Origin of the sequence: Methylophaga sp., assembly GCF_048266885.1 — a bacterium.
In the GTDB taxonomy this organism is placed as follows: Bacteria; Pseudomonadota; Gammaproteobacteria; order Nitrosococcales; family Methylophagaceae; genus Methylophaga.
Genome location: NZ_JBLWYR010000009.1, coordinates 57672 through 108945, shown reverse-complemented (window position 1 = coordinate 108945; position 51274 = coordinate 57672). Strand labels below are relative to the sequence as shown.

Sequence of the window (51274 nt, the reverse complement as noted above, 5' to 3'; positions counted from 1 at the left end):
CGCAAGCCGGATGATAACCGCTGTAAAGACGTATTCAGATCATTCTGTGAGGTACTCAGATTACGCTGAGCATTCAAAGATGCCAGATTACTATTGACGATTAGTGCCATAACACTCTCCCTAATTGAGCGATTTTATTCAGAACCTGTCGGCGTTCCGATCAGGTATAAAATCAACTAAGCAGTGTTCGTGCCAATAATCTTTATTTTTTCAATGCAATAGCGGTAAACCCATAAAAATAAAGGGCCAAACAGGCCCTTTATGATCGTTATTAATTTCTAGTTAGAGCGTCAAGCCACTCATCAAGATGATCTTCCAGCATGTAGTGCTCTAGAACCCAAGCCTTTAAAGCTAATCCTGCATCAGCTAATGCCGCTTTGTCGGCCAATATTTGCCGGATTGCCGCCACCCATTGATCTGCCTGATTTTGCACATAAACGACAGGCGGGTTATTGGTGCGATACGGATAAATGTCTGTGCAAATAACTGGCCACCCTAATACACCGTACTCAAGCAAGCGAAGATTACTTTTTGACTCATTAAATGGATGTATTTCCAGAGGTGCCACAGCCAGATCCAGATTCAAGCTGGCAAGTTTTGCCGGATAGTCGGCAATAGGGACAAAATGGTGATATTCATGCACATAGGGCTTAATTTCCTCGGGACACATCCCCATAAATATCCAATCAACCTCATCTGCAGTCGCTTTTACTACCTCAGCCATAATGGCCAGATCACCTTGATGCTGTTGTGCACCGGCCCAACCGACACGAGGCTTTTCGCTTTGGTTAGATAAAGAAGTGACCGATAGCCATGGTTCTTTTGGTAAGCGATTGGGAATAACTCTGATATCTTCAATCATGCCAACACAAAGGTCTGCTAAAGGTTGTGTCGAGACGATTAATCGATCCGAAGCTTGCAACGCGCGCCTCATTCGCGATTTTGCGTCAGCAAAATGACGCTTAATTTCCTTATAAGCTGAACTCTGCTCGGGGACATTGGTAAGTAAATCATCAATACTATAAACTCGGAAAACATCCGGTAAAAATTCTTTAATCTGCTCTAATTGCTTTAGCTGTAGATCATTTAACGCTGCGTGAAACAGCACTGTCCCAGGTGCAATGCGGGCATATTCCGAGAGCATAATCGGTTTAGTAAAATTACGGTTAAATCGATAATATTCACATTGTGCCAATGCTGCGTGACTGAGAGCGCTAAACGGTTGAATCACTCTGTAATCGCCACTTCCACCAGCTAATGGTAGCCCTAGTACACGATTTCTATCATGGAAATTGGTATCCCAATTAGTTGGCATTTGAGCTTCTATTTGGATTTCTCTGCCTGCAAGACTCAAATTACGGTTAAAGTAGGGATCATTGGCTATCTGAGGAAGCCACTTTTTCAACATGAATGTTTTTTCACTCATAAATCTTCGGGAATTTTCTTCGGCTTTAGAAGAGAACTCGCTTATTTGACTGATGCTTCCATGATGTACTAATACAGTGTAAGGAGTCCAAGTTACCAAATATCCTTTTTCTCGGACCTGTAAACATAAATCTATATCATTAAAGGAGATGGCCAGATTTTTCTCATCCATGCCCCCGACATCATCATAAATAGATTTTCGAATCATCAAACAGGCAGCGGTTACCGCAGAAAAATTTTGATCTAAATGTGCACGATCCATATAACCGGATTCATGTATGTCCCGCACACCCAAGAAAATGTGATCCGCAACACTATCCATACCCAAAACAACACCTGCATGCTGCACTAAACCAGACTCAGGATAGACTAAGCGTGCTCCGACAATGCCAACTTCCGGCCGCTGTGCATGCCTGACCATTCGATCTAACCACTCGGCATGCAAAATTTCCGTATCATTATTTAAGAAAAGTAAATATTCACCGTTTGCCTCTTTTGCAGCTAAGTTGCTAATAGCTGCATAATTAAATGGGTAGGGATATTCCAGCCGTCTAATTCGCTCACCATAGTTTGCTTGAAGGACATTAATGTATTCCAAAATGTCGGGATCTTCGCTTTGGTTATCGACAATAATCAGCTCAAAGTTTGAATAAGTGGTTTTCAGCAGCAAAGAATCAACACATGGACGAAGATATTCAATCTTATCTTTTGTTGGAATAATGATAGAAACTAGAGGAGATACAGGCCAATCATACTCCACTCGAATACTGTTTTTGGCGAGTCCCGGCTCAAGATAAGCCTTTATTCCTAAACGCTGTAAATGCTGTTCTACAGCCATCTGCATGGTGGGTTGGTTCATTTGTCCATGAATGGTTTCTGGAAGATGAATCAATACATCACTAATGTGGCCTATTGCAGAGGCTCCCAACAATTCAAATGCTTTAAACGTGAGACCATAATTTTCATGCGCGGGAAGCATGTCAAATCCGTCCAGACGTTTGAAGAGGTTGCATTCGCACAGCACTAAACCAGCGTAATCACTACTTCTCAACATATCGAGATTAAAGTCTGGCTTGAACCGTGGAGAGTGCCTTGTTCCATCTTCAGAAATTAAATCATCATCCGTATAAAACAATTTCTGTTGAGGATAGTGATCAATATAATCCCCCATACTCAACAATGTATGCGCTTCAAACTGTACGCCTGCCGGAACAAACATGGTCCAACCATCGTGTTGTTGTAGTATCAAATTATTCAGAAAAAAGTATGGATCTTGTTCTGCAGGGAAGCTCTGCCACTCCAAAACATCCAACTCATCAAACATGACATCTGGTGCTGGTCCATCAGCTATAACCGTTAGCTTCCAATTGTGATAGAACTGTTTTGCAAGTGAATCAATGGTATTCGCTAAAAGCGTTTCCTCACCTTCAAACATAAACATATATAAATGGAAGGTTGGCTGAACCGACCATCTCATCATTCTTTCTGCGTGAAGCTGAGCATCAATTTCTAATAAGGCGTGATTGTTAATCCAATGTTGATAATCAATATTTAGCTGCCATTCATAAATATCTGAGCGCAGTTGAAGTGCCAGCGCTTTTTGCTCAACAATTCGTTTGTGATCAAGCAGAGCTTTCATCAAATCATGTAGTTCAACGGCATCCTCAGGACTCATTGCATGATTATAACGCTGAACAATGCCATCAAAGGCCGATTTACAAACAGTGATTAAAAACAGTTCTCTGTCTTCAGATGAAGAGAAAATATTTTTCTTCTTGTCCAACATTGATCGGGCAATAGAAAGTAATGAAATTCCCGTTTGACTCTGTACAGGTAAGAGTTGACTGTAAATCAGGTCCCGGATTTTTTCCGCTTGGGGGTTGATATGCTGCGGTTGAATATTTTTAAAACAAAACTGACAAATTTGCTCAATTTCTTTTAGGTTCAGTAGCACCTCACCTTCAGTGGATAAAATATCAAACAACAATTCTTTCAATGCCGATTCAGTGAACTCATAGCCTAATGATTTCATCCAATTGACCAAATCAGCCTCTTGAAACAACGTCAACTGAGCATAGGTAGCAACTTTAAGTAGGACCACTAGCACGACGCGTTTAATGTTGTCTCTTTTTGCTTCAATGGGCACCCCAAAGCTCTCTGCATAACGTTGACCTTCTGTATGGGTCAACCAGTCAGCTGTGTTCAATAAGCTCCCCGGAGAAAGTTTGAACATGGAGGTTGCAAGTGCCATAAACACATTTATATAGTTGGGATTGGGCGTTGTTTTAATATACCAATGACGTTCAGCTGGCTCTTCCAAAAAAGCCACACTGTTTTGCACATGTAAGGCCGTCATTTGAGCGTCATGACGGCGCCAGACACCACCCATTGTGCCGGTATAACAGCCAATACCGTATTTATCCTCTAGTAATTTCAAGACAAACTGTTCACCTACTTGCTTTAATGGTGACGCCACTAAAGCCTCATATCCATATTGCAAGCATTCGGTTCTGAACGCTGCCATATGCAAGGGAACAAAGTTGAATATAGTCAGGAAAGGACCGATAAAAAGAGGGCCGGAACGATCCGGGGAAAACGGAAAACGATTGTGATCGTATCGCGTTTTCGTTTGCTCTATGTATTGTTGCCAGTTGAAAAAAACAAAGGGACTTTCAGGATGAAGCTTAAATTGTTCAAGTGCATCCTCAACAAAGTTATGTTCTAGAAAATCATCAGCCTGAAGGAAGGAAAAATATTGGCTATCAGCTTGTCGAATCGCATAAATGCTATTTGCCGTACCACCAATATTTTTCTCATGAACAAACAATGACACACGAGGATCTTCAAGATAGGGTTCGATCACCTCAAACGTATTGTCGGTTGAGCCATTATCGTAAATCATTAACTTCCAATGAGGAGATGTCTGATTGATAACTGACTCAAGTGCCTCACCAATAAAATGTCCATAGTTATAACTGGTGATTCCGATCGTTAATATTCCGTCCTGCTTTATTATTGTCATTGTTTCTTCCTGGGGTGTTATCTGATGTTGGGCTAAATGAATTTACTTTCTCAACAGATAACCATCTGGTGATCCTGTCAGCACCACTTTGTGTTCTAACTCTTTATCCATTTCGAACAACAGCCTGTCTCCATCTGCTGCTTCAACTAATTCCGTTTCGAGTTTTTTTAGATAGGCCCAAACAGCCGTTTTGGGATTATTTCCCTTTCCCCAGGGACGTTGAGATGTCATACCTTCAGGGGCATCTTCTATTACCGTATCGCCCACCATACAATAACTTCCTTGGCTCACTAGAGGTGCATAAGCTTCAAGCTCGGCTAAGACGTGATCATGGGTATGATTACTATCCAGACAAACCATGATCCTTTTGTAACCTCTCGCAAAATCTTTTACCTGAGCAATAATACTGTCATCAATGCTCGAGCCTTCTATCATGGTAATTTTTTTACTTAAGGGATGACTAGCCAAAGCAGCTTTGTTGTGTGGTCTGATTTCAACATCTATTCCCAGCACATGGCCTTTATCTATTTCGTCACACGCTTCCAGAATCGCGAGCATTGAAGCGCTATGGATTAAGGTTCCTCCCCAAGCGATACCGGCTTCGATTATCAAATCAGGCTTAACCTTCCAGATGATTTCCTGCAAAGCATATAAATCCTGAGGTATCTGAATTATCGGTACACCTAACCAGGTAAAGTTATAAACGTAGTCGGCTTTTCCAATCCCAATCTGGTTAAAAAACTCTTGAGAAGCAGATTGTAATGGCTGGTTGTCGGGATATTGACTAACACGCTCCGTAATATCTTGTTTAAATTGTTCTAACGGTGTTTTTTCCATGCTTACTTAACCTTTAATAAGACCGCTATCGATTAGATGTAGCAGTACAAAACAAAATCACCAAAAAGGGGGGCATGCTGACGTAAACGGAATTGATACTCTGGTACTAGCTGCCTGACATACTCAGCAATCTCATAAAGATCGCTCGGATAGTGATACACACACAATGCCATTTTGGGTTTATATTTCTTGATGGTTTCTTCAGCGCCCCTGAGAAGAGGCATCTCCATCCCTTCAACATCCGCCTTTAAAAACGTAATGGGTTTGCCTGCAAGATAAGCATCTAAGGTCCACACCGCAGAACTGGTACGCTCATCAATTTCTGAAACTTCATCCTCGGCAATAGCTAAACCATGCCGCAGCGGATCATCATTTACAAATGTACAATTCATACGCCCTTGTTCTGAGGATAGTCCGGCTTTTACTAATGAAACTTTGCTTTCATCAATCGCCCATTCCTGCGATAACCGTTCCATCCTTTTGGTCATGGCAGCAAACTGTTTATAGCCCGGCTCAAAAGCATAAAGATGTCGAAAAGTACCTAGGTTTTCCCAAATAAACCTCTCAACACTATCGCCAACAAACGCCCCCGCATCGACAAATATTTCATCAAAATTGCCTGCAAACTCTGGCAAGCCAAAATACATATCTTTTTCCATCACTTGCAGGCAGCTTTCAACCGAGCCCGTCAGCATGGCAATCAGTAATGCATTAAACGTTTCTACCGATCTTTCATCCTGAAAAAAATTATCTCTGACACTGGCAAGTCTGGTGTAATTCTTGACCACAAAATACCCATCAAAAGACATGATAGGAAAATCTTGCTCGCTCATTTCATCCGCAACCTGTTTCACTACATGTCTTGCAGCGATAAGCATGGCAGAAACTTTTTCGAGGTCCTTTTGTTCGGGATACTTAACCAACACGTTATGGATTTTTGAACCTGTTTTTCGAGCATCTCTATCCAAAAAAAAGTCTACGTTACAACCTAGTTTCTGTAGATACTCGCAAGCCCATGTGCCTACAAATCCAGCACCGTAGATGACGCCCCCCTCCACAAACCCTTTATCTATTTCGTCGACTAATGGGGCTAAACTTTTAACGCGTTCAAGAACATCATCCGATCTATATTTCATTTCATATTCCATTCTTGGCTTTTAACATTTAGTGCAGCTTATAAACAGACTGAGGAGCCCAGCCCAAAGATAATGCGGCATTTTTAATTTTTTCAGCATGTAAATAAGGTGCAATGATCAGCGCTGAACCCGGCTGAATGACAGTTGGGTCTAATATCGACTGTTGCTGATAATGACTTTGTTGTTTTTGCTTACTCGCATCACATAATCGATAGTCAATTCCTTTGAGTTTCGGCAATAAACTAAATATCTGAGTTGAAAGCCCCCATATCGTCAATTGAGAATGTTGCAGCGCCAAATTGATAAGCTTCTCTGCCTGTTCTTCCAGGGCCAACTTGGAAGCCGTCACATAATTTGCAATATTGTCCGTAAGCTCAAAAGCAGTAGGAGAAGGATTTTCAACTTTTTTAGCGAGAATCATCAACGAAGGATACTCAAACTCAGGAGTGGGTAACATCGCTCTTTGACAAGCAACGATTTCAAAACCGTGCCGGCGTAAAGCATCGCTCAATGATTGAGCTGAATAATGATAGATATGTTCACGTATACCCATCCAAAACGCTGTTCCAACAGGTTGTTGCATATAATTTTCAGCATCGGGGACCTCAATCAACACATATCCTTGATCCTTTAGGACCTTTTGAGCATTGTTGAGAACAGAATCTACATCTCGGATATGTTCTAAAACATGAAAGTAAGTCAATAACTGCTGACTATTCGCATCAAATGGTAATGCCAAAGCACCACCCTTTAAAAAATTAACCTGTGAATCATCACTATTTTGCTGTTGACTACTAACCGGCATACTTTTTATATCAACATCCACGCCAATACACTTCGCTTGCCAGCCTTGTTTATTTAGCCATTGCAAGAAGCCACCACGGCCGCAGCCAATATCGGTGATTGGAGTATTTTCTAAACCCGCTTTCGATAGGAAGTCATGGTAGTGCTGATATTTAGCGACATTTTCTGGAGAGGTAATATCAAAATGATCATTCTCAAAATAGCTACATTCATTCGCATAAAACCGTGCCAATATTTGATCATTTATGTTTGACACATAGACCAACCCACAATGTTTACAACTATGCCATTTGGCCGTGTAATTAAAGATGGAGTCATCAAGACCACTATAGTCCCAATCCGTCAAATGCTGTGCCGATGCTAAACAAGCAGGACAAGTGCTGTCTTTCATCATCTGTCTACATGCTCTGTTTCAATTTGTTTAAAAGCACTTCTTTATACGGGTCAATATTATCAACCTGTGCATATTTGATATGCCCACAGTCACGGCAAACCGGATTCATCTTCCTTTGTCCCTCTAGATGGAGCAGTCTAAGCTCCTGCATTTTTTCAGAGTTCCATACTTGCTTGATCGTTTGCTGTTTCAAATCCCCAATGACCAATTTTTGATCCCAGTCAGGACAACACGCACTGATGGTTCCATCGGAGTTCACCGCCATGGCATAGAAAAGGTAACTGCACACGCTTTTCTCTTCTAGATCTTGCTGATATTGACCTTGATCCATCTTTACCTCAAAGCCACTTCTCTCCTCAACATCAAATCCCGGCCAGATGGGCGCAATGCCTTCAACAAAAATTCGATCACAGTGCTCGCCAAAGGTATCGTAAAACTCACTTTGCTGATCGGGGGTAAGATAATTTCCGGGGACTTTTATGGTGACTTCACAGTCCCCTTTATTAACATATAGCCATTTGATTTTTCTAACAAATTCTGCAAAGTCTATTTTTACTTTTGCATGTTTCAAGTACTGCTCTGCATTGATGCCTTCCAATGAGATATTCAGACGATCCAAGCCGGCTGTCAGCATTTTTGTTAACAGCTCCTCGGTAAATAGTGCCCCGTTAGTCGCCAAATCAATATGCTCAACGCGTCCACTATTTTTGGCTAAGGCAATCATTTCAGAAAGTTGTTTATTTAATAATGGTTCACCAATTTTATTCATTCGCATTACTTTCAACGGCTGCGAAAATTCAGAAAGTCCATCTATTAACTTTTCGAATAGTCCTAAATCCATCAGACTTCGCTTGTAATCCGAATTTTTAATCAAATCAATATGACCTGTCGGACAAAACTGACAGCGAAAGTTACACGCACTGGACGGATCAACATACAGTAAGAATGGGCTTTCTAAAGGAATGACCTTCTGTAATTCAACCCGATTCTCTGGATTAAGTTTTGATTTAACTTCAGCTTTCATTGTTGGCTCCAGCATGGGTGGCTCGCTGATAACGTTCTATTGGTATGGCATAAATCACAGCACCTGTACCGCAACCACTATGCATCCGAAAAAAGAATTGATAGTTGTCTAATGTTTTCATTAACCAGGCGGCCATTTTGTATAGTCCTAAACTATTATGATAGGCCGTGCTGGCCACGATGGGTCGGTGTTTTAGTAATGTCTTTTCAGCTCCCTGAAGTACATTCAACTCTTCGCCTTCCAGATGCAATTTCATGAAAGTGGCAGGGATTTCAAAACTATCCAATGTTTTAACATTTATAGTTGTATCACCGATTTCAGTCAGCTGGCATGCATATCCCGCGCCAGCAAAAAATTGACGTCCCCCGGAAACATTGGACAAGCCTGTTTCAAAAAGATGTAGTTTGTCATTATCTCGATCTATCAAGGTCGCCAAATTCGATTTTATCTGCGATAAATTGTTCGGATCAGGTTCAAAGATCCATAAAGATTGATAGTGCTGATTGACAGCATCCAAAAGCAATAAGGTAGTTTCTCCCTGATGACCGCCAATATCCGCAATAACCTCTCGTTCATCTATCACTGACGTCACTTGGGGAATCAAATAGCGGTTATCCAATTGCATCTCCGCCTCAGCGAACACCCAGTCCTGACGCAGATGCCGCCAGGCAACGAATTGAAGGTGGTACGCCCGAGAAGGTGCATCATCCCAGCGGTTCATTACGGTTAAAATTTGTTCTCCGTCTTCAGCCGAAAGCTCGGCACAAAACCAACCGTTACTGAGTGGGTGTCTATCTCGATAGGCTTCACTAATATCATAGAAGTGCACTACATCTTGCCATCCCTGCTCCGTCAACGTGTCCCATAACTGGGAATACACACCATTTGCGACACATACGGCTAATAGAGAGGATTGTTTTAATTCTTCTGACACGTGATCCGGATGCAGTATGGTCAATCCTTGCCAAAATAGATCTTGGCGATGCCTCTCTGCTTGCAGATCAATAACGGCCTCAATATCAATGCCCAGTCGGTCACAATACAGTTTAGCCATCCTGCCCAAATTCCCAGCCCCGTATAACACCAGAGGCTTATCCACTTGACGACTTGGATCGGCGATCGTTTGTTGCACCAGTTGATGCACCAGCTGTTTGGCCAATGTCATATCAGGTAACGAATCAAATCGCCTCAGCATATTGCAGTGACTCCTGTGGCCCATTTGGCAAGTAACTCATCCTGTGGAAAATAATGGTGAAAATGTATTGCAGACCCTTTTGTTTTTTCCATCATACTGTGACATAAATAATCATCATCTGGACTTTCAACAACGCCATCGTTTTTAAACAATTCTGCTTGTTGTTGACAGGATAGGAACCACTGGGAAGGCATTTCTCCAAAAATATTCTCAAAGGAAATTGTTTGCTTTGGTGTTTGCATCGTTAAGTTGTATTGTTCGTCAAAGGCTCTCTGCATTTTCCCTGAGGCATGACGCTCACGAACAAATGCCGCGGCATTTTCTCCCATTTCTGTTCGCTTTTGTGGATGTTGTTCCAACCATAAAATGGCTTGCGCGAAACTCGTCTGGTCGTAAACCACCAGTCCGGTTTTACCATGCTCAACAATCTCACATTCAGCAGGGTTATCTAACACTACTGGAACAATGCCCATAGCCATTGATTCCAGCAAGGCATTTTCATTTGTTCCATAGTGTCTTGGATTTTGTAGATACGCCAACACATTAATGTCGTCTAACGAGTTGGCGACATCGTCGGTGTAACCGGTAAACCGTAATAAGTCCTTTCTGCCTAAAGACTTCGCTTGTGCCATCAATGTGTCAGCATTCAGTGCATCACCAATCATTGTCACTGTAAAAGGTGTTAACTCAATTTTAGCCAGATAAGAAATGTAATCTGGATGCAGTTTAGCGAAGTTAAAACTACCAAGATAACCTACAGACAATGGGTTTTGTGGCTGACAGGCTGTCGATCTGGGCCAATTTTCCAGACCATTATTACTGTGAATAACCGCCAGCTTTTCGCTGTGTAATTCCAGTATCGAGTGTAGTGATTCAGCCTGATAACTGCAGGCTGACGTCAGAATAAAGCGTGAGGAGATTTCCAGTAGTGCGTTAGGAATAATTTCATTATATAAACCAGAAACATGGCACCAAACCACCAGCCTCATTGGCAGATGAGAGCATTTTAATAAGGCCGAAATCGTGATTGGATGGCGCCACCATTCCAGTTGCACAATGTCTGCATCGATTATCAGTTGTTTCAGATGTTGCTCATCTGGTTCAACGATCACTTGATAGCCAGAAGCGATGATCAATTTTATAAAATGATCTTTTTCTGCCTGTTCTAAACAAACAAACACATGCTCCACATGATGTTCTGATGGTTGGAGCAAACCTGATAATGCGCGTCCAACCCCTCCTCCCAAATGTGGAGTGAGGTGAATTACTTTCACTAGCGACTCGCCAAATGCGCCTTAAATCGTTCGAGTAAGACGGGTTGATAAGGGTCAATATTATCCGGTAGGCAATGCGTCAGCTGGCCACAATTATTGCATACAGGATGTTCGTTGCGTCTTCCTTCCAAATGTTGCAGACGTAACTCGTTAAACTCGGCCGAGTTCCATATTTCCCGTAAGCTGTGCTCACGTACATCACCTACAATCAAGCGTCGCTCCCAATCAAGGAAACAAGAGCTCACCAAACCATCTGCATTGACTGACATGCCATAGAAAATGTATGGACATGTTTCGGTTCGTGTAATCGGTTGGTTATAAATTCCTTCTGTGATCTTAAACCCAGTTTTTTCTTCGACATCAAATTGTGGCCAACAAGGCGCAAAGTTTTCTAAGGAAATACGATCACAATAGTCACCAAAGACATCAAAAAACTCCTGTTGCTGTTTTTCGGTAATCAACTCTTTAGGAATTTTCATAACGATTTCACAATCGCCTTTATTGGCATATAACCATTTGACGTTTTCTACAAACTTTTCAAAATCAAAATTGAAATTGGTGAATTTTTTGTACTGCTCTTTATTCATCCCATCGACAGAAATATTAATTTTATCCAAGCCAGCCTCAAGGATAGGTCCCATACGCTCTGGGGTCATCAAAGAGCCATTCGTCGTGGTATCGATATAATCCACAAATGGGCTTTGTTTAGCATAGGCAACCATCTTCGCCATTTCTTTATTCAATAATGGTTCGCCATCCTTATACATTCTCAACACTTTTATCGGCTTAATAAAACCCGCCAGATCATCAATGACTTTCTGAAATACTTCGAACTTCATTCTACCGACAAAACGGCCAGTATCTTTGATCAGATCTTTATGGCCGGTCGGACAAAAAGTACATTCAAAATTACAGGCACTGGCAGGATCAACAAATAGGATCATCGGCGTAGCCAAAGGGATGACATCCTGTAAAGGAGTGCGCTCCTCCAGATTTATTCTAGGTTTAACTTCAGCTTTCATTTGTTTCCCCTAATCTCGAATTATTCAAGATATTATCCATTGTTTTAATTTGTCTGCATTACCCCAAAAAGCCATAGCTTCATAATCTGGATATGGGTAAAATCCCAGATTAAGTTCTATAGTGCTTTGGCGTGCAGTTATAAACTGTTTAACTAGTTCTAAAATAGTTATCGGCTCGCCACTGCATATATTGAGGATACCGTTACAATCTTGTTGTTCTATGACTTTAAGCAAATATTGCGCCACCGTCTCAACTGACAAATAGTCCCGGACCTGCTCGCCACCCGACATATTAAAAACTGGATGGCCATTTTCAATTGCCTGCTCTAATTGAGATAACAGACTGTTAGCATGTTGACCTGAACCATACATATAAAACAAACGACACCATTGGAGTGTAAAAGGTCGCTGTTTCTGCAGAGAAACCAGCCATTGCCTAAGATGATCTTTAGCCTGAGCATACGGGACATCTGGAAATGCTGGCATAGATTCCGTGAGTTGTCCTTCTTGTTTGCCATATTCAAGGCAAGTTCCTGTCACCAGAATCTGTTTGATTCCAGTCTCAAGCATGGTTTGTAAAAACTGCTTATGTGCAGGTAAAACAACGTCAAGATGAAAGCTTTGTTGATAATTTGGCAATCCACTCCATGCTAAATGAAAGAGAGCATCATAACTGGCTATCGATTCAGGCCACTCGGTATTCGGTTGTTCTATGTCGGCCTCGACACAATCGACTTGATGCCCCCACTCCATATTGAAAACATGCGATTTATCTCGTGCAATGACCGTGATTTGATGACCTTGTCGAAGTGCTTGAATGACTAAATGGTTTCCAATAAAACCGGTCGCACCTGTCACCAGTAACTTCATGATGAAATTTTTAATTCCGGAATAACCGTCACAAAATGGCCACCCCAATGTTGGATATGTGACTGTTGCTGCATCACCTCTTCAGCAATATTCCAAGGCAGAATCAACACAAAATCTGGTTGTCTTTTTGTGATCTGATCTGGTGCTAAAATCGGGATGTGAGAGCCGGGTAAAAATTTACCTTGTTTTGACGCTGCCGCATCCACCACAAAAGGTAATAAGTCAGTTGTGATCCCGGCATAATTCAGTAAGGTATTACCTTTTGCTGCCGCACCATAGGCTATCACCGACTTATTTAATCGCTTTTGCTCTATCAAAAAATCGATTAAAGCCTGTTTAATTTGTTCCGCATAACGTTGGAAGCCGGTATAGGTATGTAAGGTGGATAATCCAAATGTCTCTTCCTCCTCTAATAATCGATTCACGGCGATTTGAGTACTGCGTTTATCAAAGTCGTGACACGCATATATTCGTAGGCTACCACCATGTGTTGAAAGGGTTTCCACATCAAAAATTCTTAATCCTGCCTTGTCAAATATCTGACTGACCGTAATTAAGGAAAGATAGGAAAAGTGCTCATGGTAAACAGTATCAAACTGTCGATGCTGTATTAGCTGCATCAAGTGAGGAAACTCTAAAGTAATAGTCCCCTCATTTTTAAGCAGGGTCTTTAATCCCGATGTGAAATCGTTAATATCCGGTACATGCGCATAGACGTTATTCCCAATTATGAGATCAGCCTGTTTGCCTTTTTCGACAAGCTCTTGTGCTAATGATTGACCAAAGAACTCACGAATAATGGGAATTCCTAACTTTTCAGCATGGGCAGCAGTGCTGTCGGTAGGCTCAACGCCTAAACATGGAATCGACGCAGCCACGAAGTTTTTTAATAAATAGCCATCATTTGCCGCGACTTCGACCACCAAACTAGTCTGATCAAGTTGCAAGCGTTGGGTAATCTGCTGACAGTAGCGTTCTGCATGCATTAGCCAGCTTTGTGAGACTGACGAAAAATAGGCGTAATCATGGGTAAATAAGTTATCCGCTGCAGTAACATCTTCGGTCTGCACTAACCAACATTGGTCACATACAAACAACTTTAAAGGAAACTTGGTTTCTGGCTGGGTAAGTTGTTCAGCCGTTAAATAGGCATTTGAAGGTGGTGCGACACCAAGATCCAGAAAGGTATGGGTTAATGGTTTTTTGCAATGCCTGCAGTTCATTCGGTTGAACCCTTTAACCACTTTTCCACTGTCGGCAATGCGGCATCTCTTTCCGATAAGTTGTTTACCGGCAGTGGCCAATTGATCGCTAAATCAGGATCTTGAACATGAACACCGGCTTCAGCCGCTTCAGAATAAAAAGCGGTATGAAAATAAATTAATTCACTATCTGCCGCTAAGGCCTGGAAACCATGTGCACACCCTTCAGGAATGACAATCATCGTATCGTTTTGCTGGCTCAATTCTTCTGCATGCCATTGAAGAAAAGTGGGTGAGTCAGGCCGTAAATCCACTATCACATCCCATACGGCGCCTCGAATACAACGGATAAACTTCATTTCCGCCTCAGGAGAACGCTGATAATGCAGTCCTCTAACAGTACCCTCAGTTGTCGTTCGACTGAAATTCACTTGTTTAACTTCACGCTTTGCAAGAAAGGGAGCCAATGTTTTCTGACAAAACAATCTGGAAAACTGTCCACGCTGATCTGTAAACGACGTTTGTTTGATCACAAAAGCATAAGCAATATCCAATGATATGTGTTGCGTTGTCATGACCAGCAGACACCTGCTTTATTGGCATCGTCAATGTAACGTTGCCATTGACTTGCTGTATCCACACGGCCATCTTCTACTAATGCTTTATACCAAAGCGCTGTAGATTCAGTAGATTTATTCAAGTCCCAGACAGGTTTCCAACCTAACTGTTTACGCGCTTTATCACTATTAATTCCAAGACAAATCGTCTCATGTTGTGCGTCTCGTTTTGCAATATGCCATGTAAATGCCGGCCAGTGAGCATGTATAGACTCCAGCACATCACTCACCGTGGCAAATTGTCCAGAGGTAGGACCAAAGTTCCAGGCCTGAGCAACAGTATTCTCTTGCTCAAATAATTTTTGCCCTAATAACAAGTAACCACTTAATGAATCTAAAACATGTTGCCATGGTCTTGAGGATTCTGGAGAACGAACTTCTAAGGGAATTTTTTTCGCCACACTTCTGACAGCATCCGGGATCAATCGGTCTACCGACCAGTCTCCCCCACCAATCACATTACCTGCTCGGGCAGAAGCCAATAAAACCCCTAGCTTTTCAAAATAAGATTTTCGGTAACTATCAACCACCAGTTCTGTCGCCGCTTTGGAAGCACTGTAAGGATCATGCCCACCCAGACGATCAGATTCCGTGTATCCCTCTTTTTTTTCATGGTTCTCATAACACTTATCACTGGTGATAACCACAATTGCCCTCACTGAAGGTACATGGCGACAAGCTTCTAACAGGTTAACCGTCCCCATTACATTGGTTGACCAAGTCTCGATAGGCTCGCTATATGAAAGCCTGACAATGGGTTGAGCCGCCAAGTGAAAAACGATATCGGGCTGCCAGTCAGAAATAACCTTTGAAATTGTTTGATAATCACGAATATCCGTAAGCTTTTGCTGGATATCGAGATTTAATAAAGACCAATGATTGGGGGTCGTGTTGGGTTCCAATGCAAGACCATAGACTTTAGCCCCCATCTGGGTTAACCAAAATGCCAGCCAACTTCCCTTGAACCCGGTATGTCCGGTAACTAATACTTTTTTATTTCGATAAATGTCAGCAAACATTACTCCCAAACCTTCCAGGGTGCTGTGGTTTGCCATAGATTTTCCAAGCTGACTTTATCTCGCAGCGTATCCATTGCTTTCCAAAACCCTGTATGGCGATAGGCCATTAAAGACTGCTGATCTGCTAGTCGTTTTAGTGGAGATTCTTCCCATGCTGTCGTCGGACCATCTATAAAGTCTATGACCTCGGGTTCCAGCACAAAAAAACCACCATTGATCCATGAGCCATCACCCGCTGGTTTTTCCTGAAACTGTTCAACACTCTCACTGTTTAAATTAAGCGCTCCGTATCGACCTGGTGGCTGGATAGCCGTCACTGTGGCTAACTTGCCATGAGATTGATGAAACTCAATCAATTTTTGAATATTTATATCAGAAACGCCATCACCGTAAGTAAAGCAAAAAGTCTCGTTGCCAATATACTCTCTTACTTTTTTCAAACGTCCGCCCGTTTGGGTGTGTTCTCCAGTTTCAATCAACGTGACTTTCCAAGGCTCTACATGTTTTTCATGGACTTGCATTTGATTATTAGCCATATCAAATGTCACATCTGACATATGCAGAAAATAATTGGCGAAATATTCTTTAACAACATAACCTTTGTAACCCAAGCAAATAATGAACTCATTCACTCCGTAGTGGGAGTACTGTTTCATAATATGCCAAATAATGGGTTTGCCACCAATGGTAATCATTGGTTTAGGTTTCAGATGAGACTCTTCACTGATTCTGGTGCCCAAACCGCCGGCAAGAATGACTGCTTTCATAGTTAATCTACTGTGATTAAGGTGGGCTTAAGTGTTTCACAAATAGTTAAACAAAGACAATCCCTGTACCTTGACATAGACCTGTTGTGCTGCTTGCAAGCCAACTGATTTTAAATTTAACTGTGTAATAGCTTCAGCGTAATCAAGATCTTCAATTTGAGAAAGCGTGGTGGTCATGCTGAACTGCGAACTGTCATTGATTTCGCGTTGTTGCTCTACTGCATTTTGGCGTGTACCAATCCGGGTACGGGCATCCAGAGATGCATCCATGGCGTAGTCCATGTTCGCGAGAAAATCGCCATCATTAGGCGCCGTTCCAACTGTTCCAGTAGAGAGGGCATTGGTAAAGTCTTGGATTGTCTGAAATATAGCTTGGTTAGGTCCGGCTACAGTTTGCGTAATAAACAAATCATTGCCGGGTTCATTAATCGCTACCAAATAACCATCACTTACGCGTAATTGTCGTTGACCGCCATCACCGCCGTAGGCAAAGGTTGTGGTATCAAATGGTTGAACGTCAGATTGATAACCAGAAAACAAATATTCGCCATTGGAATCAGTCGTATTGGCTAATGCCACCAATGTTTCATTTAATTGTGTAATCTCTTCGGCAATACCCTGACGTGATTCATCACTATTAGTATCATTCAACGCCTGGACTGCCAGCTCTCGAATACGCTGCATGATATCTCCAGCACTTTTCAGGGTTCCATCGGTGGTGCTCAAACGGCTATCGGCTACATCGGCATTGTCTTGATATTGTTGTGACAGACCAATTTGTCTTTGCAAGTCCAGCATTTTGACTGCACCGATGGGATCATCCGACGGTGTTTGAATCCGTTTACCTGAAGAAACCTGCAATTGAGTTTTGGCCAATTCACTTTGCTGTCTCAGCATGGCTTCAAGGCCTTGCTGAGTAATACTATTAGTGGAGATACGCATGGGTTAATCTCCTAAAATGCGTTGATTAACGAATTAAATACAGTGTTGGAAACCGTGATGATCTGTGATGCAGCCTGATAGGCTTGTTGGAACTTGATCAGGTTTGCCGCCTCTTCATCGATATTCACACCAGATACACTCTCCGCCCGTTGGCGGATCTGACTCACCAGTCCAGCTTGCGTTTCCTGAGTCACTGTCGCTTGATTGGTGCGAGTCGCGACTTGAGAAACGATTGAGCCATATTGCTCGTTAAATGAGCGAGTGATTGCAGGTGGACCGGGATCCAGTACTACGGTGCTTTTATCTGTTTGCAATGATGCCATGGCAAGTGCATTTTCATTATTACCTACACCCGAATCGGTGGTGGATGAAGCCGCAATTAAACGGGTGTCCGTAATCGCCATGGTCATGGTCGCGGCGGTAATTCCGCCAGCATCAAAAAAATCTGTTCCGGCATTGCCATTGAGATCGATACCATTGCCGTGAGCAGTATTAAAGGCGGTAACAATCGATTCCGCCAATACATCCAACTCAGCTCGTGTGCTATCGACTACATCACTACGTGCCAGTATCGCACCGCCTATTTCACCGCCACTTAATTGCTGAGTAATATTAATTTGTGAAGATCCATAGCCGATGGCTGTACGCGGTGGATTGGTACTATTATCGGCAATCGTTGAAAGCTCTACACGACTATTACCAACAACAAGCCCTTGTCCATTACCGATAAATACATTGACTGCGCCGTTGTCTTGTTCAACTACGTTTACAGAAACCAAACCAGATAAATCGTTAATCAATCTATCGCGTTTATCCAGTAAATCATTGGGTTGATACCCCGCCGCTAAAGATTCCGAAATGGATCTATTTAAATCGACAATACCTTGTGACAGAACATTAATATCTTTGACCGATGCCGTGAGGGTACTGTCAATTTGCTTATCTAATTCTTGTAATTGACTATCCATGGTATTGAAACGATTAGCCAACAGCTCTCCTTGGGTGAGCATGACTTGGCGGGCGGCAATTGAAGTCGGATCATTGGCGACTTCTTGCACAGAGTTGAAAAATGCTTCCAACCCGCCACTAATGCTCAGGGAAGAAGAGCCCAGCAAATCATCAACCTGCTTGGAAAATGTCAAAAAACCGTCTTGCTGTGATTCAGCAGAGGTATAGGTTCGTAATTGATTGACTAGAAACTGATTGAAGATACGGTCAACACCCGTAACACCAACCCCATTACCGATGTAATATCCACCCTCAAAGTTGGCTGGTTGAGTGCCCTGATCAGTACGTTGCCGTGAATACCCTACGGTATTGACGTTACTAATGTTATGACTGGTGGTGGCCAGTGCTGTCTGTGCGGCTAATAAAGCGGAACTACCAATATTCAGCATGCTCATTTAGATGATCCTCTGCGAGCTTTCGCTGGGTTAATACCCCAGATTCTGAATATATTTATGCGAAATCTGTGCCAGAGTATCGCTATTCATAATGCGTTTTATTTTATTGGCATATTGTGGATCGGTGGCATAACCCGCTTCGTGTAATTTCTCAACGAAAGTTTCCGGACGTCCAACATGTCTTAAGGCATCTTTATAACGCGGTTGTGATTGAAGGAAGCTGACATAATCATCAAAGGATTGTTGGTAATCGTCATAGGAACGAAAGCGGGATTGTTCAGCTACAGGCTTGCCATCACGATATTCCAGCGCGTTTTTCGCAACAAAATCCCCATCCCAACGACTATCTGCTTTGATATTAAATAAATTAAAACTGGATTGTCCTTCATTATCTTTAAGCACATATCGACCCCAACCCGTTTCCAATGCAGCCTGGGATAAGATGACATCTGCTGTGGTGCCTAGCTTATCTGCCGCTTTTTGTGCCAAAGGCCAAAGTTGTTCGACAAAATCTTCAGGAGATCTAAAACGCTGCGGCATTGCGTTCAACTTGCTGCTATCAACACTGTCAATGCTTTCTTCAGAGGGTTTATCAGCATTTTCGTGGATTTCTTTCACTATGCGTCGTAAGTCTTGGCGAACCGTCACAGTGTCAAAACTATAGCTTTGACCACCAACTGGAATATCAGATTTCACTTCGCCACCCAGTTGCCGAATGATCACATCCTGCAGTCCTAAGCCGCCACGTTTAGAGAGATCCATCGCTAATTGCTGGTCGGCCATTTCACGATACATTTTTCCGTGATTTGAATCAAAAATGCCTTCAGCCAAACTTGCTTGACGCATACTTTTCAACATCATTGTGGTGAAAAGAGCTTCAAACTGTGCAGCCACTTGCTGCATGGTCTGACCATCATTCTCTGAATTCAATGCCGATTGACGCAGTTGATTTAAGCCATGAAAATCAACTGCGTTTTGCTGGATATCGGAAGAAATCGTCATGAGTTAATCAACAAAACTCAAATGATTATCAGTTCAGCGCGTAAAGCGCCTGCTTGTTTTAAGGCTTCCAAAATCGCAACCAAATCGCCTGGCGCAGCACCTACTTGATTCACCGCACGCACAATTTCATCTAACGAAACACCGGGGTTAAATACAAACATTCGACTATTTTCTTCTGATATTTCAATATCATAGTTTGGCGTAATAACCGTTTCTCCAGCGGAGAAAGCGTTAGGTTGCGACACTTCTGGATTGGCTGAAATTGTCACCGACAAACTACCGTGGGTTACCGCTGCAGGACTGACTCGAACATTTTGACCAATCACCACTGTACCACTGCGTGAGTTCACCACGACTCTTGCTGCAGCTTCTCCTGGACTAAGTTCCAGATTTTCAATTAACGATAAAAATGGAATACGTTGGTTGGGATCTCTTGGGGCGTTGACTCGAACAGAACTAGCATCCATAGAACTAGCTGTACCACGTCCTAATGTTTGATTAATCGCATCAGATAATCGGCTGGCAGTAGTGAAGTCCGCCTGATGTAAATTTAGAATAATGTGATCACCCACATTTAAGGCATTTTGTACCGTCCGCTCCACCGTGGCACCATTTGGAATACGACCGGCACTGGGGATATTTACGGTGACACGTGAGCCATCAAGTGCTTCAGCACCAAAACCACCCACCACTAGGTTACCTTGCGCCATGGCATATATTTCGCCATCAGCACCTTTTAGCGGAGTCATGATCAAACTACCCCCCCGCAGGCTTTTTGAATCACCTAGAGATGACACCGTAATATCAATAGTTTGGCCAGGTTTGGCAAAAGGCGGCAAATCGGCATGTACAGAAACTGCCGCTATATTTTTACTTTTAGGATCCACTCCTGCCGGTACAGTCACCCCCATTTCACGCAACATACTGCGTAAAGTCTGGCCAGTAAATGCTGTTTTATCACCTGTGCCACTTAAACCAACGACTAATCCATAGCCCACCAATTGGTTATTTCGGACACCACCAATAGAGGCTAAATCTTTGATACGTTCCGCCTGAGCAGCTGACATCATCAACATTAACAAAGCGGCAAATAACGTGTTTATTGTTGTTTTCATTATCCTAACCTCAGAAAGGCATTAACGAGCCGATGAAAAACCGACTTAACCACCCCATTGAATTAGAGTCATTAGACGGACCATCACCTACGTATGTAATTTGTGCATCAGCAATTCGAATGGATGAAATAGTATTGGTCGAGTCAATATCACGTGGACTGATCATGCCGGTTAACCTTACATATTCATTACCTTGATTAATCGTAACAACCTTCTCTCCACGAACAATCATATTGCCGTTGGCTAACACCTCAACCACAGAAACACTGATATCGCCGCTTAAACGATTATTTTGCTCACTTTCACCTTCTCCCTCAAAACTGTTGGAAGATCCGGTACTGAAGGCAAGATTATTATCATCCGTATTTGCCAACGGTAATACACCTGGCAGACTAAATTGTGGCGTGGTACCAAATAGGGTTGGATTATTTATATTGTTGGTACTGCTTTTATCGACTGTAGTGGTAGCTTCTTTCTCAGCATCAGTCCGCTCATCCAAACGCACTGTCAAAATATCGCCAACTCGACGAGCCTTATAATCTTCATACAATGTAATATTGCTACGCGTGTCAAAAATGGCACCGTCATTACGCTCTACCGACTCCGTGGCTATTGGACGCACTGCAGCATAGGCAGGGTCTCGCTTTACTTCATTACTGACACAGGCAGAAAGTAAAACAAGAGAGCTTATCCCTAATAGTCGGTTAATAAATTTCATGTGAATCTCCAAACAACTTTATGTTCAGAATTTAACCTGCAGAGTCCATGCCATAATTGTGTTTTAAATTGATAAAAAGAACGGCTGAACCACAAGTATAAAAAAACCCCGATAGTGCAATAATTGCACTATCGGGGCTAAGTAAAGGCGATTACAGATTTTGACTAGCGTATTGCAGCATTTGATCCGCTGTAGAAATGGCTTTTGAGTTCATTTCATAAGCACGTTGGGTTTCGATCATATTAATCAGTTCGGTGACCACATTAACGTTTGAGGTTTCTAATGCTCCACCAATGACTCGGCCAAGACCATCCAGAGTTGGTGTACCCACAATAGGCACACCACTGGCGCCGGTTTCTTTAAACAGGTTTTCACCTACTGGTTGTAAACCAGCTGGATTCACAAAATCAGCTAATTCTATTTCACCAATAACCGTTGGTTCATTATCACCTGGTTGGGTCACACTCACCGTTCCATCAACACCGACCGTAACACTTTGCACGTCATTTGGAATGTTAATACCGGGATCCAACAAATAGCCATTTGACATCACAACATCACCATCGGCATTAATTTGGAAGGTGCCATCACGGGTGTAAGCAATATCACCATCAGGCATCAAAACCTGAAAGTAGCCACGACCATCAATGGCCACATCCAAAGCGTTATTCGTCTGAATAATATTACCTTGGGTATGCAGCTTTTCAGTGGCGACAGTGCGTACACCGGTACCAATCATTAGGCCAGATGGCAATTGATTGTCAGTGGTTGTCTGAGCGCCCGGTTGACGAATGGTCTGGTATAACAAGTCTTCGAACACGGCGCGGTCTTGTTTAAAACCCGTAGTATTCACGTTCGCCAAATTATTCGAGATCACCGACATCCTTGTTTGCTGAGCATCAAGCCCGGTTTTCGCAATCCATAATGCCTGGTTCATAAACTTTCTCCTAAATACGCCGTTGCCATGTTACTAACCATTTATCTGCAACATGCGTGCCGAAGCGGCGCTATTTTCTTCTGCAGTGCTCATCATTTTGACTTGCATCTCATATTTACGTTGTAACTCAATCATATTGACCAAAGCACCTACAGCGTTAACGTTGCTGCCCTCAATGGTGCCTGAGGCAACTTTGACTGTGGCATCCAATGGCGCTTCAGTGCCATCAGACATACGCATTAGGCCATCGCTATCTTTAAACACGTTTTGCAAATCTGGTTTGACCAGTTTAATTCGGTCGATCACTGCTATTTCATTTTCAGCACCTCCAATCGGGCGAATGGAAATAGTGCCGTCAGCACCAATATCCATTTTTTCAGCTGGCGGGATAGCAATTGGACCGCCCTCACCCATCACCGGCAAACCTGTTCCGGTAACCAACTGACCAAATTCATTAACATGTAAATCACCGGCGCGGGTATAACCTTCCCGACCATCCTTGCCTGTTACAGCAATAAAACCTTCGCCTTGTACAGAAATGTCCAGTTCACGACCTGTAGATTGCACACTGCCTTGTTGGTAATCCGTAGCGGGACGTTCTGTCATGGAATACACACGTGTCGGCAAACCTTCGCCAAATACCGGCATCGAACGAAACTGTTCCAAATCGGCACGAAATCCCGTGGTATTCACGTTGGCTAAATTATTAGCATTGGTCGCCTGCGCCAACATAGTTTGCTGCGCTGCATTCATTGAGATGTATAACATGCGATCCATAATTAGCCTCTTAACGCTTCAAAACGAACATTAACCACTACCAACCTAACGCAGGTTGATAATGGTTTGGGTGATGGCATTATTGGTTTCAATCGCTTTTGAATTAGCCTGGAAATTACGTTGTGCGGTAATCAAACCAACCAACTCTTTAGTCAAATCGACGTTTGACGATTCCAAAGCACCAGACTGAATCAGGCCAAAACTGCCTGTTCCTGCTTCGCCTATACGAACGTCACCAGACTCTAAAGTGGCTTCCCAAGCGGTGTTACCAATTTGTTTTAATCCTTGTGGATTGGGAAAGTCTGCTAATACTATTTTGGCTACATTGGTTGTTTGCCCATTTGAATATTGGGCTTGTACCAAACCTGTATCATCGATATCCAAGCCCGTTAAGCGTCCAGTAGGAAAACCATTTTGATCGGTATCGAGCACCGTAAAGGCTGCTGAGTTTTGTGTTGAGCCGGCAAAATTAATTTCAAAATTCAAATCCACTGCACCACTGCTCAATCCCGAAAAAGTATACGTTTCAGTAGGAGTAACACCCGCATCCAATGCGCCACCTAAAGCGGGATCAAATGTTAGTGTTTTGGTGGTTTGTCCCCCGCCAAATTCCACCAGAGTTTGGCTGCCTGTTGGTTCATTAATGTAAACCTGTACATTCCATTCATTTGCTACATTGGTTTTTTGATAGTAATAGGTCAATGTACTTTCATTACCTAAAGAATCAAAAACATTGCTGGAGGTTGAGTTGGTATAGGTCTCTGGATCATTAGGATCAATTGGCGTCGCGACTGGATCAATATCTGGAGCAGTCGAAGGAAGGTTTGCTGCAATATCTACTTCCGTTGTGGCTTGAGGAACACCAGCAGCAACTGGCAGGCGAATTGGATTTGTTCCGCCCAACGCTGTTGAAGATACACTTCCATCAGCATTCACTGGAAAACCAAGCAAATACTGTCCTGAACTATTCGTAATGTATCCATCACGATTGATATTAAATGCACCAGCCCGGCTATATAAAACTTGCTGAGAATCCAAAGCAGGGGAAAGCGCGTAGAAACCTTGCCCATTACCACTGATCGCTAAATCCAGTGAATTGTTGGTTGTTTCAAGATTTCCTTGATTAAATTGCTGCGCGACATTGTTCAATACAACACCAGTACCGATAGCGGTATTGCTATTTCCAAAAGTAGATAAGGAGTAAACATCACCGAATTCTGCTCGCGAACCTTTAAAACCAATGGTGTTGATGTTGGCAATATTGTTCGATTTCACATTCAAATCGGCAGTGGCGGCATTGAGGCCGGTTAGAGCTGTATTAAATGACATGGTGCTTACCCCTTAAATAATTTCTTGAACTTCACTGAACGGTACTGAACCGATACCGGCCAGATTAATTGTTAGGCCTTGACCGCCCGACCCGACCAATACACTATCTACTTTAGCCATTACTGCAGTAGCAAAGGCGGTATTTTGTCCATCAACGGTGCCTGTTGCCATAAATTGATAAACACCTTCAGGCATGGCTTCACCATCATTATTCAAACCATCCCATTCAAAATTGGTGTAGCCCGATGCAGCTCCCATAGGAATGGTTCGAACCAACTCACCCGTATCGCTAAATATTTTCATTTCTAAATTAGATACAGGCTCTTCAACATTGATCTGTCCACGCATTGGAGAATCAGCCGTCATCACCCCAATGGAAGAAGGAACCAACACTGATCGCCCCACTAATGAAGAGCCTTGTAACGCTTGATCAGATTGCATAGCTTTAGCAAAACTTGCGAACGAATCCTGTAAATCACTGATCCCGCTCACTGTGCTGAAGGAAGCGATTTGTCCCAGAAAATCACCACTTTCCATTGGTTTGAGTGGGTCTTGATTCATTAGCTGGGTCGTCATCAAGGACATAAAATCCTCCATCTGCAACTTGCCAGGATCGTTTTCTTCTTCCGTTGTACTGGTCGTGTTCTTACTATTAAGAAAAGCATAGGGATTGTCGCTAACACCATTTATTGCCATTTCGATGACTCCCTGACGTTACTTGCCAAGCTGCAATGTTTGCAGCAGCAATTGTTTAGAAGTGTTAGCAATCTCAACATTGTTCTGATACGAACGAGAAGCCGACATCATATTTGCCATTTCAGCAATGGCATCCACATTTGAGTGATAAATGTATCCATTTTCATCCGCCATCGGGTGGGCAGGATTGTATTCTTGTCGAACTGGAGCCTGACTTTCGGTAACTCCCAAGACTTGCACTGATCCCGATTTATAACCTTCTTGAGCATCATCTAGGACTGTGGCAAAAATGGGTTGGCGGGTACGATAGGTTTCATTGACACTACTGCTCACGCTATCGGCATTCGCCAAGTTACTCGCCGTAGTATTGAGTCGCAATGACTGAGCACTCATTCCACTGCCTGCAATATCGAAAATATTAAATAATGACATGGCAGATTATTCTCCTTTGATTGCCTTGGTCAGCCCTTGGAAGCGTGAACCTAAAAATTCCAAACTCGCTTGGTACTGAACTGCGTTTTGCATAAACTGTGCCTGTTCGACTTGCTCATCAACCGTATTGCCATCTAATGAATCCTGAAGCGTTGTACGGTATTGTGTTGCAGCTTCGAACGGGTTCTCACCATTTCCGGCAATATGCTTTTGATGGGTTGTGTTTAAAGCGGCAGATTTTTGCCCTGATGCTGCCATTTGCAATGCCGTTTGGAAATCCATATCTTTCGCTTTGAAGTTAGGGGTATCGGCGTTAACTAAGTTTGTCGCCAGCATTTCTGCCCGTTGTGTACGGATTCGCAATGCATCAGCATGAATTCCCAAGGCAGAATCAAAATTTATTGGCATGTTGTCTCTCCAACGAACATTTACTTTTATTTGATTAAGCATCTTGCATGCCATATTTTATTTTTATTATTTATCAATAACTTAAATACGCTGCGGCAAATTAAATAATGCAAAGCGGCAAGCAATTGCCACTCACCAAAATCGGTAAGATTCTATTGCTATAATTCGTCTGCTACAGAGTATTAATTGAAGAAAATCCCGGATGGGACGATACATTTGCCAACTGGCTCACGTATTTAAAAAATAGATTGTCGCTAATCGCCATAAGTGCTTGACCCACAATGCTTTTAGCGTTAAAACCAAAGACCTATATGGAGCGTCACCAAAGTGAAAAAGTTTGCGGCAAATAATGGTTTCACCCTGATTGAGTTAATGATCACGTTAGTGGTGGTCATAATCCTAGTCGCCATTGCAGCACCGAGCTTTAATTCCATGATTCGAGACAGTCGTGCGGCCACTCAAGCCAATAATCTTCTTTCCTCCCTACAAGTCGCTCGTTCTGAAGCCATTAATCGTGGGGTCCGGGTAAGTATGCGACGTATGAGTAATACCAATAGTGTTTGGGAAGATGGCTGGCGCATATTCACCGATTGGGATGGAGATGGGGTTTTCGATGGTGATTTAGCTGTAAAGGATTGCAGTATTGACGGTCAGGATTGTTTATTAATGGAACAGCAAGCGTTAGCAAATAATATAACGTTGAGAACAGGTGGAAACTACGCGGTTGGTGTGATGTTTTTACCCTCCGGTGAAGTAAGACGAGCAGGTGGCGCAATAGGTAATGACACATTTACTTTATGTATTCCTGATACGGTTGAGCGAAATATTATTGTTGGGCCTGGTGGCAGAGCAAGAATTGAGCAAGGGGTCAACTTATGTCCTTAAGCCAAAGAGGTTTTACACTGTTAGAGGTGATGATCGCGTTATTTGTCTTGGCGATTGGCTTGCTTGGAATGGCACATTTGCAAATAACATCACTGAAACACAATCAAAGTGCTGAGTATCGTACACAAGCCGCTCTTTTTGCTGCGGATATGTTGGACCGAATGCGAGCTAATCGTGAGGCAGCACAAAATGGAAACTATGCTTTAGCGGTAGGAGCCAATCTACCTGCAAACACTAATACTATTGCTGATGCTGACATTGTCGATTGGCGAGGTAATCTTTCTCAATATTTACCCAATGGAATAGGCCAAATTGCCTGTGGTGCGTTTAATGCTAACAGTGAATTTGTATGTGATATCACCATCAGCTGGACTGAAACGCAAAATGATGGCAACAACTATGGAACACTTGGCACTTCAACCTTCACTATTAGTGGAGCAATATGATGCATCACAAAGTAAAACAGCAAGGTTTTTCATTAGTAGAATTGATGGTTGCCATCGTTTTGGGTTTAATTCTCGTTGCAGGTGTAATCGAATTATTTGTCAATAATAGACAGGTTTATCGCGTTCAGGATGCTCAGTCTCGGCTACAGGAAAATGGCCGCTACGCAATAAAAATCCTTTCACAATCAATTGAACGAGCTGGCTATCTGGGCTGCGCAACACGCTCCGCTTTAAACATTACAAATGTGCTCAACACTCCAAACGCTTACTTATGGGATATCACCACCCCTATTGAAGGGCAAGAAGCTACAGGTGCTAATTCATGGACACCCGCCGCAGATGCCAGCATAACGCAACCCGTTGGTGGTAGTGACATTCTGACCATTCGCACAATTGAACCACCTGAGCTAAGGGTGGTATCACATCCCACGACCGGTTTACCTGGTAGTGCAGATATCACTGTAAATGGCAGTAATGGCCTTGCTACAGGGGATATTGTGTTAGCCCATGATTGTGTCGCTGGAGCTATTTTTGAAATAACATCCGCTACACCCAGTAATGGCACACTAGCACATGCTCAGGGTGCAGGAACATCAAAGACTCCCGGCAATGCCACTGCGACTTTAGGTTATAACTTTGGTGCAGGTTGGGTAAATAAGATTGCCACCAACAGCTTTTACATCCGATTACGTGAGAATGCTCCGATTCCGTCGTTATACCGAAAAACAGCGGGGGAAGACGCAGTTGAGCTGGTTGAAGGCATTGAATCCCTACAAATTCGATATGGTGTTGATACAACGGGTAACGGCTCTACAGATGCATATCAAACAGCAGATCAAGTTGGTAACTGGAATAACGTTGTCAGTGTACGAATAAGTTTAGTAATGGTGAGCCTTGAAAACAACCTAACTGTGAATGGAAGTCAATCTTATCGTTTAGAAGGGGGGCTTGTTAATCCAGGTGACCGAAGGCTGAGAAGAGTATTTACACGTACCGTAACATTACGTAATCGTGTTTCGTAGCAGGGAAGTGAAATGAAAAAACAAACTGGCGCAGCGCTCATAGTAAGTTTAGTCATTCTATTGATTATGACCATGATCGGCCTTGCTGCGATGCGCACCAGCTCAATGGCAGAAAAAATGGCGGCAAATACCATGGATGTTGAAATTGCTTTCCAAGCGACGGAAATAGCCCTACGTGATGCAGAATCCTGGGTCGCGGCCTTAACCGCCGAGCCAGATCCAAACGATACTGGCTCCAATAACATTTGGACAGCTGATGCAATGGATCCTGATCTGAACAATCCTGAAAGTTGGTGGCATGAACGAAATGCAGCCTGGTGGGCAGCCAATGGAATTGCACATGCGACAGACATCACATTCGATACGAATGCTGGAACAACCACGATTACTACTCCCAGATACATCATCGAATATCAACAATTTGTAACAGATGACTTGGTTGTTGGGACAGGGGGCGGACCATCAACTGGCCGCGTATATTATCGTGTCACTGCTCGTGGTACTGGTGGTAGCAATCAATCCCGCGTAATGCTGCAAAGCACAATGGCTAAGAGGTTTTAATCATGAATAAGACTAAGTTTGTGCCGTTACTTCTTGCGCTCTTAATGTTTGCTCCAATCAGTGCTTACAGTGCTCCATTAGATTTAAGTAATACACCGTTGTATCTTGGAGGCTCCGTTGCACCGAATGTAATGTTTTTACTTGATGACTCTGGGTCAATGCAATTTGAAACCATGCCGGATACGCTGACAAATTTATTTTCTCAGAGTTGTTGTACTAATTATCAAATGTGGGTGTATCCAAGAGTAAGTGGTTTGCACGGTGATGGGGATTATGCAAACGCTACTCGCGTACCCAGCTTCAGAGCAGGCAGTATTATGGGACTAGCTTATCGGTCCGCTTACGTAAATACTCTCTATTATAATCCTGCAGTAACTTATCGGCCTTGGGTGGATGGTGAAGATAAAGAGAAGGACATGCCCGACGCAGCTCCTGAGAAAGCTCCCAACCGTCCATTATTTACAGAGTTCGGAACACGCAATTTAACCGTTACTAATACTCAATCTGCTCGTTGGATAGACGATCGAACGAATAGCCATGACAGTGAATCCAGAACATTCTACCCTGCCGTTTACTCGACTTATATTGGTCCAGAAATAGCTGATATTAATGCTGCAATAGTAGACGCAGCAAGCCCATTATGGACCGTGGCCAATTATACTCGAACTGAGATTCGTTCGAATAAGCCAACATATAGTGGAGAAGGGCGTGATAAAAGGGAAGATTGCACAGCGGGTGTATGTACTTATGGCCAAGAAATCCAAAACTTTGCCAATTGGTATACCTACCATCGTAATCGTATTTTCGCTTCTCGGGCTGGTATAGGTCGAGCATTCTCCTCTCAACCCGACTCGTTACGGGTAGGTTTTGGTGCAATCAACAAAGGGAGTACAACTATAGATGGTAAAAGTACGGCGGCAGTAATATCAGGCGTAAGAGCTTTTTCTGAAAGCGCAGAAGATTTTTACAATAGACTCTACACCATTGATATCCCAGCACAAGGAACACCTTTAAGACGTGCATTGCAAGGCGCTGGAGATTATTTTTCAAGATCGACTCCAGATCCCCAGGGGCCATGGAATACAACTCCTGGAAAGGCCGGCGGTGAAGATTTAATTTGTCGTCAAAGTTACACAATTTTAATGTCTGATGGAGCGGCATCAGGGGACTCGGGAAATGCAGCAACAGGGGCAAGAGCAAATAATAATGATGGGACTTCTGATAACTCATCAACTAATACCAACCCTGAAGTTGGTGAACCAGATTTTTCATACTCTCCTGCTCATCCGTTTCAGGATAATCGTAGTAATACATTAGCTGATGTGGCGATGTATTATTGGAAACGAGATCTTCGCACTGATTTAGAAAATAGAGTACCAACCAACAATACAGATTCGGCTTTTTGGCAGCATATGACAACTTTTACTGTTGGATTAGGGGTTTCAGGTTCTATTAATCCAGATGACGCATTTGCTGCTATTGAGTCAGGAACATCTATTGATTGGGGCGATCCCGAATATGGTACCGCTAATTGTACTGGCGATGCATGTATCGCTAGGCAAGATGATTTTCTTCATGCCGCAGTAAATTCTCGTGGTGGTTTTTTCAGTGCGGCAGATCCGGACACCTTTGCCACTGAACTTGAAAATGTATTATTTGCCATTCAAGGTCGAGAAGAGTCTTCGGCATCTTCCGTTGCACTGAACTCGGGTTCTATCTCAGATGATAGTCGAGTGTTTCAAGCGCTTTTTGACCCCCGTGATTGGAGTGGTCAATTGCTGTCATACCAAATTAACACCACACCAGGAGCAAATCTTGGTAATTTAAAAATGCCAGCCGAGTGGGATGCCAGAAACCTTATTCCCGAAGCAGATAGTAGAAAAATCATTACTTACAATGATGCAAATGGCAAACCATATGGTAGACCTTTTCGTTATTCAGATATCAGTGAAGATCAACAGGAGTTAATTGTAAATGAGGCAACGCTCGACTATTTAAGAGGCGATCAAAGTAATGAAATCAGCAACAATAACGTATTTCGAAATCGTACCTACTTGTTGGGCGATATCATTAACTCTAACCCTGCACTAGTTGCGGCACCTGTACAACGGTACCCGGATAATTGGGGTGCAGAAGCCGAAGAGAACGCAGCACCATATTCAGAGTTCCGTGAGGATTATAAATCAAGGCCCCCCGTCGTTTATGTAGGCGCAAATGACGGTATGCTTCACGCATTTGATGCCAGTTCCGGTGTCGAACTTTTCGGTTATGTACCAGGTGCGGTATATAGCAATCTGTCATTTCTAACTAATCCCAATTACGCTCACCGTTATTATGTGGATGGAAGTCCAACTATTGTTGATGCTTTTGATAAAAGTGATGGTATCTGGAAATCCATACTAGTTTCTGGGCTAGGAGCTGGAGGACAAGGTATTTTCGCATTGGACGTGACTGAACCTATTGCTTTAAGTGCTACTGAAAGCACATTAGCAAATAAGGTGCTTTGGGAATATACCGATGAGACAGATAAAGATAAAAGTGATATTGACCCTACTAAACATAGTCACGATATGGGATATACATTTGGCCAACCCAGCATCGTAAGGTTACAAAATGGCCAATGGGCTGCTCTGTTTAGTGGTGGTTATAACAATATTGTAGATAATAACGGAGATGGGGAAGATAATTCTGACAGTGAAACAGGCAACGCAGTACTTTATTTAGTTGATCTTTTTGATGGTTCTTTCATTGCCAAATTTGATACGAAAAAAGGTACCGAGAATGATCCATCTGGAAATTATCGTCCAAATGGGTTTGCTTCACCCGCCGCAGTAGATATTGATGGTGATTCAATTGTTGATTACATTTATGCCGGAGATCTATTTGGCAATATGTGGAAAATTGATGTGAGCAAGTCTACAACAGACGAATGGGGATTTGCCTTTGGTACTGTTGATGCTCCTGAGCCACTCTATAAAGCTTGTCTTGGAAACAATTGTACTGGCGGTGATAAGGTTAATGTTCAACCAATTACCACTCGTCCCCAAATTGTGCGTCATCCAACTTCAAAGGGATTTCTTGTGATGTTTGGAACAGGTAAATATTTTGAAGTAGGTGATAACAGTGCAACTGGGCAGGTAACGCAAAGTTTTTATGCAATTTGGGATAAAGCAGAGGCAACGCTAACCCCGATTGTTCGCAGTGATTTACTACGACAAAATATCTTATCTGAAGTAAAAGTATCAGGCTCAGATTATCGGATCACCTCAGATACAGTAATCAATTGGAACAATAAAAGTGGATGGTATATCGACTTGATAAGTCCAGGTGCAGCAAGTAATTTGGGAGAGCGGCAAGTAAGTAATGCTGTTATCCGCAATGGCAAGGTGATCTTTACTACTTTATTACCATCAGATGATCCCTGTCGTGATGGTGGCACTAGTTGGCTGATGGAGTTAGATTTTGCCTCGGGGGCACGACTAGCCTATTCTCCTTTTGATATTAATGGAGATGGTGCTTTTGATAGTGTTGATTATATTTGCATTGCGAATTGTGAGCTAGATGCAGAAGGCAACCCAGATCCAGAGCGCGTTGATGTACCAGCGAGTGGTAAAAAATCCGAAGTAGGGATTATTTCTTCACCAAGTATTGCCAATGAAGCTGGTGGACAACGTGAGTTTAAATACACTAGTGGTTCATCCGGTAATATTGAGGTTATTGTAGAAAACCCAGGCCCGGGGTTTGAAGGAAGGCAATCATGGCGACAACTGGATTTCCAATTTTGATATTTTGGATAATAATAATTAAGGGAACTAGCGATGAATAAATATCACAATGGTTTTACTCTGATTGAGTTAATGATAACCGTTGCCATTATTGCAATCATCGCTGCAATTGCTTATCCATCTTATCAGGAACAAGTTAGAGAAACTCGTAGGGCGAATGCCCAAGCTGATTTATTAGAGCTTTCAAGCTATATGGAGCGTTATTATACAGAGCGATTTAGCTATACTGGTGCAGTATTACCTTTCAATACATCCCCTAAACAGGGCGGCTCAACTTTTTACAACTTAAGCTTCCCTCCTGCTAACCCTGGTGCAAACTCTTATACTATTCAAGCGGTTCCAACTGGAGCCCAAAGCAACGATCGTTGTGGCACAATGACTATCACCGAGGTTGGGCAAAGAGAAGCCAAAAAAAGTGGTGTAGTTATTCCAAATTGTTGGTAAGAATATCGCTCATAAAAACAACAAACCCGCTTAACGCGGGTTAGTTGTTTGGAACTCTATAACTAAAGTTGGATTTTAGCTATCAACATTCACATGGCCATCTTGCACCAGCTTGTTGATGATTTCAGCCTGCTGAGTTGAAGTATCAACCCCCCCCACACCTAAGTCTGCTAATGATCTTCCTTGCAGAATAACTGTCTGTGTCACATCTCCTGCATCAGGTTTCAGTTCAATCACAATATCCGAACCGTCTTCAGTAATTGAAATAAAGTCAGTTAAATTACCAGCCTCTTCACCAACAAGAAGGTCGGAGAAATCCAGAACATCACCTTCGGCAATATTAAAATCCGTTACGATGTCACTTGGATCTTGGCCGATAAATGAACGATCATCTCCAGCATTCCAAACGAATATATCCTTTCCTTCACCACCAGTTAAAATATCATTACGTTGCCCGCCAGTAATAATGTCATCCTGGTCAGTACCAATCAATTCATCATGACCTCGAGTGCCATTAATCACATTCGGTGTGTTTGGTTCGCCCTCACCGGGAATAATCGTACCGGTTCCTGCATTAATGACTACCGTAACAGGTTCACTTACGTTCCCGGCCTCATCCGTAACAGAATATTCAAACTCTGTTGCAACATCAGGAATCTCTTTTACTGAAACACTTTGAATATAATAATCACTGCTATCTGTGCTACTGGTTTTGCCATCAGCATAATCGATGCCGGTGAATTCTAATGTGTCGAATACAATACCTTCAGGGAGCTTGAAAGTAGCATTACCAGCAGGCCCATTTGGATCAGTTGTCAGATTATTATTTGCTAAAGAAAAATCAACAGCCTCTCCGTTCACCATGGGTGTGCCATTTGCGGTGGTGAATGTCCATGTCCCAACCAACACCCCATTTAACCAAGCTTGAACCTGCCCTACTTCTTTTTCACTCGCAATCAGTCTGGTAACACTAATCTCAGCTGCTGTTGATGGATTATCAAACTTCATGGAAATTTTTTCTGAAGCATCACCGCGATGTTCCAACTGTCCTGGCACAATTGTACCGCCAGCTACGCCGATACCATCATTGTCAAAGGCAATCTTAGCTTCTTGCCCATTGAGATCAGTGGCTGTAAGGGTGACTCCACTCCAGGCTGCACTACCTTTAACCCCACCAAAATCCAAAGTAGGCATTAAAGCAATATATTCATTATATTGTTCAAGCGTCGCCGTCCAGACAATACTGTCTTCAGTTGTGAATTCATCACCAGCTGTAAGCTCTTGCCATTCGTCATTAACGAGTATGTATAACTGACCAAATTCTGGTTCTGCAGTTAATGTAAAAATCAAATCTGATTCCACTGTTTCTGCATCCTGGCCCCCCAATGAAGGATCGGCCTCAAATTCGGTGGGATATGTAGTACCTAATTCAGAATCATCAATTCCGCCGCCAACACTGAATTGTTTAAAAACAAAAGCGTCTGTTGGTAATCCAGCAATGTCAGCGGCAAACTGATAAGAAGTCAAAACTGGGTCTGCCAATGGTGGAGTATTATCCACTGGATCTACAGGATCTACAGGATCTACAGGATCTACAGGATCTACAGGATCCAAATCATCCGATTCATCAACCAAAAACTCAAATGGAAGCGGGTCCAAGAAATCAACACTTGGTCCTGTGGTTTCAAAGCCTGAATCAGGTGTGATTCGAGGAGCAAGATAATCAACAACTACCGCATCGCTGCCACCTTCACTGGTTGGCTGTGCGCCAGGGCCTGCTGCGGTAGCGTCAGCGATTTGTGTTGGATCTTCGCCAGCCAGTAATGCTTGTTGAATGGCTTCAATTTCGTCGACGACTTCAGCAGCAGGCGTTGGTGTCTCAGCCCCTGCTACATCAAATTCAAATGTTTCACTGTCTAATACCGCTTGTGAATTTCTTCCCAGATCCATCACACTGCCATCAGGAAATTCGATTTCGATGGCGCCAGCAAGACCCGTGGTAATGATCTCGTTTGGATAAACCTTGTCACCAACTTGTAAATTTCTTACAGTCCCATCGACTGCTGTAGCAGTTGCGGTGCCAATTAAGGCTGAAATAATACCGGCTTCTGTAGCCATAATGCTTCTCCGATGAAATGCTGCTTCCTTGAGTCAACATGAATTATGTGACCAACTTGGCAGATAGTCTCCCATGACCATGAAAACCGATCTACTGTACATTGGTACTAAATATTAAATAATGTTTAAAATATTCAGTATTAATTAATGCAAAATCTCAGCCAGTTGAACTCAAAGATTGGCCTTATTCTATTACTGGCCAAATTCTCCGGCGGCAAAATGATTGAGCATATCGGCAACCAGGCGCCTAGGCAGCCAGGCTTCTCCATCATGTACAGCGCGAATAGCTTTTACTAATTTGTCATGTTGAGAGGGGGTTATATATCCTCGAGCTCTAAACCCTGTTGCTTTTAACTGATCAAAGTCTGGCACTTTGTCTGACAGGATAATTGTTTGATTATGGGAGTAATTAGTCGCCAATACCAAACACAAAATATCCGTATTAATACGATCATTATGTTGCTCTAACACGGTTATATCGGTATTTGCGGCTTTTATTTCCAATACCGCGTCATCAATTGTATCGGGCTCAATCACAGTAATGTTTAGATCATCGTGAACCGCCAAATTAATTAAACTCGGTATAGAGCGACCTATCACCACTACGTTGATCATGCGTATGTCCTGAGAATCATGTTGATAAGCTGCCATTGTTGCTCCCATCCCTGAAGTGGTGATTGGCGAAATCCACTACGAACAAATTGTTGCAAACGTCCTTCGACAATACTTAGCAATAGATTAGCCGTTTCATTCACGGGTCTCCCACCAGCTTGTATCAAAGTTAATTCGCGCTCACGAAGTATTTGCCGGAATTGTGTTTCTAATCGGTCAAAAAATTGACTGACTCGTTGGCGAAGCCGCTCTGTTTCGCCGGTTAGCGCTGTACCAACGAGTACACTGCTTATACCCGGGTTTTTTGCGCTGAATCCCAGCATCAGTGCCATGATTTTTTCACATCGAGAAACCGCATTATCGTCTTCGTCAAGAATTCTGCGGATAAGACCGAAGACCGTATCTTCTGAAAATTCGATAAGACCTTCGAACATTCTTGCTTTACTAGGAAAGTGGCGATACAGCGCCGCTTCTGATACCCCTAAACTTTCAGCTAACTGTGCTGTAGTTATGCGTTCTCCAGGATGTTGTTCAAGCTGCGATGCTAATGCTTCCAGTATGGCTTGATGACGCGACTGTTTATTTTGGGCACGCGTAGATTGTTGATCCGTCATCGACCGCCTCCACGGATCAGCGTACCTACACCCTCATCCGTAAACATTTCCAATAAGACCGCATGCTGTACACGACCGTCGATGATGTGTGAGCTGGTCACCCCTGCTTGAACTGCATCTAACGCACAGCCAATTTTAGGTAACATTCCACCGTAAATGACACCTGACGCAATTAAATCATTGACTTGTTTTGCATTCAAGCCTGTGAGCAATTTTCCGTCAGCATCTAGCAGCCCGGGTGTATTTGTCAATAGGATTAACTTTTCGGCCTGCAATACTTCAGCAATTTTGCCAGCAACCAGGTCTGCATTGATATTATAAGATTGCCCATCTTGGCCTACACCGATTGGCGCAATAACGGGTATGAAATCACTGTGGATCAACATATCTATGACGCTGGTATCGATACTGGTTACCCGACCAACAAAACCCAAATCAATCATTTCTGGCGCATCAACAGTGACATCATCAGATGACGCAAATTTCATTTTTTCTGCAAAAATCAAACTGCCATCTTTACCCGTCAAGCCGACCGCGCGACCGCCATGATTATTAATCAGGTTCACAATACTTTTATTGACTTGTCCACCAAGCACCATTTCAACAATATCCATGGTTTCAGTATCAGTCACTCGCATGCCGTTAATGAATTCAGACTCTTTACCGATTTTGGCTAACAGCTGACCGATTTGTGGACCACCACCATGCACAATAACCGGATTAATTCCCACGGCTTTAAGCAACACGACATCGCGGGCAAAACTATTTTTCAAAGTTTCATCAATCATGGCATTACCGCCATACTTGATCACCAGCGTTTTACCCGAGAAACGTTGTATATAAGGCAGCGCTTCCGTCAGTACCTGAGCAATATGTGACGCTTTTTGTGTATTCAAACTCATCAACAATTTCTTCCTTGTCCCACGCTATCTAGCAAGGGCTCTTTTTTTATTATTTTTGCTTATGCAAAATTACGACCAAATTGACTAGGTTTAAACTCTTTTAGTCAATTTTCTAAAAATTCAAACTTAGGTTGGGTTTCACCTGCAACATCTGTTGAATAAACTGCTGTTTAATCTGCTCTAAATCGGCTTCGGTCTCAGCTTCAAAACGCAAAGTCAAACCAGGAACAGTATTTGAAGCTCTAACGAGCGCCCAACCTTTGTCAAAATTTACCCTTACACCGTCAATGGTGATGACTTCAGCCCCATCAAACTGGGCATTTTGGGTGAATTGTGTCATAAAACGGCGGCACTCTGCTGTATCTAAATCAACTAAAATTTCCGGTGTGTTAAAACTCTGTGGTTGAGCTGCAAAAATTTCTGTAGCGCCACGACGTTGCGGATCATCGGCAATCAGGGCTAATAATCGACAAGCAGCAAATAAGGCATCATCAAAACCATACCAATTATCATTAAAAAAGATATGTCCACTTAACTCACCAGCCAGCTTGGCATCATGTTTTAGCATCTCGGCGCGAATTAAAGAATGCCCAGAAGGACACATGATGGCTTTGCCACCAGCTTTAGTCACTACCTGTTCCAATAATCCTGAGCTTTTAACGTCATAGATGATAGTGGCCCCTTTATGACGTTTAAGAATATCGGTAGCAAATAACATTAATAGACGATCTGGCCATATAATTTCACCTTCGCTATTAACTACCCCCAAGCGATCACCATCCCCATCAAATGCTAGACCGATATCTAAATGCTTATCTCTAACAAGTTTGGATATATCACGCATATTCTGCGGTTGAGCGGGGTTTGGATGATGATTGGGAAAATGACCATCCACATTACAAAACAACTCATGTACTTCACAGCCGAGCGCTGTTAATAATTTGGGCATTACCCGGCCAGCAATACCATTACCACAATCAACCCCTACTTTCAGCGGACGGGAGATAGGTACAGCCAGTTTCACTTTTTCAATATAGCTGTCAAGGATATCCGCTTGTCGTAACTGCCCTTCACCACTGTACAACCGTGATTGTTGTATGCGCTGATAAATCCCTTGTATAGCGTCACCAGAAAGTGTTTTGTTATTGATAACGATCTTCAGGCCATTATAGCCTTGAGGGTTATGGCTGCCGGTGACCACTACCCCACAATTTGTTCGCATATGTTGAGAAGCAAAATACACCAGTGGTGTTGGTACGCCGCCAATATCAGTTACATCACAACCACTGGCTAAAATACCTTCAATTAAGGCATCACTAAAACTTTCACTGGAAAGCCTTCCATCACGCCCAACGATAATCCGCGTCTGCTCTTGATGTTGCGCCTCTGAGCCAATCGCTAAACCCAATACTCGCATAATCGGTTCGCTCAGCTGGGTGCCGACAATGCCCCGAATATCATAGGCTTTAAAAATAACGGGCTTAATATCTACCGGTCTGACTCTATCGACCGCCTCAGTTTTACTAATTTTTGGCGCCGCAACCCGAATTACTGCAGGCATAGGCGTATTATCGATGTTGACCTCATTTTCCACATATTCCACAGGTCTTGGACGGGCACCGATTTGCGCTTGCTTTTTGGGTCGCAATGTACTGAATTTGTTGGCAACCAGCCAACACAATACAAAAACAATAATGGTCAGCATAGCTAATGCTGACCAAGTCGCCGATTTAGCAACCCGCTCAGCAGGCCAAAAAGCCAATCTCCAGTAGGCTCCGGGAAGTGCCTGAGTATAAATAGGGTTTGTTTGCTGTACTTTTGTATCCCCTTGTTCCAGCAAGGTTAACCAGTTTTGTGCTCCTTGTTGCAAAGCCAAACTTCCCGAACCAATCGTTAAATAGCGTTCTCTGAGTTTATTTTCCAGTTCCGTTGTTTGGAGTGTTAACACCAGGTATCCAACACCATCATCCAATTTTTTAGTCAGTAAAATATGTGCCTGAGGGGTATTTGGCTGCATAACCGCTATATCAGCTATACCTTGTTTTTCTGCCTGACGTAGACTATTTATCGTGCCAAAACTCACAGGAATACAGGCATCGGTTGTGGGAGCAGAGGGTATCGCAGATATAACACATGCGCTTGATGCTTCAGGCCAACCATAGGAAACAGGATCTTTAACATTTTCTGCCGGCATCTCAGCAAAACGTTGCTGCCATGTTTGTAACAAATCCGTTAATCCTGACGCTGCAAGTGCCAGTTTTTCCGTTTGTTTTTGATTGAACGTCTTTAAAGCAGATTGTTTTTGAAAGTCATTAATCCAAATCGCCGCAGCTAGCCCGGAGACCAGGATCAAAATCATGAGCAAGACGGCTAAAGAACTTAGCCTTCTGCGAAAGATTTTCAAGTTTTGCAGAGTTAGTAGCACAGCTGTGCTCAGTTTCTGCCGGTATGACCAAAGCCGCCACTGCCGCGTTCACTGGCAGTAAATTCGGTAACCTGTTCAAACCCAACCTGAACCACTGGAACAAATAGCATTTGAGCAATCCGTTCCCCCACTACGATTTCAAAGGGTGTATCGCCACGATTCCAACACGATACAAAAATTTGTCCCTGATAATCACTGTCAATTAAGCCGACCAAGTTGCCTAATACAATACCGTGTTTATGGCCTAAGCCCGAACGCGGCAAAATCATTGCCGCTAAAGCAGGATCATCAATATGTATGGCGATTCCGGTCGGTATTAAAATAGTTTCGCCGGGATGTAATGTTAGGTTTTCATCTAGGCAAGCACGCAGATCCATACCAGCTGACCCGTCTGTTGCATAATCGGGAAGCTCAATGGATTTACCTAATCTCGGGTCGAGAATTTTAAATTGAATTTTTTGCATGATAGCGCTCTGTTATTAATGTTATGAGTTCGCGTGCGATGTCAAGTTTCGGAGCGTTAGTCAAAGACTTATGCCCACTCTCCCAGAAAACTTCCAGCGCATTGTTATCCTGACTAAAAGCCAGTCCATCCCCCACCCGATTCGCTGCAATTATATCTAGTCGTTTTTGCTGTAATTTTTGTTGGGCATAATGTTCTACATCATCCGTTTCTGCAGCAAAACCGACTACCAGATCCGGCCGCCCGTCTGCGTTAGCGACTGCGCTAATAATATCGGGATTCAATTCAAGTTGCAGTGATAAATCGACATCAGCAGATTTTTTTAATTTAGTTTTAGCTGGGGTTGCCGGCCGATAATCGGCCACCGCAGCACAACCGATGAAAATGTTTGTTTGTGTTAAATGCTGCATAACAGCGTCATACATTTGTTGAGCTGTTTCCACATTTACCCGATTCACACCTGTGGGGGTACTCATCGTTACCGGGCCAGAAATCAGCGTGACATCTGCTCCAGCATCAACAGAGGCTTGAGCTAACGCAAAGCCCATTTTCCCTGAACTACGATTGGCAATAAAGCGAACCGGATCGATAGGTTCATGAGTGGGACCTGCGGTGATAATGACCTTTTTCCCTGCCATCGGACCCGGCTGAAGCTTTGCCAACAAGAACGTCAGCATATTATCAACCGCCATCAAACGCCCTTCACCTTGCTCTCCACAGGCCTGATCACCGCTTTCTGGACCAATAAATTCTACACCTCGTTGTTTGAGCAATTGGCAATTATGTTGGGTAGCAATGTGCGACCACATTTTATTGTTCATAGCCGGTGCAACCATAATCGGCGCTTCTGAGGCGAGACATACAGTTGAGATTAAATCATCAGCATGGCCATGTGCTAGCTTTGCCAGACAATCAGCTGTTGCAGGTGCGATCAAAATCCAATCGGCCCAACGCGCCAATTTAATATGCCCCATAGCAGCTTCTTCATCGGCATCAAAGAAATTGACTGATACTGGATTGCCACTCACTGTTTGCATCGTAAGTGGCGTAATAAATTGTGTGCCGCCCTGACTCATCATCACCCGCACTTCGGCACCCAGTTCTTTTAACCTTCGCACCAAATCTGCTGCTTTGTAAGCAGCAATACTGCCAGTGACACCCAGCAAAATATGTTTGTTCTGCAAAGCATTATTCTCGCTCATGCTGCTTGTTTACCTATAGCTAAATCGCGCAAACTCAAGTCATCCAGTACATCATTTTGTGCTTCGCTAATCTCGGTAAAAAATGCTTCAATACCGGGCTCTGTATGTTGCTGTAATTTTGAAACACCGACTTCTTCAGCACTTCGCAAACAAGCCAATATTTCACTGACCCGGATTTTGCTGACATCGCCCGCCAAAGTATAGGCAATTTTATCGCCTACCACTTCGACCAGGAATCCCCCATCTTCTAACATACCCAACAAGTCCTCTAAATTTTCACTGCTTAATGAGGTGAGCTGCTCTAGCTCTGACAGAGTGTAGGCAGGCTTTTGCTCGCAAAACTGGCGAGCAATGATTGTCATTATCCACAAACCCTTTTTTTCACGTAAACGCGGACTTAGTACCAGTGTTTTTCCACCCATCAATACAAACCTTGGATGTTGCAGATAAAACGCTATTTGTGACCCGGTCAGCAAAATATACCAGCCCAAATAGAGCCAGATAATAAAGAAAAACAAAATCGCAAAGCTGGAATAGATTGCTGTGTAATTGGAAGAAGAAGCGACAAAAGTTGCAAATAATGTACCTAGACCAATCCACAAAGCCCCTGCGACCATTGCACCGCCTAAAGCTGGTGCGATTTTCACCCGGGTATTAGGAATAAAGGTATATAAAAAGGTAAATGCCAGCACAATCATCAAATACGGCAATAACTTGGTCAGTATTAATAACAAGGTGCCAAAGGGTTCGATTGACTGCAGTGTTAACACTACATCGTGTTTCATTACGGTAGCGGCAACGCCCAGAGCCGAAAACACTAAAACAGGACCAATCATGACCACACTAAGATAATCGGTGAATCTGCGTGCAAGGGTTCGGGGACGTTTAACTCGCCACACGTAATTGAACGCGCTTTCGACTTTTTGCACCAATGCAATAATCGTATAAAACAACATGCCCAAACCAATCGACCCGAGTACACCAACTTTAACGTTTTCGACAAAACCGATAATGTTGGTTGTCATTTCTGCACCCCGTTCACCGAGGGGCGACATAAAATTCAGCAATACAGGTTCTATTTGATTGTGCACACCAAATGCTTTCAGCACTGAGAAAGCCACAGCAATCAAAGGCACCAACGACAATAAAGTGGTAAACACTAAACTCATCGCTCGTAAATTTAACTCGCCAGTCGACAATTGCCGAACCATGACGTAGGCGACCCTTATCGCATGACGTCCCATGCGTTTTGCTCTACTGGCACTTTCAGCAGTTTCCAGCCAAAGTTGAACTTGGAAAAACTGTTTTATCTTTTCTATATAGGCGTTCATTTTTGTAACCATTCTGATGGCCTTTTGATCCATTAAATTGGATTATCGATATCGATAAAATAATGTTGTAAGTCAAACTGCTGAGCTAAATGCTCTCCCAGTGATTTAACGCCATAACGTTCAGTAGCATGATGCCCTGCAGCAATATAATGAATTCCCAACTCTCGAGCCAAATGCGTGGTTTGCTCAGAAGCTTCCCCACTAATAAAAGCGTCAAGGCCGGAATCTGCTGCCTGCTGAATATAGCCTTGTGCAGCACCAGTACACCAACCAACTGTACGAATAACACGATCATGGCCAGCAATGATGGTGGGCTCACGACCTAGTTGACTGGCAATATAGGATGAAAATTCAGTTAACAATTGCGGCGCTTTTAGTTTGCCACGTAAACCAATTGCTGGCTCCCCCGTCCCCGTGATAACCCCGTCTATTTGAAGATCCAGTATTTTCGCCAATTGCACATTGTTACCAAACTCTGGGTGAGCGTCTAAAGGCAAATGATAGGCCATCAGGTTTATATCATTGGCTAATAACGTTTTTAAGCGCTGATATTTAAGGCCCGTCACCGTTTGGGATTCTCCGCGCCAGAAATACCCATGATGAACCAAAATAGCATCGGCATGCTGCTTCACTGCAGCATCTAATAAAGCTTGGCTCGCCGTTACGCCGGTGACCAAAACCTTAATCACGGGTTTTCCTTCAACCTGTAAACCATTTGGACAATAGTCCTGAAATCTTGAGATTTGCAATTGTTCATCAAGATAGGCGTGCAGCTCTGTTCGGGTTATCATCCATCTCACTCCATAAAAACTAGAGGGTCTGCTTATCTTTCAGAGGCTGCTCTGAAAAATTAACAAACCCTAGCCACTATAACAAACAGGAGTCTTAAAATGGATGCTGTGAGTATTATTGCGCTGAGTATGGGCGCCGCCTGGGCCAGTGGTATCAACTTATATGCCGCCGTATTTATGCTGGGTTATATGGGTACAACCGGGCATATCGTTCTACCAGCAGAATTGCAGGTACTTAGCGATCCATTGGTGATGACCGCTGCAGCGGTAATGTATTTTGTGGAATTTTTTGCCGATAAAGTGCCGGGCGTCGATACTGGTTGGGATACGTTACATACCTTTATCCGGATTCCGGCTGGAGCTATGTTGGCAGCGAGTGCAGTGGGTGATGTGAGTCCAGCAATTGAACTTACTGCCGGCCTGCTGGGGGGCGGTCTTGCTGCAGCCACTCACGCGACTAAGGCAGGCAGCCGATTGTTGATCAATACTTCTCCTGAGCCATTTAGTAACTGGAGCGCCTCAATAACCGAAGATTTGCTGGTGATTGCTGGATTATGGACAGCACTGACACATCCCGTTTGGTTTCTGGCGGCATTATTAATTTTTGTAGTATTGATGATATGGCTGTTGCCACGTCTATGGCGGTTAATTAAAACGGTTTTGCAATATATCGGCAATTGGCTGGGAAGGTGCAAAAAACCGGAAAAAGCTGAAAACATTTCAACAAAAACAACTGAACCATTAATTGTGAAATCAGTAACCGATGAAACGAAACGTTAACGACGGCGATATACAACGCCATGCGGAGTACGTTGTAAATCGAACGCATCGGTATAACCGCTGATGGTTTCAGAAGCTCCCAGGAACAAATACCCCCCCGGATTCATTGCCTGGGCAAGCCGAGTCAGAATGTCCGTCTTGCGTTGCATAGAAAAATAAATCAATACATTGCGACAAAAAATCACATCAAACCGACCTAACCCCGTATAACTCTGTAACAAATTCTGCTCTTTGAATTGCACCCGTTGTTTTATTTCATCTGCAATTTTCCAGCGTCCTTCATGCTGTTTAAAAAACTGTTGTCGTCTTGCAGCAGAGATCCCTCTGATTAACGCGTGCTCTTCATAAATGCCTAGTTTCGCCAGTGTAAGCATGCTATTGGAAATATCGGTGGCAACAATTTGTGTGCTTTTGAGTTTACTGTCAGGCTTCTTACGAATGTATTCGCTGAGGATCATACTGATAGTGTATGGCTCCTGGCCCGACGAACAGGCAGCAGACCAGATTTTGCAGGGTGGCGTTACCCGGGTTTCCAGATCAGCCAGAGTCATCTTTTCAAATACTTCGAAGGGTCCACCATCTCTAAACCATGAGGTTTCATTGGTGGTCATCGCGTCAATGACTGAATCACGTAAATGCCGCGGATGGCCTCGTTGAATAGCATTTAACAGATCGGCTACCGAAGGAATATTCTCATCACGTAACAATTTAGTGAGACGACTGACAATTAAATATTGTTTACCATCACCTAAAACGATGCCGCAGGCTTGTTCCAAAAAAAGCCGAAACCGCTCGTAGTCGGTCTGACTAATGCTATTTCCTTGTAACATAACTGCGATTTGCCCACCCTGTTAATTTGGTCTATAGCATTTAGCGGTCAATATGCTTAAATGTTTAGCCATTATGATTTAGATATACTCTGATTGCTTATATGCCAAAAAACAAGCCCAATATGACACGTCGCAATATTTTAATCACTGGATGTTCCAGCGGCATTGGTTTGGAAGCTTCTCAGATATTACAACGTCGCGGTTATTATGTAATTGCTACCGTGAGAAAACCAGCCGATCAAGCCTTGCTTGCTGAAGCAGGTGTCACCACTTTACTTTGTGATTTAAACGACAGTGAATCGATTTACACCATGGTTGCGGCAGCGATATTGGCCTTCGAGGGTCAAATTGATGTGTTATTCAATAATGCTGCGTATGGCCAGCCAGGTGCAGTAGAAGATTTAACCCGCGAAGCGCTGCGTCAGCAATTTGAGACCAATGTATTTGGCACACAAGAACTGACTAATCTGGTTATCAAACAAATGCGGCAACAAGGATTTGGCAGAATCGTTTATAACAGCTCTGTTTTAGGCTTAATCGCGCTGCCTTATCGTGGTGCCTATAATGCCAGTAAATTTGCCATCGAAGGTCTGGCAGATACCTTACGTCTGGAATTAAAAGGCACAGGAATTGATATTTCGCTTATTGAGCCCGGTCCAATAACCAGCAAGTTTCGGCAAAATGCCTTTGCCAAATATCAGCAACATATTGATAAAAATATCAGCGCCCATAAGACTACGTATTACGCAATGGAAAAACGCTTGTTAACGCCCGGTCCCGCAGCGCCTTTTACACTACCAGCCAAAGCTGTAGTTGATAAATTACTGCATGCCATTGAAGCAGAACGTCCTAAGATCCGTTATTACGTCACCTTTCCAACTTATCTGTTTGCTTATCTCAAACGTGTTTTACCGGCTAGAGCTTTGGATTGGGTACTCAACAGAGTTTCGCGAGGCGAACAACAATAATTAGCGCACATTTTTTAACCTCAGTGATATGCCATAATCGCCTGCACAATACTTCCCATGGATGTGATTAAAATGGCCAGGATGTCAAAACTTCAACTTCATTGGAAAACGGCCTACAGCATTTTTTTTGGCAGCTGCCTGACAGGCCTAATCATTCTGGCTCTGATTGCCTATTTAAACTTTAAAAATGGGCATTTTGAATCGTCCCAGCTGTGGAGCATTTACTTACCACCCTTTTTATTGATTCTGCTATTTTCAACAGCTTTAACCCTATGGGTATTACGACGCCTTTCCCGTCCGTTAAACCAGATCGAACAGATATCACTGGCTTTACCGCTGTTGTCAGCAAAAAAATATCAACAAGCTCGGGTTTTATTATCAGAAAAGACTAGTAGCAATATCGATCAGGAAGTTATTGATTTATCAAATATCACCAATCAGTTGATTAATGTACTCGATCAGTTAGATCAGAATAGTCGAATACGTAATCAACAAGTCCAAATTATAAATCGTGAACTGCAAAAAGAGCGCGACTTTATTAAAAGTCTGCTCGATACGGCACAGTTAATCGTTTTAACCATCAACAAACAATTTGAAATTTCGCTTTTTAATGATTATGGCGAACACATCACTGGCTATAGCAAACAAGAAATGCTCGAAACCAATGTGGCCAGAATGTTTCCTGCAGGCCATTGGACACAAGCCAATATCCACTTCAATGAATTATTAGCTGGTCATCAACGTATAGCACAACAAGATGCTGAGCTTATTGATAAAAATGGGCTTATTCGGCAAATATCCTGGCTACATTCTCGGCTGGAACATGATAACCAGCAGGCAGTTATTTTATCTGTTGGTCTAGATATGACGGATAAAAAAGAGGCCGAAAAACGTATCGTTTGGATGGCAGAGCATGATCCACTGACTGATTTGTGCAATCGTCGTAAATTTATTGAAGAGTTCGAAAAATCGTTACGGATGGCAATTCGTTATCACCATCACAATACCTTGTTATATCTCGATTTGGATCAGTTCAAAGATATCAACGATACCAGCGGACATAGAGCCGGGGATGAACTGTTAATTCTGGTGGCCAGGGCTCTTAAACGGGTCACCCGTTTTACCGATTTAGTTGCCCGATTAGGTGGAGATGAGTTTGCCATTTTGATACCGGAAAGTGACGCTGCTGGCGCCATTACTCTGGCGAAAAAGATAATTCATGAACTCAGTACGATTCAGCTTGAATATGGAGCTGTTCATCATAAGGTGTCTACCAGTGTTGGTATCGTGCATTTCCCGTTACAAGATGCCAGCATTCATGAACTAATGGGATTTGCCGATCTGGCAATGTATCAAGCTAAAGCAGTCGGCAAAGGTGTTTATCATACATTTTCGGTTGATGATCGTACTCGAGAGCAACTAGAAGCACGTGTGCTGTGGAAACATCGTATTGAACAAGCATTGGAGCAAGACTTGTTTGTCTTGTTCTATCAGCCCATCCTCGAATTACAGTCTGACAAAATAGAGCACTACGAAGTATTGCTGCGTATGCGTGATCCGCAAACGGGTGAAATGCGCTTACCTGGCAAATTTATTCAAATTGCCGAACAAGTTGGCCTGATTCAGCAAATTGATCATTATGTAATCAGACATGCTCTGAAACAGTTAGGCGCGCTGCAAAAACAGCAGCGTAATGTCAGTTTTGCCATTAATTTATCTGGCTTAGTAATTGATACATCGATTTTATTGCCTTTGTTGGAAAGCACCATCGCTGAATATGAAGTGGAAGCTAGCGCTATCATTTTTGAAATCACTGAAACAGTCGCGGTTTCCAATTTACAACAAGCCAAGGAAATGATGCATTCAATTAAAGCATTGGGGTGTCGCTTTTCATTGGATGATTTTGGTGTTGGGTTCTCATCATTTAACTATATGCGAGAACTTCCGGTAGATATCATCAAAATCGACGGAATATTCATTAAAAACCTGGATAAAAATGCCGATGATCAGCTTTTTGTTAAGGCCTTAGTAGATGTTGCCAAAGGATTAAACCGTAAGACCACTGCCGAATTTGTTGAAAACGCTGAAATTCTGCAGCTGCTCAGAGGTTATGGCGTTGATTTCGCCCAAGGATACTACATTGGCCGACCACAGCCAGAGCTGCTGGAGGCAATGGTTTGGAATCCCCCTCTGTGAAGTGATCTATTTGTCAATTTTGTGCCTCATGCTTGTGCACTGAGAAAATTCATTCGTTTCAAATTGGTGCAAAAACACCCCCACGGAAAACACATAAACCCCATAAGCAATTGAAATGGTTAAACAAATAAACTTAGGCATAAAACATGCAAACTGCTTACCTGTTTAATATCAATCTTACCCTGGAGTTTTTATGTCATATCTCTTACCCAGCGAATTTAGCAAAAAAATGGTCGATGCCGGAGAAGCCAAACTCAAAATGGCTACTCGGGATGTGTTAATTCGAGCTTATATGGCAGGAGCTATCCTGACTCTTGCAGTCGCGTTTGCCGTGACCACTGCAGTACAAACTGGTTTGCCAATTGTGGGGGCGCTAGTATTCCCTGTTGGTTTTGTTTTGTTAAATCTACTGGGTTTTGACTTATTAACCGGTGTGTTTGCTTTGGTACCATTAGCTTTGTTAGATAAAAGGCGTGGCTGCACATTTCGGGGAATGTTAAAAAATTGGATGTTGGTTGCCTTGGGTAACTTATTCGGTGCATTAACAACCGTATTACTTGTTGGAATCGCGTGGACATTTGCCTTCACTACCGAACCAGGTGCTGCAGGTCAAGCTATTGCGAAAGCAGCTGAAGCACGTACTTTGGGGTTTGCAGCGCATGGTGGCGCAGGTTGGCTGACTGTTTTCGTGGCGGGCATCCTTTGTAACTGGATGGTTTCAACCGGCGTTGTGGGTGCGATGCTATCGAACTCTGTTGGCGGCAAAGTGATCGCTATGTGGTTACCCATTGCTGTGTTTTTCGGGCTGGTCTTCGAACACTCGGTAGTCAACATGTTCCTATTCCCGATGGGCATGCTGATGGGTGCTGATATCACCATTGCTGACTGGTTATTGTGGAATGAAATTCCGGTCATCCTCGGTAATCTAGTGGGTGGCTTAGTACTAACTGGTGGCATGTTGTATGCGACACATTACAAAACGGGTGCACCTACCGCTGAATTTTCTGAAAAAATGAACTGATTCCTCGTTGGCCTGGCATCTGTTCTGGGTGTCAGGTTTTTTATTCGAACACAAAAAGACATTTTGGAGTAACAATGAATAAACTTGCTATGACGCAAGCCATCATGGTGGCAAAAGAAACCAAAGAACTGACTTGGGAAAAAATCGGTGAAGCAACTGGCATGTCAGCAGAATGGACAGCATCAGCTTGCCTCGGTATGAATAGCATGCCAGCCGATACTGCCAAAAAGCTTTGTCAGGTATTAGATCTGGGAACTGAAGTCGAATTGGCCCTGCAGAAATATCCAAACAAGCAATGGGAACAAACGGTTCCTACCGACCCACTGCTCTATCGTCTCTATGAAATGATGTCGGTTTACGGCCCGACCATTAAAGAAATTGTGCATGAAAAATGCGGTGATGGCATTGTTAGCGCTATTGATTTTGCGATGAAAATTGAGAAAAAACCTGATCCTAAAGGTGATCGGATTGTCATTACTTTAGATGGAAAATTTTTACCGTATAAGTCGTGGTAATGATAATAAAGGGTGTACAGGTATTAACAGTGCACCCTCAACTTTAACGGGTTGGCCGAGCGTAAACGTAGACCAGATAATAGGCCATCGCTACAAAACCAGCACCACCGACAATATTTCCCAGCGTAACGGGGATTAGGTTACCCATCAACCCACCAAAATCAAGTGTTGCCAGTTGCTCTGCATCAAAATGACCGGCCGCTACAATGGCCTGATCCGTTGCTGCAATTATCGCAATAGGAATCATGTACATATTTGCCACACAATGCTCAAAGCCCATCGCCACAAAGCCAGAGATGGGGAATAACACCGCCATCACTTTATCGGTCACGCTACGTGAGGCATACACCATCCAGCTACCTAAGCAGACCAGCACATTACAAAACAGCCCTCTGACAAAAGCTTCTGTGGTCGTGTGATCAACTTTAGCCAATCCCGTTTTAATGGCCGTGACACCGACCCCGAGATTACCATCACTTAAATAGCCTGAGAGATATACCAGATACACCGTAACCAGCGCCCCCACCAGATTACCGACATAAACAATTCCCCAGTTTCGCATTAATGACTTAAAGCTTACCTGACCTTTAGCGTATGCCATCACGACCAGCGTGTTACCGGTAAATAACTCTGCTCCGGCGATCACCACCAGAATAAAGCCCAAGGCAAATACCAGACCGCCGACCAATCTTGCTAATCCATAAGCAGCGCCAGCATCGGTCATGACAACGGTGTAATACATTGCAGCAAATGAAATAAAGGCGCCGGCCATCAGTGACAAAATTACCAATGGGATGAGAGACATATTGGCCTTATCGACCCCGACGGTTTTGACTTTTTCGGCGACTTCCGCTGGCGTGAAGGCATCGACAAACTTGCCGAAATCAGACATGTGATTGTTACCTGTGAAAGTTAAGGAGAAAGTCCGGCATTATATCAGTGAGTTGCAAAGCTTTTCAGGGATTGCTTCCCGAGAAAGGTGGAAGTTTTAAAGCG

Annotated in this window: 46 protein-coding genes; 11 read left to right on the top strand and 35 right to left on the bottom strand. The window is 43.2% G+C overall.

The genetic code is table 11. The annotated features are described in order from the left end of the window. Positions 1–271: 271 nt before the first annotated feature. From ACN0V2_RS06325 to flgB, 24 genes are all read right to left on the bottom strand, one after another. A complete protein-coding gene (locus ACN0V2_RS06325) occupies positions 272–4447 on the bottom strand; it encodes a glycosyltransferase (protein WP_417549951.1) in 4176 nt (1391 codons plus the stop codon). A gap of 42 nt (positions 4448–4489) precedes the next feature. Next, a complete protein-coding gene (locus ACN0V2_RS06320) occupies positions 4490–5284 on the bottom strand; it encodes a cephalosporin hydroxylase family protein (protein ID WP_417549950.1) in 795 nt (264 codons plus the stop codon). A gap of 32 nt (positions 5285–5316) precedes the next feature. Beyond that, complete coding sequence (locus ACN0V2_RS06315) at positions 5317–6420, bottom strand: FkbM family methyltransferase (RefSeq protein WP_417549949.1); 1104 nt, start codon at positions 6418–6420, stop codon at positions 5317–5319. 28 nt (positions 6421–6448) lie between these two features. Next, positions 6449–7618: a class I SAM-dependent methyltransferase gene (locus tag ACN0V2_RS06310; protein ID WP_417549948.1), complete on the bottom strand. Its 1170-nt coding sequence runs from the start codon at positions 7616–7618 to the stop codon at positions 6449–6451. Positions 7619–7622: 4 nt separating this feature from the next. Next, a complete protein-coding gene (locus tag ACN0V2_RS06305) occupies positions 7623–8642 on the bottom strand; it encodes a radical SAM/SPASM domain-containing protein (protein ID WP_417549947.1) in 1020 nt (339 codons plus the stop codon). Next, positions 8632–9837: an FkbM family methyltransferase gene (locus ACN0V2_RS06300; protein ID WP_417549946.1), complete on the bottom strand. Its 1206-nt coding sequence runs from the start codon at positions 9835–9837 to the stop codon at positions 8632–8634. Before ACN0V2_RS06300 ends, ACN0V2_RS06305 begins: the two co-directional genes overlap by 11 nt. Further along, positions 9831–11111: a glycosyltransferase family 4 protein gene (locus tag ACN0V2_RS06295; protein WP_417549945.1), complete on the bottom strand. Its 1281-nt coding sequence runs from the start codon at positions 11109–11111 to the stop codon at positions 9831–9833. The genes ACN0V2_RS06300 and ACN0V2_RS06295 overlap by 7 nt, the downstream gene beginning before the upstream one ends. Then, positions 11111–12133 carry a radical SAM protein gene (locus tag ACN0V2_RS06290; RefSeq protein ID WP_417549944.1) on the bottom strand — a complete coding sequence of 341 codons (1023 nt, stop codon included), beginning with the start codon at positions 12131–12133 and terminating at the stop codon, positions 11111–11113. The genes ACN0V2_RS06295 and ACN0V2_RS06290 overlap by 1 nt, the downstream gene beginning before the upstream one ends. Before the next feature lie 24 nt (positions 12134–12157). Beyond that, positions 12158–13003, bottom strand: coding sequence for an NAD-dependent epimerase/dehydratase family protein (locus ACN0V2_RS06285; RefSeq protein ID WP_417549943.1), 846 nt, complete (start codon positions 13001–13003; stop codon positions 12158–12160). Beyond that, complete coding sequence (locus ACN0V2_RS06280) at positions 13000–14226, bottom strand: class I SAM-dependent methyltransferase (protein ID WP_417549942.1); 1227 nt, start codon at positions 14224–14226, stop codon at positions 13000–13002. The genes ACN0V2_RS06285 and ACN0V2_RS06280 overlap by 4 nt, the downstream gene beginning before the upstream one ends. After that, positions 14223–14780 (bottom strand): dTDP-4-dehydrorhamnose 3,5-epimerase family protein, encoded by a 558-nt coding sequence (locus tag ACN0V2_RS06275; protein WP_417549941.1) that lies wholly within the window; start codon positions 14778–14780, stop codon positions 14223–14225. The genes ACN0V2_RS06280 and ACN0V2_RS06275 overlap by 4 nt, the downstream gene beginning before the upstream one ends. Further along, positions 14777–15877: a CDP-glucose 4,6-dehydratase gene (rfbG, locus tag ACN0V2_RS06270; RefSeq protein ID WP_417549940.1), complete on the bottom strand. Its 1101-nt coding sequence runs from the start codon at positions 15875–15877 to the stop codon at positions 14777–14779. The genes ACN0V2_RS06275 and rfbG overlap by 4 nt, the downstream gene beginning before the upstream one ends. Further along, positions 15841–16608, bottom strand: coding sequence for a glucose-1-phosphate cytidylyltransferase (gene rfbF / locus ACN0V2_RS06265; RefSeq protein WP_417549939.1), 768 nt, complete (start codon positions 16606–16608; stop codon positions 15841–15843). Before rfbF ends, rfbG begins: the two co-directional genes overlap by 37 nt. Before the next feature lie 36 nt (positions 16609–16644). Continuing rightward, the gene (flgL, locus tag ACN0V2_RS06260) at positions 16645–17550 is read right to left on the bottom strand and encodes a flagellar hook-associated protein FlgL (RefSeq protein WP_417549938.1); all 906 of its coding nucleotides are present in this window, start codon (positions 17548–17550) and stop codon (positions 16645–16647) included. A gap of 11 nt (positions 17551–17561) precedes the next feature. Further along, complete coding sequence (gene flgK, locus ACN0V2_RS06255) at positions 17562–18953, bottom strand: flagellar hook-associated protein FlgK (protein WP_417549937.1); 1392 nt, start codon at positions 18951–18953, stop codon at positions 17562–17564. Positions 18954–18983: 30 nt separating this feature from the next. Further along, positions 18984–19955 carry a flagellar assembly peptidoglycan hydrolase FlgJ gene (gene flgJ, locus ACN0V2_RS06250; RefSeq protein ID WP_417549936.1) on the bottom strand — a complete coding sequence of 324 codons (972 nt, stop codon included), beginning with the start codon at positions 19953–19955 and terminating at the stop codon, positions 18984–18986. 17 nt (positions 19956–19972) lie between these two features. Beyond that, positions 19973–21070: a flagellar basal body P-ring protein FlgI gene (locus ACN0V2_RS06245; protein ID WP_417549935.1), complete on the bottom strand. Its 1098-nt coding sequence runs from the start codon at positions 21068–21070 to the stop codon at positions 19973–19975. Between the two features lie 10 nt (positions 21071–21080). After that, positions 21081–21788 carry a flagellar basal body L-ring protein FlgH gene (locus tag ACN0V2_RS06240; protein ID WP_417549934.1) on the bottom strand — a complete coding sequence of 236 codons (708 nt, stop codon included), beginning with the start codon at positions 21786–21788 and terminating at the stop codon, positions 21081–21083. 151 nt (positions 21789–21939) lie between these two features. Next, the gene (flgG, locus tag ACN0V2_RS06235; RefSeq protein ID WP_417549933.1) at positions 21940–22725 is read right to left on the bottom strand and encodes a flagellar basal-body rod protein FlgG; all 786 of its coding nucleotides are present in this window, start codon (positions 22723–22725) and stop codon (positions 21940–21942) included. A 33-nt stretch (positions 22726–22758) separates the two neighbouring features. Continuing rightward, on the bottom strand, positions 22759–23502 hold the full coding sequence (gene flgF / locus ACN0V2_RS06230) for a flagellar basal-body rod protein FlgF (RefSeq protein WP_417549932.1): 744 nt from the start codon (positions 23500–23502) through the stop codon (positions 22759–22761). Positions 23503–23547: 45 nt separating this feature from the next. Then, positions 23548–24831 carry a flagellar hook protein FlgE gene (gene flgE, locus ACN0V2_RS06225; RefSeq protein ID WP_417549931.1) on the bottom strand — a complete coding sequence of 428 codons (1284 nt, stop codon included), beginning with the start codon at positions 24829–24831 and terminating at the stop codon, positions 23548–23550. A 12-nt stretch (positions 24832–24843) separates the two neighbouring features. Beyond that, entirely contained in the window at positions 24844–25527 is a 684-nt protein-coding gene (locus ACN0V2_RS06220; RefSeq protein WP_417549930.1) for a flagellar hook assembly protein FlgD, read from the bottom strand. A gap of 18 nt (positions 25528–25545) precedes the next feature. Beyond that, entirely contained in the window at positions 25546–25959 is a 414-nt protein-coding gene (flgC, locus tag ACN0V2_RS06215) for a flagellar basal body rod protein FlgC (protein WP_417549929.1), read from the bottom strand. 6 nt (positions 25960–25965) lie between these two features. Next, positions 25966–26367, bottom strand: a complete 402-nt coding sequence (gene flgB, locus ACN0V2_RS06210; protein ID WP_417549928.1) for a flagellar basal body rod protein FlgB — start codon at positions 26365–26367, stop codon at positions 25966–25968. A gap of 327 nt (positions 26368–26694) precedes the next feature. Between flgB and ACN0V2_RS06205 the strand changes: the two genes are divergently transcribed. From ACN0V2_RS06205 to ACN0V2_RS06180, 6 genes are read left to right on the top strand one after another with little or no spacing between them, the layout of a single operon-like run. Further along, a complete protein-coding gene (locus ACN0V2_RS06205; RefSeq protein ID WP_417549927.1) occupies positions 26695–27252 on the top strand; it encodes a GspH/FimT family pseudopilin in 558 nt (185 codons plus the stop codon). Next, the gene (gene pilV / locus ACN0V2_RS06200; RefSeq protein ID WP_417549926.1) at positions 27243–27698 is read left to right on the top strand and encodes a type IV pilus modification protein PilV; all 456 of its coding nucleotides are present in this window, start codon (positions 27243–27245) and stop codon (positions 27696–27698) included. The genes ACN0V2_RS06205 and pilV overlap by 10 nt, the downstream gene beginning before the upstream one ends. Then, positions 27695–28720, top strand: a complete 1026-nt coding sequence (locus ACN0V2_RS06195; protein ID WP_417549925.1) for a PilW family protein — start codon at positions 27695–27697, stop codon at positions 28718–28720. Before pilV ends, ACN0V2_RS06195 begins: the two co-directional genes overlap by 4 nt. Positions 28721–28732: 12 nt before the next feature. Beyond that, positions 28733–29281: a pilus assembly PilX family protein gene (locus tag ACN0V2_RS06190; protein ID WP_417549924.1), complete on the top strand. Its 549-nt coding sequence runs from the start codon at positions 28733–28735 to the stop codon at positions 29279–29281. 2 nt (positions 29282–29283) lie between these two features. Continuing rightward, on the top strand, positions 29284–33066 hold the full coding sequence (locus tag ACN0V2_RS06185; RefSeq protein WP_417549923.1) for a pilus assembly protein: 3783 nt from the start codon (positions 29284–29286) through the stop codon (positions 33064–33066). Between the two features lie 33 nt (positions 33067–33099). Next, positions 33100–33510 (top strand): type IV pilin protein, encoded by a 411-nt coding sequence (locus ACN0V2_RS06180; RefSeq protein WP_417549922.1) that lies wholly within the window; start codon positions 33100–33102, stop codon positions 33508–33510. A 75-nt stretch (positions 33511–33585) separates the two neighbouring features. Here the strand turns inward: ACN0V2_RS06180 and ACN0V2_RS06175 are convergent, their stop codons facing one another. From ACN0V2_RS06175 to ACN0V2_RS06135, 9 genes are all read right to left on the bottom strand, one after another. Beyond that, entirely contained in the window at positions 33586–35628 is a 2043-nt protein-coding gene (locus tag ACN0V2_RS06175) for a retention module-containing protein (protein WP_417549921.1), read from the bottom strand. A gap of 192 nt (positions 35629–35820) precedes the next feature. After that, positions 35821–36279 (bottom strand): hypothetical protein, encoded by a 459-nt coding sequence (locus tag ACN0V2_RS06170; RefSeq protein WP_417549920.1) that lies wholly within the window; start codon positions 36277–36279, stop codon positions 35821–35823. After that, positions 36240–36854, bottom strand: coding sequence for a nucleoid occlusion factor SlmA (gene slmA, locus ACN0V2_RS06165; protein ID WP_417549919.1), 615 nt, complete (start codon positions 36852–36854; stop codon positions 36240–36242). Before slmA ends, ACN0V2_RS06170 begins: the two co-directional genes overlap by 40 nt. Next, a complete protein-coding gene (argB, locus tag ACN0V2_RS06160) occupies positions 36851–37756 on the bottom strand; it encodes an acetylglutamate kinase (protein ID WP_417549918.1) in 906 nt (301 codons plus the stop codon). Before argB ends, slmA begins: the two co-directional genes overlap by 4 nt. A gap of 112 nt (positions 37757–37868) precedes the next feature. Then, complete coding sequence (locus ACN0V2_RS06155; protein ID WP_417549917.1) at positions 37869–40115, bottom strand: phosphomannomutase/phosphoglucomutase; 2247 nt, start codon at positions 40113–40115, stop codon at positions 37869–37871. Positions 40116–40189: 74 nt separating this feature from the next. Then, entirely contained in the window at positions 40190–40645 is a 456-nt protein-coding gene (gene dut, locus ACN0V2_RS06150; RefSeq protein WP_417549916.1) for a dUTP diphosphatase, read from the bottom strand. Then, positions 40626–41846, bottom strand: coding sequence for a bifunctional phosphopantothenoylcysteine decarboxylase/phosphopantothenate--cysteine ligase CoaBC (gene coaBC, locus ACN0V2_RS06145; RefSeq protein WP_417549915.1), 1221 nt, complete (start codon positions 41844–41846; stop codon positions 40626–40628). Before coaBC ends, dut begins: the two co-directional genes overlap by 20 nt. Then, positions 41843–43177, bottom strand: a complete 1335-nt coding sequence (locus tag ACN0V2_RS06140; RefSeq protein ID WP_417549914.1) for a YhjD/YihY/BrkB family envelope integrity protein — start codon at positions 43175–43177, stop codon at positions 41843–41845. Before ACN0V2_RS06140 ends, coaBC begins: the two co-directional genes overlap by 4 nt. 32 nt (positions 43178–43209) lie before the next feature. Beyond that, positions 43210–43968, bottom strand: a complete 759-nt coding sequence (locus tag ACN0V2_RS06135) for a Nif3-like dinuclear metal center hexameric protein (protein WP_417549913.1) — start codon at positions 43966–43968, stop codon at positions 43210–43212. Positions 43969–44067: 99 nt separating this feature from the next. Here ACN0V2_RS06135 and ACN0V2_RS06130 point away from each other — a divergent pair, with 99 nt between their 5' ends. After that, a complete protein-coding gene (locus ACN0V2_RS06130) occupies positions 44068–44748 on the top strand; it encodes a DUF4126 domain-containing protein (RefSeq protein ID WP_417549912.1) in 681 nt (226 codons plus the stop codon). Here the strand turns inward: ACN0V2_RS06130 and ACN0V2_RS06125 are convergent. Continuing rightward, positions 44745–45578, bottom strand: a complete 834-nt coding sequence (locus tag ACN0V2_RS06125) for a CheR family methyltransferase (protein WP_417549911.1) — start codon at positions 45576–45578, stop codon at positions 44745–44747. The genes ACN0V2_RS06130 and ACN0V2_RS06125 overlap by 4 nt on opposite strands. Before the next feature lie 101 nt (positions 45579–45679). Here ACN0V2_RS06125 and ACN0V2_RS06120 point away from each other — a divergent pair, with 101 nt between their 5' ends. The 4 genes from ACN0V2_RS06120 (at position 45680) to cynS (ending at position 50278) form a co-directional block, all read left to right on the top strand. Further along, positions 45680–46546: an SDR family NAD(P)-dependent oxidoreductase gene (locus ACN0V2_RS06120; RefSeq protein WP_417549910.1), complete on the top strand. Its 867-nt coding sequence runs from the start codon at positions 45680–45682 to the stop codon at positions 46544–46546. Between the two features lie 81 nt (positions 46547–46627). Beyond that, positions 46628–48742: a putative bifunctional diguanylate cyclase/phosphodiesterase gene (locus ACN0V2_RS06115; protein WP_417549908.1), complete on the top strand. Its 2115-nt coding sequence runs from the start codon at positions 46628–46630 to the stop codon at positions 48740–48742. A gap of 193 nt (positions 48743–48935) precedes the next feature. Next, positions 48936–49763 carry a formate/nitrite transporter family protein gene (locus tag ACN0V2_RS06110; RefSeq protein WP_417549907.1) on the top strand — a complete coding sequence of 276 codons (828 nt, stop codon included), beginning with the start codon at positions 48936–48938 and terminating at the stop codon, positions 49761–49763. Between the two features lie 74 nt (positions 49764–49837). Then, a complete protein-coding gene (gene cynS, locus ACN0V2_RS06105) occupies positions 49838–50278 on the top strand; it encodes a cyanase (RefSeq protein ID WP_417549906.1) in 441 nt (146 codons plus the stop codon). A gap of 43 nt (positions 50279–50321) precedes the next feature. On the opposite strand, the gene ACN0V2_RS06100 is transcribed toward cynS, so the two are convergent. Then, positions 50322–51170, bottom strand: a complete 849-nt coding sequence (locus ACN0V2_RS06100; protein ID WP_417549905.1) for a formate/nitrite transporter family protein — start codon at positions 51168–51170, stop codon at positions 50322–50324. Positions 51171–51274: the final 104 nt, after the last annotated feature.

What these genes read in the sequence shown, in the direction of transcription:
- ACN0V2_RS06135 (WP_417549913.1), bottom strand. Translation starts at nt 43,968, where the DNA reads ATGATAACCCGAACAGAGCTGCACGCCTATCTTGATGAACAATTGCAA.
- rfbF (WP_417549939.1), bottom strand. Translation starts at nt 16,608, where the DNA reads ATGAAAGCAGTCATTCTTGCCGGCGGTTTGGGCACCAGAATCAGTGAA.
- dut (WP_417549916.1), bottom strand. Translation starts at nt 40,645, where the DNA reads ATGCAAAAAATTCAATTTAAAATTCTCGACCCGAGATTAGGTAAATCC.
- ACN0V2_RS06120 (WP_417549910.1), top strand. Translation starts at nt 45,680, where the DNA reads ATGCCAAAAAACAAGCCCAATATGACACGTCGCAATATTTTAATCACT.
- ACN0V2_RS06170 (WP_417549920.1), bottom strand. Translation starts at nt 36,279, where the DNA reads ATGGCAGCTTATCAACATGATTCTCAGGACATACGCATGATCAACGTA.
- ACN0V2_RS06100 (WP_417549905.1), bottom strand. Translation starts at nt 51,170, where the DNA reads ATGTCTGATTTCGGCAAGTTTGTCGATGCCTTCACGCCAGCGGAAGTC.
- flgL (WP_417549938.1), bottom strand. Translation starts at nt 17,550, where the DNA reads ATGCGTATCTCCACTAATAGTATTACTCAGCAAGGCCTTGAAGCCATG.
- ACN0V2_RS06240 (WP_417549934.1), bottom strand. Translation starts at nt 21,788, where the DNA reads ATGAAATTTATTAACCGACTATTAGGGATAAGCTCTCTTGTTTTACTT.
- ACN0V2_RS06305 (WP_417549947.1), bottom strand. Translation starts at nt 8,642, where the DNA reads ATGAAAGCTGAAGTTAAATCAAAACTTAATCCAGAGAATCGGGTTGAA.
- rfbG (WP_417549940.1), bottom strand. Translation starts at nt 15,877, where the DNA reads ATGGCAAACCACAGCACCCTGGAAGGTTTGGGAGTAATGTTTGCTGAC.
- flgE (WP_417549931.1), bottom strand. Translation starts at nt 24,831, where the DNA reads ATGTCATTTAATACAGCTCTAACCGGCCTCAATGCCGCCACTGCCGAT.
- ACN0V2_RS06125 (WP_417549911.1), bottom strand. Translation starts at nt 45,578, where the DNA reads ATGTTACAAGGAAATAGCATTAGTCAGACCGACTACGAGCGGTTTCGG.
- ACN0V2_RS06175 (WP_417549921.1), bottom strand. Translation starts at nt 35,628, where the DNA reads ATGGCTACAGAAGCCGGTATTATTTCAGCCTTAATTGGCACCGCAACT.
- ACN0V2_RS06290 (WP_417549944.1), bottom strand. Translation starts at nt 12,133, where the DNA reads ATGAAAGCTGAAGTTAAACCTAGAATAAATCTGGAGGAGCGCACTCCT.
- ACN0V2_RS06155 (WP_417549917.1), bottom strand. Translation starts at nt 40,115, where the DNA reads ATGATTTTGATCCTGGTCTCCGGGCTAGCTGCGGCGATTTGGATTAAT.
- ACN0V2_RS06245 (WP_417549935.1), bottom strand. Translation starts at nt 21,070, where the DNA reads ATGAAAACAACAATAAACACGTTATTTGCCGCTTTGTTAATGTTGATG.
- flgC (WP_417549929.1), bottom strand. Translation starts at nt 25,959, where the DNA reads ATGTCATTATTTAATATTTTCGATATTGCAGGCAGTGGAATGAGTGCT.
- ACN0V2_RS06110 (WP_417549907.1), top strand. Translation starts at nt 48,936, where the DNA reads ATGTCATATCTCTTACCCAGCGAATTTAGCAAAAAAATGGTCGATGCC.
- flgB (WP_417549928.1), bottom strand. Translation starts at nt 26,367, where the DNA reads ATGCCAATAAATTTTGATTCTGCCTTGGGAATTCATGCTGATGCATTG.
- coaBC (WP_417549915.1), bottom strand. Translation starts at nt 41,846, where the DNA reads ATGAGCGAGAATAATGCTTTGCAGAACAAACATATTTTGCTGGGTGTC.
- ACN0V2_RS06190 (WP_417549924.1), top strand. Translation starts at nt 28,733, where the DNA reads ATGAAAAAACAAACTGGCGCAGCGCTCATAGTAAGTTTAGTCATTCTA.
- ACN0V2_RS06320 (WP_417549950.1), bottom strand. Translation starts at nt 5,284, where the DNA reads ATGGAAAAAACACCGTTAGAACAATTTAAACAAGATATTACGGAGCGT.
- cynS (WP_417549906.1), top strand. Translation starts at nt 49,838, where the DNA reads ATGAATAAACTTGCTATGACGCAAGCCATCATGGTGGCAAAAGAAACC.
- ACN0V2_RS06310 (WP_417549948.1), bottom strand. Translation starts at nt 7,618, where the DNA reads ATGATGAAAGACAGCACTTGTCCTGCTTGTTTAGCATCGGCACAGCAT.
- ACN0V2_RS06315 (WP_417549949.1), bottom strand. Translation starts at nt 6,420, where the DNA reads ATGAAATATAGATCGGATGATGTTCTTGAACGCGTTAAAAGTTTAGCC.
- ACN0V2_RS06220 (WP_417549930.1), bottom strand. Translation starts at nt 25,527, where the DNA reads ATGGCAATAAATGGTGTTAGCGACAATCCCTATGCTTTTCTTAATAGT.
- slmA (WP_417549919.1), bottom strand. Translation starts at nt 36,854, where the DNA reads ATGACGGATCAACAATCTACGCGTGCCCAAAATAAACAGTCGCGTCAT.
- ACN0V2_RS06300 (WP_417549946.1), bottom strand. Translation starts at nt 9,837, where the DNA reads ATGCTGAGGCGATTTGATTCGTTACCTGATATGACATTGGCCAAACAG.
- flgK (WP_417549937.1), bottom strand. Translation starts at nt 18,953, where the DNA reads ATGAGCATGCTGAATATTGGTAGTTCCGCTTTATTAGCCGCACAGACA.
- argB (WP_417549918.1), bottom strand. Translation starts at nt 37,756, where the DNA reads ATGAGTTTGAATACACAAAAAGCGTCACATATTGCTCAGGTACTGACG.
- flgG (WP_417549933.1), bottom strand. Translation starts at nt 22,725, where the DNA reads ATGAACCAGGCATTATGGATTGCGAAAACCGGGCTTGATGCTCAGCAA.
- ACN0V2_RS06325 (WP_417549951.1), bottom strand. Translation starts at nt 4,447, where the DNA reads ATGACAATAATAAAGCAGGACGGAATATTAACGATCGGAATCACCAGT.
- ACN0V2_RS06185 (WP_417549923.1), top strand. Translation starts at nt 29,284, where the DNA reads ATGAATAAGACTAAGTTTGTGCCGTTACTTCTTGCGCTCTTAATGTTT.
- ACN0V2_RS06180 (WP_417549922.1), top strand. Translation starts at nt 33,100, where the DNA reads ATGAATAAATATCACAATGGTTTTACTCTGATTGAGTTAATGATAACC.
- ACN0V2_RS06285 (WP_417549943.1), bottom strand. Translation starts at nt 13,003, where the DNA reads ATGAAGTTACTGGTGACAGGTGCGACCGGTTTTATTGGAAACCATTTA.
- ACN0V2_RS06115 (WP_417549908.1), top strand. Translation starts at nt 46,628, where the DNA reads ATGTCAAAACTTCAACTTCATTGGAAAACGGCCTACAGCATTTTTTTT.
- ACN0V2_RS06195 (WP_417549925.1), top strand. Translation starts at nt 27,695, where the DNA reads ATGATGCATCACAAAGTAAAACAGCAAGGTTTTTCATTAGTAGAATTG.
- ACN0V2_RS06275 (WP_417549941.1), bottom strand. Translation starts at nt 14,780, where the DNA reads ATGACAACGCAACACATATCATTGGATATTGCTTATGCTTTTGTGATC.
- flgJ (WP_417549936.1), bottom strand. Translation starts at nt 19,955, where the DNA reads ATGACGATTTCTTCCGATATCCAGCAAAACGCAGTTGATTTTCATGGC.
- flgF (WP_417549932.1), bottom strand. Translation starts at nt 23,502, where the DNA reads ATGGATCGCATGTTATACATCTCAATGAATGCAGCGCAGCAAACTATG.
- ACN0V2_RS06280 (WP_417549942.1), bottom strand. Translation starts at nt 14,226, where the DNA reads ATGAACTGCAGGCATTGCAAAAAACCATTAACCCATACCTTTCTGGAT.
- ACN0V2_RS06130 (WP_417549912.1), top strand. Translation starts at nt 44,068, where the DNA reads ATGGATGCTGTGAGTATTATTGCGCTGAGTATGGGCGCCGCCTGGGCC.
- ACN0V2_RS06140 (WP_417549914.1), bottom strand. Translation starts at nt 43,177, where the DNA reads ATGAACGCCTATATAGAAAAGATAAAACAGTTTTTCCAAGTTCAACTT.
- pilV (WP_417549926.1), top strand. Translation starts at nt 27,243, where the DNA reads ATGTCCTTAAGCCAAAGAGGTTTTACACTGTTAGAGGTGATGATCGCG.